53 protein-coding genes (2 of these 53 running past the window's edge) are annotated in these 57,174 nt (G+C 71.5%); 31 read left to right on the forward strand and 22 right to left on the reverse strand.

Going from position 1 to position 57,174, the window contains the following annotated elements; translation table 11 throughout:
• Positions 1-459, reverse strand: partial view of an aldo/keto reductase gene (locus Vse01_RS13560; protein ID WP_093404558.1) — the beginning only. The gene continues 525 nt to the left of window position 1, outside the view; the window shows 459 of its 984 coding nt (coding positions 1-459); the start codon lies at positions 457-459; the stop codon falls past the left edge of the window.
• Between the two features lie 94 nt (positions 460-553).
• Here Vse01_RS13560 and Vse01_RS13565 point away from each other — a divergent pair, with 94 nt between their 5' ends.
• Both Vse01_RS13565 and Vse01_RS13570 read left to right on the forward strand, forming a co-directional pair.
• Positions 554-1,345 (forward strand): trans-aconitate 2-methyltransferase, encoded by a 792-nt coding sequence (locus Vse01_RS13565; RefSeq protein ID WP_093404555.1) that lies wholly within the window; start codon positions 554-556, stop codon positions 1,343-1,345.
• Entirely contained in the window at positions 1,342-2,367 is a 1,026-nt protein-coding gene (locus Vse01_RS13570) for an adenosine deaminase (protein WP_093404553.1), read from the forward strand. The genes Vse01_RS13565 and Vse01_RS13570 overlap by 4 nt, the downstream gene beginning before the upstream one ends.
• 292 nt (positions 2,368-2,659) lie before the next feature.
• Here the strand turns inward: Vse01_RS13570 and Vse01_RS13575 are convergent, their stop codons facing one another.
• Together Vse01_RS13575 and Vse01_RS13580 are read right to left on the reverse strand one after the other, a co-directional pair.
• A complete protein-coding gene (locus Vse01_RS13575) occupies positions 2,660-4,063 on the reverse strand; it encodes a HAMP domain-containing sensor histidine kinase (protein WP_170863431.1) in 1,404 nt (467 codons plus the stop codon).
• A gap of 29 nt (positions 4,064-4,092) precedes the next feature.
• Positions 4,093-4,782 carry a response regulator transcription factor gene (locus Vse01_RS13580; RefSeq protein WP_093404550.1) on the reverse strand — a complete coding sequence of 230 codons (690 nt, stop codon included), beginning with the start codon at positions 4,780-4,782 and terminating at the stop codon, positions 4,093-4,095.
• Positions 4,783-4,857: 75 nt separating this feature from the next.
• On the opposite strand from Vse01_RS13580, the gene Vse01_RS13585 reads away from it, so the two are divergent.
• Entirely contained in the window at positions 4,858-5,778 is a 921-nt protein-coding gene (locus tag Vse01_RS13585; protein ID WP_093404546.1) for an ADP-ribosylglycohydrolase family protein, read from the forward strand.
• Positions 5,779-5,801: 23 nt separating this feature from the next.
• Here Vse01_RS13585 and Vse01_RS13590 read toward each other — a convergent pair whose 3' ends face one another.
• Positions 5,802-6,677, reverse strand: a complete 876-nt coding sequence (locus Vse01_RS13590) for a DUF1775 domain-containing protein (RefSeq protein ID WP_170863430.1) — start codon at positions 6,675-6,677, stop codon at positions 5,802-5,804.
• Positions 6,678-6,873: 196 nt separating this feature from the next.
• Between Vse01_RS13590 and thrS the strand changes: the two genes are divergently transcribed.
• From thrS to Vse01_RS13605, 3 genes are all read left to right on the forward strand, one after another.
• Positions 6,874-8,880 carry a threonine--tRNA ligase gene (gene thrS / locus Vse01_RS13595; protein WP_093404541.1) on the forward strand — a complete coding sequence of 669 codons (2,007 nt, stop codon included), beginning with the start codon at positions 6,874-6,876 and terminating at the stop codon, positions 8,878-8,880.
• Positions 8,881-8,942: 62 nt separating this feature from the next.
• Entirely contained in the window at positions 8,943-9,455 is a 513-nt protein-coding gene (locus tag Vse01_RS13600) for an HIT family protein (protein ID WP_170863440.1), read from the forward strand.
• Between the two features lie 421 nt (positions 9,456-9,876).
• Positions 9,877-10,878, forward strand: coding sequence for an aldo/keto reductase (locus Vse01_RS13605; RefSeq protein WP_373870674.1), 1,002 nt, complete (start codon positions 9,877-9,879; stop codon positions 10,876-10,878).
• A 37-nt stretch (positions 10,879-10,915) separates the two neighbouring features.
• Here Vse01_RS13605 and Vse01_RS13610 read toward each other — a convergent pair whose 3' ends face one another.
• Positions 10,916-13,066: an elongation factor G-like protein EF-G2 gene (locus Vse01_RS13610; protein WP_093404536.1), complete on the reverse strand. Its 2,151-nt coding sequence runs from the start codon at positions 13,064-13,066 to the stop codon at positions 10,916-10,918.
• A 275-nt stretch (positions 13,067-13,341) separates the two neighbouring features.
• Here Vse01_RS13610 and pgsA point away from each other — a divergent pair, with 275 nt between their 5' ends.
• From pgsA to pdxT, 6 genes are all read left to right on the forward strand, one after another.
• Positions 13,342-13,974, forward strand: coding sequence for a phosphatidylinositol phosphate synthase (gene pgsA, locus Vse01_RS13615; protein WP_093404533.1), 633 nt, complete (start codon positions 13,342-13,344; stop codon positions 13,972-13,974).
• Positions 13,975-13,999: 25 nt separating this feature from the next.
• Positions 14,000-14,878, forward strand: coding sequence for a phosphatidylinositol mannoside acyltransferase (locus Vse01_RS13620; protein ID WP_093404531.1), 879 nt, complete (start codon positions 14,000-14,002; stop codon positions 14,876-14,878).
• Positions 14,879-14,891: 13 nt separating this feature from the next.
• The gene (locus Vse01_RS13625; RefSeq protein WP_093404528.1) at positions 14,892-16,052 is read left to right on the forward strand and encodes a glycosyltransferase family 4 protein; all 1,161 of its coding nucleotides are present in this window, start codon (positions 14,892-14,894) and stop codon (positions 16,050-16,052) included.
• A 26-nt stretch (positions 16,053-16,078) separates the two neighbouring features.
• Entirely contained in the window at positions 16,079-16,585 is a 507-nt protein-coding gene (locus Vse01_RS13630) for a hypothetical protein (RefSeq protein WP_093404525.1), read from the forward strand.
• A 146-nt stretch (positions 16,586-16,731) separates the two neighbouring features.
• Positions 16,732-17,646, forward strand: coding sequence for a pyridoxal 5'-phosphate synthase lyase subunit PdxS (gene pdxS / locus Vse01_RS13635; protein WP_093404522.1), 915 nt, complete (start codon positions 16,732-16,734; stop codon positions 17,644-17,646).
• 1 nt (position 17,647) lies between these two features.
• Positions 17,648-18,253, forward strand: coding sequence for a pyridoxal 5'-phosphate synthase glutaminase subunit PdxT (gene pdxT, locus Vse01_RS13640; RefSeq protein WP_093404519.1), 606 nt, complete (start codon positions 17,648-17,650; stop codon positions 18,251-18,253).
• Positions 18,254-18,434: 181 nt separating this feature from the next.
• Here pdxT and Vse01_RS13645 read toward each other — a convergent pair whose 3' ends face one another.
• Positions 18,435-19,283, reverse strand: coding sequence for a helix-turn-helix transcriptional regulator (locus Vse01_RS13645; RefSeq protein ID WP_232511254.1), 849 nt, complete (start codon positions 19,281-19,283; stop codon positions 18,435-18,437).
• A gap of 103 nt (positions 19,284-19,386) precedes the next feature.
• Between Vse01_RS13645 and Vse01_RS13650 the strand changes: the two genes are divergently transcribed.
• The 3 genes from Vse01_RS13650 to Vse01_RS13660 all read left to right on the forward strand — a co-directional run bounded on the left by Vse01_RS13650 (position 19,387) and on the right by Vse01_RS13660 (position 21,301).
• A complete protein-coding gene (locus Vse01_RS13650) occupies positions 19,387-20,028 on the forward strand; it encodes an NADPH-dependent FMN reductase (protein WP_093404514.1) in 642 nt (213 codons plus the stop codon).
• Between the two features lie 7 nt (positions 20,029-20,035).
• Positions 20,036-20,332 (forward strand): hypothetical protein, encoded by a 297-nt coding sequence (locus Vse01_RS13655; protein ID WP_139233142.1) that lies wholly within the window; start codon positions 20,036-20,038, stop codon positions 20,330-20,332.
• Between the two features lie 219 nt (positions 20,333-20,551).
• The gene (locus Vse01_RS13660; protein ID WP_093404509.1) at positions 20,552-21,301 is read left to right on the forward strand and encodes a YebC/PmpR family DNA-binding transcriptional regulator; all 750 of its coding nucleotides are present in this window, start codon (positions 20,552-20,554) and stop codon (positions 21,299-21,301) included.
• Positions 21,302-21,443: 142 nt separating this feature from the next.
• On the opposite strand, the gene Vse01_RS29790 is transcribed toward Vse01_RS13660, so the two are convergent.
• On the reverse strand, positions 21,444-22,082 hold the full coding sequence (locus tag Vse01_RS29790; RefSeq protein WP_373870671.1) for a nuclear transport factor 2 family protein: 639 nt from the start codon (positions 22,080-22,082) through the stop codon (positions 21,444-21,446).
• A 200-nt stretch (positions 22,083-22,282) separates the two neighbouring features.
• Here Vse01_RS29790 and Vse01_RS13670 point away from each other — a divergent pair, with 200 nt between their 5' ends.
• Positions 22,283-22,471: a protein-tyrosine phosphatase family protein gene (locus Vse01_RS13670; RefSeq protein WP_093404826.1), complete on the forward strand. Its 189-nt coding sequence runs from the start codon at positions 22,283-22,285 to the stop codon at positions 22,469-22,471.
• Between the two features lie 17 nt (positions 22,472-22,488).
• Positions 22,489-23,106 (forward strand): ribonuclease FAU-1 family protein, encoded by a 618-nt coding sequence (locus Vse01_RS13675; RefSeq protein ID WP_232511243.1) that lies wholly within the window; start codon positions 22,489-22,491, stop codon positions 23,104-23,106.
• Between the two features lie 149 nt (positions 23,107-23,255).
• On the opposite strand, the gene Vse01_RS13680 is transcribed toward Vse01_RS13675, so the two are convergent.
• From Vse01_RS13680 to Vse01_RS13720, 9 genes are all read right to left on the reverse strand, one after another.
• Positions 23,256-24,317, reverse strand: a complete 1,062-nt coding sequence (locus Vse01_RS13680) for an ABC transporter permease (RefSeq protein ID WP_093404506.1) — start codon at positions 24,315-24,317, stop codon at positions 23,256-23,258.
• Positions 24,314-25,207 carry an ABC transporter ATP-binding protein gene (locus Vse01_RS13685; protein ID WP_093404504.1) on the reverse strand — a complete coding sequence of 298 codons (894 nt, stop codon included), beginning with the start codon at positions 25,205-25,207 and terminating at the stop codon, positions 24,314-24,316. Before Vse01_RS13685 ends, Vse01_RS13680 begins: the two co-directional genes overlap by 4 nt.
• Positions 25,208-25,288: 81 nt before the next feature.
• Positions 25,289-25,969 (reverse strand): response regulator, encoded by a 681-nt coding sequence (locus tag Vse01_RS13690; protein ID WP_093404501.1) that lies wholly within the window; start codon positions 25,967-25,969, stop codon positions 25,289-25,291.
• Positions 25,966-27,180 carry a sensor histidine kinase gene (locus Vse01_RS13695; RefSeq protein ID WP_232511253.1) on the reverse strand — a complete coding sequence of 405 codons (1,215 nt, stop codon included), beginning with the start codon at positions 27,178-27,180 and terminating at the stop codon, positions 25,966-25,968. The genes Vse01_RS13690 and Vse01_RS13695 overlap by 4 nt, the downstream gene beginning before the upstream one ends.
• Before the next feature lie 483 nt (positions 27,181-27,663).
• A complete protein-coding gene (locus tag Vse01_RS13700; RefSeq protein WP_093404496.1) occupies positions 27,664-29,604 on the reverse strand; it encodes a M48 family metallopeptidase in 1,941 nt (646 codons plus the stop codon).
• Between the two features lie 10 nt (positions 29,605-29,614).
• Positions 29,615-30,250 carry a LemA family protein gene (locus Vse01_RS13705; RefSeq protein WP_170863429.1) on the reverse strand — a complete coding sequence of 212 codons (636 nt, stop codon included), beginning with the start codon at positions 30,248-30,250 and terminating at the stop codon, positions 29,615-29,617.
• A 31-nt stretch (positions 30,251-30,281) separates the two neighbouring features.
• On the reverse strand, positions 30,282-31,226 hold the full coding sequence (locus Vse01_RS13710; RefSeq protein WP_093404493.1) for a permease prefix domain 1-containing protein: 945 nt from the start codon (positions 31,224-31,226) through the stop codon (positions 30,282-30,284).
• A complete protein-coding gene (locus tag Vse01_RS13715) occupies positions 31,223-31,564 on the reverse strand; it encodes a PadR family transcriptional regulator (RefSeq protein WP_093404491.1) in 342 nt (113 codons plus the stop codon). Before Vse01_RS13715 ends, Vse01_RS13710 begins: the two co-directional genes overlap by 4 nt.
• A gap of 122 nt (positions 31,565-31,686) precedes the next feature.
• On the reverse strand, positions 31,687-32,256 hold the full coding sequence (locus tag Vse01_RS13720; protein ID WP_232511242.1) for a hypothetical protein: 570 nt from the start codon (positions 32,254-32,256) through the stop codon (positions 31,687-31,689).
• A 198-nt stretch (positions 32,257-32,454) separates the two neighbouring features.
• Between Vse01_RS13720 and Vse01_RS13725 the strand changes: the two genes are divergently transcribed.
• Positions 32,455-33,912, forward strand: a complete 1,458-nt coding sequence (locus Vse01_RS13725; RefSeq protein WP_232511241.1) for a serine/threonine-protein kinase — start codon at positions 32,455-32,457, stop codon at positions 33,910-33,912.
• Here Vse01_RS13725 and Vse01_RS13730 read toward each other — a convergent pair.
• Positions 33,893-34,453, reverse strand: coding sequence for a hypothetical protein (locus Vse01_RS13730; RefSeq protein ID WP_093404483.1), 561 nt, complete (start codon positions 34,451-34,453; stop codon positions 33,893-33,895). The two genes, Vse01_RS13725 and Vse01_RS13730, sit on opposite strands and share 20 nt — an antisense overlap.
• Entirely contained in the window at positions 34,443-34,985 is a 543-nt protein-coding gene (locus Vse01_RS13735) for an RNA polymerase sigma factor (RefSeq protein WP_093404480.1), read from the reverse strand. Before Vse01_RS13735 ends, Vse01_RS13730 begins: the two co-directional genes overlap by 11 nt.
• A gap of 243 nt (positions 34,986-35,228) precedes the next feature.
• Here Vse01_RS13735 and dnaE point away from each other — a divergent pair, with 243 nt between their 5' ends.
• Both dnaE and Vse01_RS13745 read left to right on the forward strand, forming a co-directional pair.
• Positions 35,229-38,762, forward strand: a complete 3,534-nt coding sequence (dnaE, locus tag Vse01_RS13740; RefSeq protein ID WP_093404477.1) for a DNA polymerase III subunit alpha — start codon at positions 35,229-35,231, stop codon at positions 38,760-38,762.
• Between the two features lie 105 nt (positions 38,763-38,867).
• The gene (locus Vse01_RS13745) at positions 38,868-39,905 is read left to right on the forward strand and encodes an aminotransferase class V-fold PLP-dependent enzyme (protein ID WP_093404475.1); all 1,038 of its coding nucleotides are present in this window, start codon (positions 38,868-38,870) and stop codon (positions 39,903-39,905) included.
• Positions 39,906-40,102: 197 nt separating this feature from the next.
• Here Vse01_RS13745 and Vse01_RS13750 read toward each other — a convergent pair whose 3' ends face one another.
• Entirely contained in the window at positions 40,103-40,960 is an 858-nt protein-coding gene (locus Vse01_RS13750) for an SPFH domain-containing protein (RefSeq protein WP_093404472.1), read from the reverse strand.
• Positions 40,961-41,098: 138 nt separating this feature from the next.
• Between Vse01_RS13750 and Vse01_RS13755 the strand changes: the two genes are divergently transcribed.
• The 3 genes from Vse01_RS13755 (at position 41,099) to Vse01_RS13765 (ending at position 44,024) form a co-directional block, all read left to right on the forward strand.
• Positions 41,099-41,710, forward strand: a complete 612-nt coding sequence (locus Vse01_RS13755) for a fibroblast growth factor (protein ID WP_232511240.1) — start codon at positions 41,099-41,101, stop codon at positions 41,708-41,710.
• A 132-nt stretch (positions 41,711-41,842) separates the two neighbouring features.
• Positions 41,843-43,420 (forward strand): MFS transporter, encoded by a 1,578-nt coding sequence (locus Vse01_RS13760; protein ID WP_093404469.1) that lies wholly within the window; start codon positions 41,843-41,845, stop codon positions 43,418-43,420.
• Positions 43,421-43,424: 4 nt separating this feature from the next.
• Positions 43,425-44,024, forward strand: coding sequence for a TetR/AcrR family transcriptional regulator (locus Vse01_RS13765; protein WP_093404467.1), 600 nt, complete (start codon positions 43,425-43,427; stop codon positions 44,022-44,024).
• Positions 44,025-44,070: 46 nt separating this feature from the next.
• On the opposite strand, the gene Vse01_RS13770 is transcribed toward Vse01_RS13765, so the two are convergent.
• Together Vse01_RS13770 and Vse01_RS13775 are read right to left on the reverse strand one after the other, a co-directional pair.
• Entirely contained in the window at positions 44,071-45,990 is a 1,920-nt protein-coding gene (locus tag Vse01_RS13770) for a helix-turn-helix domain-containing protein (protein WP_093404463.1), read from the reverse strand.
• Positions 45,991-46,007: 17 nt separating this feature from the next.
• On the reverse strand, positions 46,008-46,790 hold the full coding sequence (locus tag Vse01_RS13775; protein WP_093404460.1) for a 3-hydroxybutyrate dehydrogenase: 783 nt from the start codon (positions 46,788-46,790) through the stop codon (positions 46,008-46,010).
• A gap of 258 nt (positions 46,791-47,048) precedes the next feature.
• On the opposite strand from Vse01_RS13775, the gene ruvC reads away from it, so the two are divergent.
• The 8 genes from ruvC (at position 47,049) to Vse01_RS13815 (ending at position 56,385) form a co-directional block, all read left to right on the forward strand.
• Entirely contained in the window at positions 47,049-47,576 is a 528-nt protein-coding gene (gene ruvC, locus Vse01_RS13780) for a crossover junction endodeoxyribonuclease RuvC (RefSeq protein ID WP_093404458.1), read from the forward strand.
• Entirely contained in the window at positions 47,573-48,175 is a 603-nt protein-coding gene (gene ruvA / locus Vse01_RS13785) for a Holliday junction branch migration protein RuvA (protein ID WP_093404455.1), read from the forward strand. Before ruvC ends, ruvA begins: the two co-directional genes overlap by 4 nt.
• A complete protein-coding gene (ruvB, locus tag Vse01_RS13790) occupies positions 48,172-49,236 on the forward strand; it encodes a Holliday junction branch migration DNA helicase RuvB (protein ID WP_093404452.1) in 1,065 nt (354 codons plus the stop codon). The genes ruvA and ruvB overlap by 4 nt, the downstream gene beginning before the upstream one ends.
• A gap of 138 nt (positions 49,237-49,374) precedes the next feature.
• Positions 49,375-49,713: a preprotein translocase subunit YajC gene (gene yajC / locus Vse01_RS13795; protein WP_170863428.1), complete on the forward strand. Its 339-nt coding sequence runs from the start codon at positions 49,375-49,377 to the stop codon at positions 49,711-49,713.
• Positions 49,714-49,999: 286 nt separating this feature from the next.
• Entirely contained in the window at positions 50,000-51,889 is a 1,890-nt protein-coding gene (gene secD, locus Vse01_RS13800; protein ID WP_170863427.1) for a protein translocase subunit SecD, read from the forward strand.
• A gap of 1 nt (position 51,890) precedes the next feature.
• Complete coding sequence (gene secF, locus Vse01_RS13805; protein ID WP_093404444.1) at positions 51,891-53,084, forward strand: protein translocase subunit SecF; 1,194 nt, start codon at positions 51,891-51,893, stop codon at positions 53,082-53,084.
• Positions 53,085-53,189: 105 nt separating this feature from the next.
• Entirely contained in the window at positions 53,190-53,756 is a 567-nt protein-coding gene (locus tag Vse01_RS13810) for an adenine phosphoribosyltransferase (RefSeq protein ID WP_093404441.1), read from the forward strand.
• Positions 53,757-53,928: 172 nt separating this feature from the next.
• Positions 53,929-56,385, forward strand: a complete 2,457-nt coding sequence (locus Vse01_RS13815) for a RelA/SpoT family protein (RefSeq protein ID WP_093404438.1) — start codon at positions 53,929-53,931, stop codon at positions 56,383-56,385.
• Between the two features lie 172 nt (positions 56,386-56,557).
• On the opposite strand, the gene Vse01_RS13820 is transcribed toward Vse01_RS13815, so the two are convergent.
• Positions 56,558-57,174, reverse strand: partial view of a peptidylprolyl isomerase gene (locus Vse01_RS13820; protein ID WP_093404436.1) — the 3' portion only. The gene runs 217 nt beyond the window's last position; the window shows 617 of its 834 coding nt (coding positions 218-834); its start codon lies beyond the right edge, outside the window; the stop codon is at positions 56,558-56,560.

Here is a 57,174-nt window from a genome sequence, read left to right on the forward strand (position 1 = left end):
CACGCTGACGCCGTACGCGGCGATCCGCTTCTCGGCCACCAGGGTGTCGAGGGCGTCGAAGACCTCGTCGGTGGCGAAGACGGCCGTCGGCGGGCAGTGCAGCTGCACCAGGTCCAGCGTGTCCATGCCGAGGTTGGTCCGGGACCTGTCGGTCCACCGGCGGAAGTTGTCCAGGGTGTACGCCTCGGGCGTCTGCGCCACCCGTCGGCCCATCTTGGTCGCCACCGTCAGCCCGGCGTCGGGGTGCGCCGCCAGGAAGCGTCCGATCAGCTGTTCGCTGCGCCCGTCGCCGTAGACGTCGGCGGTGTCCAGGAAGGTGACCCCGGCCTCGACCGCGGCGGTCAGCACCGCGATCGCGTCGTCCTCGGTCACCGTGCCCCAGTCGGCGCCGAGCTGCCAGGCGCCGAGCCCGACCACACCGACCTGGCGATCCATTCGGGGGAACGTGCGTTGCTCCATGAGGTGAGCCTAGTGACCCGGCTTGCCTCCGGCACGGGCCGGGCCGTACGGTCAACAAGACGGACGTACGGTTTGCGATGGGGGTGGGGCGGTCATGTGGGATCCGACGGCATACCTGCGCTACGGCGACGAACGGTCCCGGCCCTTCCACGACCTGCTGGCCCGGGTGGACGCCGACCACCCCCGGCGGGTGGTCGACCTCGGCTGCGGTCCCGGCACCCTCACCGCCGTGCTCGCCGCCCGCTGGCCGGACAGCCGGGTCGTCGGCCTGGACTCCTCGCCGGAGATGATCGCGCGGGCCACCGCGCTTGACGTCCCGGTCAGCTTCCAGGTGGCTGACGTCCGCGACTGGCGTCCCGACCCGGACAACGACGTGGTGCTCAGCAACGCGGTGCTCCAGTGGGTCCCCGGCCACCGTGACCTGCTCGTCCGCTGGGCCACCGAGCTGCCGGCCGGCGCCTGGCTGGCGGTGCAGGTGCCGGGAAACTTCGACGCGCCCTCGCACCGGGCGCTGCGCGAGGTCGCCGGCCACCCGCCGTGGCGGGCGGCGTTGACCCCGCTGCTGCGCGAAGCGCCGGTCGCCGACCCGGCCGACTACGCCGAGTCGCTGGTCGCCGTCGGCTGCACCGTCGACGCCTGGGAGACTACCTACGTGCACCTGCTGGCGGCCGGTCCCGACTCGGCCCACCCCGTGCTGACCTGGCTGGAGGGCACCGCCCTGCGCCCGGTCCGAGCCGCGCTGGACGCCGCCGGCTGGTCCGCCTTCCGGGCCGCGCTGGCGGTACGCCTGAGCGAGGCGTACCCGGTGCGGCACGGCCAGGTGTACTTCCCGTTCCGACGGATCTTTCTCGTCGCCCGTACCGGTTCCGCCCAGGAGAACTCGTGACCGACCTGCGTTCCTTCATCGCCGGACTGCCCAAGGTGGAGCTGCACGTGCACCACGTCGGCTCCGCCTCGCCCCGCATCGTGGCCGAGCTGGCCGCCCGGCACGAGGGACGCAGCCCCGTCCCGGCGGACCCGCAACTGCTTGCCGACTACTTCGTCTTCCGCGACTTCGCCCACTTCATCGATCTGTACCTCAGCGTGGTCGACCTGATTCGCGACCCGGAGGACGTCTGGATCCTCACCCACGAGGTGGCCCGGGAACTGGCCCGCCAGCAGGTCCGCTACGCCGAGCTGACCGTGACGCCCTACTCCCACGTACGGCGCGGCATTGCGGCGCTGGCGTTCTGCGAGGCGATCGAGGACGCCCGCAAACGGGCCGCCGCCGACTTCGGCATCGAGCTGCGCTGGTGCTTCGACATTCCCGGCGAAGCGGGCCTGCCGGCCGCCGAGGAGACCCTGCGGATCGCGCTCGACGAGCGCCCCGACGGGTTGATCAGCTTCGGCCTCGGCGGCCCGGAGATCGGTGTGCCGAGGCCGCAGTTCAAGCCCTACTTCGACCAGGCCCGCGCGGCCGGGCTGCGGTCGGTGCCGCACGCCGGGGAGACCACCGGCCCGCAGACGATCTGGGACGCGCTGCACGAGCTGGGCGCCGAACGCATCGGCCACGGCATCTCCGCCGCGCAGGATCCGCGACTGCTCGCGTACCTGGCCGAGCAACAGATCGCGCTGGAGGTCTGCCCGACGTCGAACGTGCGTACCCGGGCCGTGGCCGACCTCGACGAGCACCCGCTGCGCCGGCTGGTCGACGCGGGAGTGCTGGTGACCATCAACTCCGACGACCCGCCGATGTTCGGCACCACCCTGGACGACGAGTACGCGGTCGCGGCCCGGCTGCTCGACATCGGCCCGGACGGGGTGGCCGCGCTGGCCCGTAACGCGGTGACCGCGTCCTTCCTCGACGGGACCGGCAAGCAGCGGATCCTCGCCGAGATCGACACCTACCTCGCCAACCGGCGCGGCTGACGCCGCCGCACCCTGCGGCGGGTGCGGGGTCGCTGCCCCCCGACGGTCAGCTCGACCGCGTCCGGCCAGGTGGCGCGCGGCGGGAGGAGGTGTGGGGGGACCGTGTCTCCCGCCGCGCGCACGGCTCCACCGGCCGAATGCGCTGGGAGCGATAGGCCGGTGGAACTGCTCGGTTCGCAGCGATCCTGTCAGCCGGACCGGTCGGGCGGAACCTGGTTAATTCGGATCTAAGAAAGACTTGTGCCGTCGCACAGCCCGAGGCGATCGGCTCCCTACCCGGAGCGCCTGACGGTCAGCCGTCCGTCGGGCGCTGCCGGGGCCAGCGGCGTCCACGGGCCTTCTGGTCCCGACTCTCCCGCGCCATCCGGCCCACCAGGCCGAACCGGCTGACCTGGCGCGGCGTAGCCTCCGGGTCGGCCAGCAGCATCACCACACTCGCCCCGCCCAGGTGGGCCCGGTCGATGCTGACCGAGCCGTTGGCCTGCAACGCCACCCGCTTGGCGATGTCCAGCCCCAACCCGGTGGAGCCCTGGTCGCTGGCGCCGCGTCGCAGCGCCCGGTCCGGGTTGGCGATACCGGGACCGGCATCGTCGATCCGGATGGCCACGTATCCGTCGCGGCGCGACACCGCCACCTCGAACGCGGTGCCCTGTGGGGTGTAGCGGAACACGTTGCCGATCACGGCGTCCAGGGCGGCAGCCAGCTCGGCGCGGGGGACCGGCGCGGGAATACGCAACTGGGCGCCGGAGACCCGGTGCGGACGGTTCTGGTCACCGGCGAGGGCGGCCCAGAACACCATCCGGTCCCGGACGACCTCGCTCACGTCGCACATCGCCGGTGGCGCGGCCTCGGTCGCCACCGCCTTACGGGTGGTCTTGATCAGTACGTCGATCTCACCCTCCAGGGTGACGATCGCCTGCCGGATGCGTCGGATGCCGCGCCGGTAGTCCAACTCTGCCTGACTGAACGAGCCGACACTCGTGTCGTCGGACTCCAGCGCCTCGGCGTCCAGCCGCAGCACGGTCAACGGGGTACGCAGCCGGTGGGACAGGTCCGCCACCAGTTCCCGCTCCTCGGTGCGCGCCGCCACCAACCGTTCCGCCATCCGGTTGAACGCGTGGCCGGCCTGGACCAGCTCGCGCGGGCCATGCGGCTCCACGCGTACCCCCAGGTCGCCGTCGCCGATGGCGAGCGACGCCTTGACCAGGGCCCGGCTCGCGTCGGCCGCCCGGGCGGCGAGCCGGTCCACCACCAGCATCGCGGCACCCACCAACGCGACGGCCACCCCGGCCAGCAGCAACCACCGGCCGCCACCGGCGTCGAGCGCGGCATCCGGGACGAAGACCTCCACCACGGCGGTCTGCTCGCCAAGCACCACCGGATCCAGCCGCAACACCCCGCCGTCGACGTCGACGACCAACGATCGGCCCTGCTCCCGGGCCTGCGCCAGGTGCGCCGCGTCGGCCCGTCCGGCGGAGGAGTCCACGTCGAGCCCGTGCACGACGGGCCGGGTGGCCGGGTCGCCGCCGCTGGCCTCGATCGCCCGGGTGACCACCTTCGCGTCGGTGCTGATCGCCAGGGCCCCGGTCACCAGCGCGCTGCGCCGGGCCGCGTCGGCGATCGCTTCCTCGCGTGCCTGCCCGCCGAGGGTCAGCCCGAGCGGCACGAGGAAAGCCAGCGCCAGCAGAGTGCCCACACCGGCCGTCCAGAGGGCCAGCGCCCTTCTCAGTCCGGCGCCACCAGCCGGAAGCCCACCCCCCGCACGGTGCGCAGGTAGCGCGGCTTCGCCGCGGACTCGCCCATTTTGCGCCGTAGCCAGTACAGGTGAACGTCGATGGTCTGATCCTCGCCGACCGATGGCTGCCGCCATACCTCCTCCAAGAGTTCCCGCCGGGACACTACCCGGCCAGGGCGGGCGGCGAGATACGCCAGCAGGTCGAATTCCTTGCGGGTCAGCGCCAGCGCCGCACCGTCGAGGTGGGCGCTGCGCTCGCCGACGTCCACCTTCAGCCCGCCGACGCTGTGCACGGCCGGCTGGGCGGAGCGGCTGGCCCGGCCCGCGCGGCGCAGCACGGTGGTGATTCGGGCGTCCAGGTGCGCGCCGGTGAACGGCTTGATCATGTAGTCGTCCGCGCCGGCCCGGAGCAGCTTGACCACGGACTGCTCGTCGTCGCGGGCGGTGGCGATGATGATCGGCACGTCGGTGATGCCCCGGAGCATCCGCAACGCGTCCGAGCCGTCCAGATCCGGCAGGCCGAGGTCGAGCACCACCAGGTCCGGTGTCTCGGCGGCAACCCGGCGCAGCGCGTCCAGGGCGGTGCCCACCGCGTGTACGGCGTGACCCCGGTCGGTGAGGGAGCGAAGCATCGCGCCGCGTACGACGTGATCGTCTTCGACCAGGAGGACGGTGGCCACCCAAGCACGGTACTCGGGGCGGCAAGTGTGGCGTCATTGCGGCCCACCCCGGGTACCCGCCAAGCTGGTGCGACAATGACGTTCACCCTCTATCCGGACACCCGCCTGGCCCTGGCCCGGGACAGCCTCGCCGGCCTGTCCGTCGGCGACGCCCTCGGCTCCCAGTTCTTCGTACCCGGCCGGCACCCCGCCGACCTGGCCGCCGACCGGCTCCCGCCACCGCCCTGGCAGTGGACCGACGACACCGAGATGGCCTGCTCGGTGCTGGCCCAGTTGGCCGCGGCCGGCCGGATCGACCGGGACAGCCTGGCCCTCGACTTCGCCGGACGCTGCGAGCCCTACCGCGGCTACGGCCCCGGAGCGGTGCGCATCCTGCGCCTGATCCGGACCGGCACCCCGTGGCCGGTCGCTGCCGCGTCCGCGTTCGACGGGCAGGGCTCCTGCGGCAACGGGGCGGCGATGCGGGTCGCCCCGTTGGGTGCGTACTTCGCCGACTCGACCAGCCGGGTGGTCGCGCAGGCACAGGCATCGGCCGAGGTGACCCACGCCCACCCGGAGGGGATCGCCGGTGCCGTGGCGGTGGCGGTGGCCGCCGCCCGAGCCGCCCGGGCCCGGCTGGAGGGCGACCGGCCGGACCCGGAGCGCCTGCTCGCCAGCGTCGCCGCCGCGGTCGACCCGGCGACCGAGGTGCACCGGGGGGTACGCCGGGCGGCGGGGCTGCTCGGCCGTCCGCTGCCGGAGGCGGTGGACACGCTCGGCAACGGGTCCCGCGTCACCGCGCCGGACACCGTCGCCTTCACCTGCTGGGTCGCCGCCACCCACCTGGACGACTACCCGGCCGCGGTACGCGCCTGCGTCGAGGCGGGTGGTGACGTGGACACCACCGCCGCCATCGCCGGGGGGATCGTCGCCGCGTACACCGGGGTCGCCACCGACGGCGGGGTGCCCGCCGACTGGCTGGCCGCCCGGGAGCCGCTACCCGACTGGGTCGGCTGACCCGGACGTGCCGCGCCCGCCGTTCACCGCCGGGCGCCCGCCTCGACCGTCTCGGAACCGGCACCCGTGGGCGTTCCCGCCGCACCGGAGTCGTCCGCCTCGGCGTTGGCTGCCGGCTGCTCGCCGGGCCGCTCCTCGTCGAGCACCGAACGGTCGATCTCCTCGGTCGTCGCGCGCCGTCGGCGGCTGATCAGCCAACCCACCACCGCGCCGCCGCCGAGGCCGGCGACCAGCCCGGCGGCGAGCAGGCTGTTGGCGTTCGGACCACCGTCGGAGGTGGCGGTGGTGGTGGGCGGAGCCTCGGCGGGCGCTGCGCCGCCGGGGGCCGCACCGTGCCCACCGTGCGCACCCGGGTAGGCCGGATCGCCCGGCAGCAGCGTCAGCGCCGGCAACGGCCGTTGGCCGGGGCCGCCGCCCCAGCGCACCTGGAGGCCGTCGGCGTACGTCTGCACCAGCTCGAAGGTCAGCCGTTCGGTCTGCGGCAGCGGGGCCATCGAGAACACCAGCCGGGCCGGCCCCTCGCCCGCCTGGTCCTTCGCCCGCGACCAGATCAGCGAGGCGGTCACCACGTCGGTGGCCGGGCCGTGCATGCCGGACACCGGCCGGTCCAGCTTCCGGGTGGTGATCGTCGGTGCCCAGCCCTCGACCGACAGCGGGTACACCTCGGCGATCGGCGGGTTCTCGGGGATCTTGATTTCGATCTGTTCGGTCCGGACACCGGGCCGTTCGTCGGGCACCACGAATTCGAGTTTCACCGCGTTGCCCTGCTGAGCCTCGGCCGGGGTGAACGTCACCCCGTCGGCCCACGCCGTGGCGGGCCAGAGCAGCACCACGGCCGTGGCCAGGGCGGCCACCAGCACGCCCCGGCGTCGACGGCTGCGGCCGTGCGTCATCGCCATCTGGGTTCCCATCCGTGTCCACGCGGCCGGAACCGGCTCCGGCCACACCTGGTAGTTCGGATCCCGGGCCGGAAAGGTTCAACGGTGCCGGCAATCGTCTGCTGTCGGTGTCGACGACGGCGACGCCCGGGGCGCCCGATAGCATCAGTGCGCCGGCATCGGCACCATCCGTCACGTCTGCTGCGAGGAGTCATCCGTGTCCGCACCCCGTACCCCCGCCGTGGCCGACCCCGTCGTCGTCGCCGCCGGGACCACGGCGGCCGACGCGGTGGCCGCGGCCGGGCTGCCCACCAACGGCCCCCGGGCGATCGTGGTGGTCCGCGACCCGCACGGCGTGCTGCGCGACCTGGACTGGCGACCGGCCGAGGAGACGACCGTCGAGCCGGTCGCGCTGGACTCCCCGGACGGGCTGAACGTGCTGCGCCACTCCACGGCCCACGTGCTGGCCCAGGCGGTGCAGGACATCTTCCCCGAGGCGAAGCTCGGCATCGGCCCGCCGATCGACAACGGCTTCTACTACGACTTCGCGGTGGACAAGCCGTTCCAGCCCGACGACCTGGCCAAGCTGGAAAAGCGGATGCAGGAGATCATCAAGTCGGGGCAGCGGTTCCGGCGTCGCCGCTTCGACAGCCTGGACGAGGCGAAGACCGAGCTGGCGGCCGAGCCGTTCAAGCTGGAGCTGATCGACGTCAAGGGCGAAGGACTGGATTCCTCCGAGGTGATGGAGGTCGGCGGCGGCGAGCTGACCATCTACGACAACCTCGCCGCCGACGAGGACAAGGTCTGCTGGTCGGATCTGTGCCGGGGGCCGCACCTGCCCAACACCCGGCTGATCGGCGCGTTCAAGCTGATGCGCTCGGCCGCCGCGTACTGGCGTGGGTCGGAGAAGAACCCGCAGTTGCAGCGGGTGTACGGCACCGCGTGGCCGACCCGCGACGGGTTGAAGGCGTACCTGAAGCTGCTGGAGGAGGCCGCCCGCCGCGACCACCGCAAGCTCGGCGCGGACCTCGACCTGTTCAGCTTCCCCGACGAGATCGGCTCGGGCCTCGCGGTCTTCCACCCCAAGGGCGGCATCATCCGCCGGGAACTGGAGGACTACTCGCGTCGCCGGCACGAGGAGGCGGGGTACGAGTTCGTCAACAGCCCGCACATCACCAAGGCGCAGCTCTTCCAGACCTCGGGCCACCTGCCGTACTACGCCGACACGATGTTCCCGCCCATGCAGTTGGAGGGGGCGGAGTACTACCTCAAGGCGATGAACTGCCCGATGCACAACCTGATCTTCCGGTCGCGCGGACGGTCCTACCGCGAACTGCCGCTGCGGCTGTTCGAGTTCGGCACCGTCTACCGCTACGAGAAGTCGGGTGTGGTGCACGGCCTCACCCGGGTACGCGGGCTGACCCAGGACGACTCGCACATCTACTGCACCCGGGAGCAGATGCCCGGCGAGCTGACCACCCTGCTGTCGTTCGTGCTGGACCTGCTGCGTGACTACGGCCTGGACGACTTCTACCTGGAGCTGTCCACCCGCGACGACTCGCCGAAGTTCATCGGCTCGGACGCGGACTGGGCCGAGGCCACCGAGGCGCTGCGCACCGCCGCCGAGACCTCCGGCCTGGAACTGGTGCCGGATCCGGGTGGCGCCGCGTTCTACGGTCCCAAGATCTCTGTGCAGGCCAAGGACGCCATCGGCCGGACCTGGCAGATGTCCACCATCCAGGTCGACTTCAACCAGCCGGAGCGGTTCGGCCTGGAGTACCAGGCCGCCGACGGCACCCGGCAGCGGCCCGTCATGATCCACCGGGCGCTCTTCGGTTCGATCGAGCGGTTCTTCGGCGTGCTCACCGAGCACTACGCGGGGGCGTTCCCGGCCTGGCTGGCCCCGGTGCAGGTGGTCGGCATCCCGATCCGCGACGACCACGCCGACTATCTGCACGGCTTCGTCGCCGCGCTGCGCGCCGAGGGCATCCGGGCCCAGGTCGACGCCGGTGACGAGCGGATGCAGAAGAAGATCCGTACGGCGCAGCAGCAGAAGATCCCCTTCATGGTGATCGCCGGCGACGACGACGTGGCCGCCGGCACCGTCTCCTTCCGCTACCGGGACGGCTCCCAGCGCAACGGGGTGCCACTGGCCGAGGCGGTCAGCCACGTCCTGGACGTGGTCACCTCCCGGAGCAACACGGGCCCCTCCGCCGAGATGTGACGGCCGGGCGGGGCCGTAGGATCGCCGGTGTGACTGGGGCGGAGGAGCACACCGACAGGGACATGGCCGACGGGCTGGACCGGCTCTGGACGCCCCACCGGATGACGTACATCTCCGGCGAGGACCGGCCCGAGGGTGGCTACGAGCGACCCTCCGGGTGCCCGTTCTGCCTGGCCCCGGCCCGGCCCCCGGAGGAGAGCCTCGTGGTGGCGCGTGGCGGGCACGTCTTCGTGGTGCTCAACCTGTACCCGTACAACCCGGGGCATCTGCTGGTCTGCCCGTACCGGCACGTGGCCGACTACACCGACCTGGACGGGCCGGAGACCGCCGAGCTGGCGTCGTTCACCCAGGCCGCCATGCGGGTCATCCGCAAGGTGAGCAGCGCCCACGGTTTCAACCTGGGCATGAACCAGGGCGGGGTGGCCGGTGCCGGCATCGCCGCCCACCTGCACCAGCACGTGGTGCCCCGGTGGGGTGGTGACGCCAACTTCATGCCGGTGATCGGGCGTACCAAGGTCCTGCCGCAGCTGCTGGGCGACACCCGCGACCTGCTCGCCCGCGCCTGGCCCTCCTGACCACAGCCCACCTCCCGTCCGCGCCGCGCCACCCTCGCCGTTCCGGCGCCGCGCCGTCTCCCGCTCGTGTTTCGCGCCGTGTCGCCCCGGCGGTGGCAGCCCTTGGTTCGCGCCCTTTGCTCTGCTTCAACCCACGCGGAGGTTACGCAGTGAAGTCGATGCGTATCAGTAAGCAGAGCGAAGGGGATACGTCGGACAGCGGCTTCCCGGGGCCATCCGCAGGTCGCTCGCGGCGTGGCGCGGGAGTGGACGAAACGGCCCGGATCCCGCCTCCAGCCGGGTGATCCGTACGCACACCGGACCCGTACGGATGATCGTGCTGGATCTTCGTCAACGTCTGTCCGAAAGATGGCACGATGCGCCGGTGGTGGAGTCGACGCGGACGTTGGGCCGCAGCGGCATCGAGGTCAGCGCCCTGGGCATGGGCTGCTGGGCGATCGCCGGCCCGTGGGCCGAGGGGCGCATGCCGCTGGGCTGGGGCGCCGTCGACGACGAGGAGTCGGTGCGGGCGATCCGGCGCGCGGTCGACCTCGGGGTGACCCTCTTCGACACCGCCGACAGCTACGGCGCGGGACACGGCGAACGGGTCCTCGGACGGGCCCTGGCCGGCCGCCGTGACGAGGCGGTGATCGCCACCAAGTGGGGATACACGTTCGACGAGCGGACCCGGCAGGCCATCGGTCCCGACGCCTCACCGGCGTACCTGCGGCGGGCCGTGTGCGACTCGCTGCGCCGCCTCGGTACCGACCGGATCGACCTCTACCAGCTGCACCTGGCCGACCTGCCCATGCCACAGGCTCACGAGCTGATCGGCGCGTTGGAGGACCTGGTGGCCGACGGTCTGGTCCGCGCGTACGGCTGGAGCACCGACCGGGTCGACCGGGCGGCGGCCTTCGGGCACGATGCCCCGCACGCCGCCGCCGTGCAGCACAGCCTGTCGGTGCTGCGGGACGCACCCGACCTGCTCGCCGTCTGCGAGAAGTACGACCTGGCCAGCATCAACCGTGGCCCGCTCGGCATGGGGCTGCTCACCGGCAAGTACCGCCCCGAGTCGGTGCTGCCCCGCGACGACGTGCGGGGGATGACCTCGGGTTGGCTGGAGTGGTTCCGGGGCGGGCGGCCGGCGCCGGAGTGGCTGCGCCGGGTGCACGCGGTCCGGGCCACGTTGACCGCCGACGGACGCACCCTGGCCCAGGGGGCGCTGGGCTGGATCTGGGCGCGCAGCGACCGGGCCATCCCGATCCCCGGCTGCCGTACCGTCGCCCAGGTCGAGGAGAACGCCGCCGCGCTCGCTCTCGGCCCGCTCGCCCCCGACCACTTCGCCGAGGTGGAACGGCAGCTCGCCGCCGTGCGGGCCGCCGCGCTACGGGAGGCCGACCGCCCCTACTGGCCCAGCCCCATGCTTCCCACCGCCCGTCCCTGACCGGAGTCGCCTCGGGCCCGACCGGACACCGTCCGGGTCAGGTGTGCTCCTTGCGGATCTGGTCGGCCAGGTGGACGGGCATCGGGTCGTAGCGGACGAAGTGGCGCCGGAAGGTGCCGGCGCCGGAGGTCATCGCCCGCAACTCCACGGCGTAGCGCAGCAACTCCGTGGCGGGCACCTCGGCGCGTACCAGGGTGCGGCCCTCCGTGGCCGGGTCCGGTTCGGTGCCGAGCACCCGGCCGCGTCGCCCGGACAGGTCGCCCATCACCGCGCCCACGTTGACGTCTGGCACCCGTACCGTCACCTCGTCGACCGGCTCCAGCAGCGCCGGCTGCCCCCGGTCGGCGGCGTCACGCAGGGCCAGCGCCCCGGCGGTCTGGAACGCCGCGTCGGAGGAGTCCACGCTGTGCGCCTTGCCGTCGACCAGGGTGACCCGCAGGTCCATCACCGGGTGGCCGGCGACCAGGCCGCGTTCCATCTGGGCGCGGACGCCCTTCTCCACCGAGGGGATGTAGTTGTGCGGCACCGCGCCGCCGACCACCCGGTCGACGAACTCGAAGCCGCCACCGCGCGGCAGCGGCTCAACCTCGATGTCGCAGACGGCGTACTGACCATGGCCGCCGGACTGCTTGACGTGCCGGCCGTGGCCCCGGGCCGGCACGGTCAGCGTCTCCCGCAGCGCCACCCGCACCGGCTCGGTGTCCAACTCCACCCCGCCGGCGCGCAGCCGGTCGAGGACCACGTCGGCGTGCGCCTCGCCCATGCACCACAGCACCAGTTGGTGGGTCTCCGGGTTGCGCTCCAGCCGCATCGTCGGGTCGCCGGCCACCAGCCGGCCGAGGTTGCGGGCCAGGGCGTCCTCGTCGGATCGGGACTTCGCCACGATCGCCACCGGCAGCAACGGCTCCGGCATCTCCCACGGCGCGATCAGCAGCGGATTGTCCTTGGCGGAGATGGTGTCGCCGGTCTCGGCGCTGCCGGACTTGGTGATCGCGCAGATGTCACCGGCCACCGCCACGCCGACCTCCCGGAGGGTGGCGCCGAGCGGGCTGTAGAGATGGGCGATCCGCTCGTCGGCGTCGTGGTCGGGGTGCCCGCGCTCGGCCAGACCGTGCCCGGACACGTGCACGGTCTGCTCGGGGCGCAGCGTGCCGGAGAAGACCCGGACCACGCAGACCCGCCCGACATGCCGGTCGATGGTGGTCCGGACCACCTCGGCCACCAGCGGACCGTCCGGGTCGCAGGTCAGCGGCGGCCGTGGGCCGCCGTCCACCCCGGTGACCGCGGGCAGCGCGTGCTCCGGCGGGGCGGGAAAACCGGCGGTGAGCACCTCCAGCAACGCGTCCAGGCCGACCCCGGTCGCCGCGCAGACCGGCACCACCGGATAGAAGTGGCCGCGGGCGACCGCCTTCTCCAGGTCCTCCACCAGGATGCCGGCGTCGATCTCCTCACCTTCGAGGTACCGGTCCATCAGGGTCTCGTCCTCGCTCTCGGCGATGATCCCCTCGATCAGCTCGTTGCGGGACTCGACGATGGCCGGCAGGTGCTCCGGGTCGGGTTCGCGTACCTGTGACGGCAGCCCGCCCGTGTAGTCGAAGACCCGCCGCGTGATCAGCCCCAGCAGGCCGACCGTGGATTCGCCGTCGTCACCGAGCATCGGCAGGTAGAGCGGGAGCACGTTGTCGCCGAAGACCCGCTGGCACAGCGCCACCGCCTCGTCGAAGTCGGCGCGCGGATGGTCCAGTCGGGCCACCGCGACCGCCCGGGGCATGTCCACCGCCGCACACTCCTCCCACAGCGCCGCGGTGGCCGCGTCCATCCCGTCGACGGCGGAGACCACGAAGAGCGCGGCGTCGGCGGCCCGCAGCCCGGCGCGCAGCTCACCGACGAAGTCGGCATAGCCCGGCGTGTCCAGCAGGTTCACCTTGATCCCGTCGTGCACCAGCGGCGCGCAGGCCAGGGCGACCGAACGCTGTTGGCGTACGGCCGCCGGATCGTGATCGCAGACGGTGGTGCCGTCGGTGACCGAGCCGGCTCGCGGGATCGTCCCGGACGCCGCGAGCAGCGCCTCGACAAGCGTCGTCTTGCCCGCCCCGGAATGCCCGACGAGCACCACGTTGCGGATCCTGGCGGGGTCGGTCACCGCCGGTACGCCGGCGGCTCCCTTGTCCTGACTCCTCTGCGCCATCGGGCGCACCTCCCTCAGCCGGTGGTGGTGGGTGGCGACCGCCGCACGCGACGGGGATGGCCCGGGCGGGGTGCTGCGGCGATATCCTCCGGTGATTCGCTGGGAACCGGGCAGTCAACAGGCGGCGGGGTGAGCCGGGTCACCTTCTGGCTCGATCTCACACCCGATGAGGGGCCGACACAACCCTCTCCGGGCGGGCCGCCGCGCCGGCTGGGCGTGGCTGGTCAGACGGGCGGTGTCGCCGGTCGAGGGCCGACCGTTATCGTGGGACCGCCATGGCGAAGATCTTCCAAGTGTCGGCCCGCGCGGGGATGACCCGCGTCGTCGAGCCGATCGCCCGCAGCCTGCTGCGCGCGGGCGTAACTCCCAACGCGGTCACCGTCGCGGGCACCCTGGGCGTGCTCGTCGGCGCGCTCGGCCTCGGTGCCCGCGGCCATCTGGTCGCCGGTGCGCTGATCGTGACGGTCTTCGCGCTCACCGACCTGCTCGACGGGACGATGGCCCGGATGAGCGGCGGGTCGACCCGGTTCGGAGCCTTCCTCGACTCCAGCATGGACCGGGTCGCCGACAGCGCGGTGTTCGGCGCGGTCGCCTTCTACCTGGCCACCGAGGGCAACCACGCGGGCGTGGCCGCCGCGCTGATCTGCCTGGCCGCGGGCGGGCTCGTGTCGTACGTCAAGGCCCGCGCCGAAGGGCTCGGGATGACCTGCAACGTGGGCATCGCCGAGCGTACGGAGCGACTGCTGATCGTCGGTGTCGGCGGCCTGCTCGCCGGGCTCGGCCTGGCGGTGGCGCTGCCGATCGCGCTCTGGCTGCTCGCGGCGGTGTCCCTGTTCACCGTCGGCCAGCGGATGCGGCACGTCTACCGGCAGGCCCAGCAGGTCGACGTGCCGGGCGGCCAGGGGTGAGCGGCACAGCCGGACGGAGCACCGGGTGAACCTCACCGAACTCGGCTTCCTCGCCGGCTGGCGGCTGGTCCGCGCGCTACCTCGACCGGTCGCCGCCGCCGCGTTCAACGCCGGGGCCGACCGGGCCCACCGCCGCCGGGGGGCCGGTGCCACCCGGTTGCGCGCCAACCTGCGCCGGGTGGTCGGAGCGGAGCTGCCCGAGGCCGAACTCGACGACCTGGTCCGCCGGGGCCTGCGCTCGTACGCCCGGTACTGGATGGAGGCGTTCCGGCTGCCGTCGCTGAGCCGCGACCAGATTCTCGCCGGATTCCGACTGGACGGCACCGAGCTGCTCGCCGCCGACGTGGCCGCCGGACGCGGCGCGGTGGTGGCGCTGCCACACGCCGGCAACTGGGACATGGCCGGCGCGTGGGTGGTGGCGAACGGGTGGCCGTTGTCCACCGTCATGGAACGACTCAAGCCGGAGGGCGTCTACCAGCGGTTCACCGCGTTCCGGGAACGGCTGGGGATGGAGATCCTGCCCACCACCGGCGGCGTCCGGCCGCCGCTTGACGTGCTGACCGACCGGTTGGCCGCCGGGGCGGTGGTGCCGCTGCTGGCCGACCGGGATCTCTCCGCCCGGGGCGTGGAGGTGGACTTCTTCGGCGGCCGGACCCGGATGCCGGCCGGTCCGGCGTTGCTCGCGCTGCGCACCGGCGCGCCGCTGTATGTGGCGTCGATGTGGTACGAACCGGATGCGGCGTGCGCCTCGCTGGTGGGCCCGCTGCCGGTGCCGGGGCCCGAGGCGGGCACCCTCGACGTGCGGGTCCGGTCGCTGACCCAGCTGATCGCCGACGGTCTCGCGGCGGGCATCGCCCGGCATCCGGAAGACTGGCACATGCTGCAACGGATGTGGCTGGACTGAGGGGACGGGCGCAATGCGGATCGGCATCGTCTGCCCGTACTCCTTCGACGTACCCGGCGGGGTGCAGAACCATGTCATGGACCTGGCGGAGGCGCTGATCGGGCTCGGGCACGAGGTGAGCGTCCTCGCCCCGGCGGACGAGGACTCGCCGCTGCCGCCGTACGTGGTGTCGGCCGGCAGGTCGGTGCCGCTGCCGTACAACGGCTCGGTGGCCCGGATCGCGTTCGGCCCGGTCTCGACCGCCCGGGTACGCCGCTGGATCACCCGGGGCGACTTCGACGTGCTGCACGTGCACGAGCCGCTCGCGCTGAGCCTGTCCATGCTCGCCGTGCTCTCCGCCCGGGGGCCGGTGGTGGCCACCTTCCACACCGCGATGACCCGCTCCCGGATGCTCGCCGCCGCCCAGGGGGTGCTTCAGATCGTGCTGGAGCGGATCACCGCGCGGATCGCGGTGAGCGCCCTGGCCCGCAAAGTGCAGGTCGAGCACCTGGACGGCGGGGCGGTGGAGATCCCCAACGGGGTGGCGGTTGCCAAGTTCGCCGGGATCGAGCCGCTGCCCGGCTGGCCGGGGGAGTGCGGGCCGGGCACCGGCGGCACGCTCGGCTTCCTCGGCCGCTTCACCGAGTCACGCAAGGGGTTCCCGATCCTGCGCGACGCCTTCGTCGAGCTGGCCCGGCAGCGTCCCGGCCTGCGCCTGCTGGTCGCCGGTCCCGGCGACCCGGACGACCTGTTCGCCCGGTTTCCGGCTGACCTGCGGGACCGGGTCACCTTCCTCGGCCTGGTCTCCGAGGAGGAGAAGGCGCGGATGCTGCGCAGTGCGCACCTCTACGTCGCGCCGAACACCGGCGGCGAGTCGTTCGGCATGATCCTCACCGAGGCGCTCGCGGCCGGCACCACGGTCGTGGCCAGCGACCTGGACGCCTTCCGCCGGGTGCTCGACGGCGGCCGGGCCGGCCGGCTGTTCCCGACCGGCGACGCGGTGACCCTGCGTGCGACGCTGTCGCAGCTGCTCGACGACCCGGCTCAGCGGGCGGAGCTGACCGCCTGCGGTGACCAGGTGGTGGCGAATTTCGACTGGCCCGTGGTTGCCCGCCGGGTTCTGGAGGTATACGCAGCGGCGATCGAGGCCACCGACGGGCGGGTGATCGACCAGGAGTGGGTGGAGTTGACCTGATCGGCAGGGACGGGAGCAGCACTACGATGCCGGGCATGTGGTGGGTGGTGGGCGCGACGGTGGTCGTCGCCCTGGTCGCGGTGTACCTGATCTGGACCGCCGGCCGGGTCGAGCGGCTCCAGGACCGCGCCCAGCTCGCCGCCCGCGCCCTCGACGCCCACCTGCTGCGTCGGGCCGCCGCCGCGGCGGTGCTGGCTGAGCGCCGCTACGGCGTCGAGTTGTACGCGGCGGCGCGCATCGCCCTCGACGCCCAGCCGGAGGAGCGGGAGGCGGCCGAGAACGACCTGACCCGGCAGCTGCGGTCGGTGCAACTCGATCCCACCGACGCCGACTGTGAGGCGGTGATCGCCGCCAGCCGGCGGCTCGCCCTGGCCCGCCAGGTGCACACCGACCTGGTCCGTGACGCCCGGTCGGCGCGCAGCCGGCCGCTGGTGCGGCTGTTACGGATGGGACGCCGGCACACCTGGCCGCGCTACTTCGACATCGACGATCCGACCCTCACCCTCCCCGCCGCCGACGTGCCCAGCCGCTGAACCGCTCCGCCCAGCCGGCCGGGGTGCCCCAGGGTGACGGCGGACACACAGCAGGCCACCACGGGGCTGATTGGCTGTCGGAGTGGCGTTGGCCCGGGCGTAGCATCTGCGCTGCCACCTCCCGAGGACGCCTGAGGAGCGACGACGTGTCCGAGACGACTTCCCCGAACACCGCCACCCCGGTCGTCGGCACCGCGCGCGTGAAGCGCGGCATGGCCGAGATGCTCAAGGGTGGTGTGATCATGGATGTGGTCACCCCCGAGCAGGCCAAGATCGCCGAGGACGCCGGCGCGGTCGCGGTGATGGCGCTGGAGCGGGTACCCGCGGACATCCGTGCCCAGGGTGGGGTGTCCCGGATGAGCGACCCCGACATGATCGACGGCATCATCAACGCGGTCTCCATCCCGGTGATGGCCAAGGCCCGCATCGGCCACTTCGTCGAGGCGCAGATCCTCCAGTCCCTCGGGGTCGACTACGTCGACGAGTCCGAGGTGCTCACCCCGGCTGACTACGCCAACCACATCGACAAGTGGGCGTTCACCGTGCCGTTCGTCTGCGGCGCGACAAACCTTGGCGAGGCGCTGCGTCGGATCACCGAGGGGGCCGCGATGATCCGCTCCAAGGGCGAGGCCGGCACCGGCGACGTCTCCAACGCCACCACCCACATGCGGAAGATCCGCCAGGAGATCCGCCGCCTGACGTCCCTGCCGGCCGACGAGCTGTTCGTCGCGGCGAAGGAGTTGCAGGCGCCGTACGAGCTGGTCAAGGAGATCGCCGAGACCGGCAAGCTGCCGGTGGTGCTCTTCACCGCCGGTGGCATCGCCACCCCGGCCGACGCGGCGATGATGATGCAGCTCGGCGCCGAGGGGGTCTTCGTCGGCTCCGGCATCTTCAAGTCCGGCAACCCGGCCCAGCGGGCCGCCGCGATCGTCAAGGCGACCACCTTCCACGACGACCCGGACGTGCTGGCCAAGGTGTCCCGTGGCCTCGGCGAGGCGATGGTCGGCATCAACGTCGACGACATCCCGCAGCCGCACCGCCTCGCCGAACGCGGCTGGTGACGTGGCGGCACCCGTGATCGGTGTGCTCGCCCTCCAGGGCGACGTCCGCGAACACGTCACGGCGCTGACCGCGGCGGGCGCGCAGGCCCGTCCGGTACGCCGACCGGCGGAACTGGACGCGGTCGACGGCCTGGTCATCCCGGGCGGGGAGTCCACCACGATCAGCAAGCTGGTCGACATCTTCGAGCTGCGCGACCCGATCGACAAGCGGATCGCCGCCGGCATGCCGGTCTACGGCTCCTGCGCCGGGATGATCATGTTGGCCACCGAGGTGCTCGACGGCCGGCCGGATCAGCGCGGCTTCGACGGCATCGCGATGACCGTCCGCCGCAACGCGTTCGGTCGGCAGGTCGACTCCTTCGAGGCGCCGGTGGAGATCACCGGCGTACCGGGTGGGCCGCTGCACGCGGTCTTCATCCGCGCGCCCTGGGTCGAGCGGGTCGGCGAGGGCGTGGAGGTGCTCGGCACGGTGGCCGACGGACCGGCCGCCGGCCGGATCGTCGCCGTACGCCAGCACAACCTGCTGGCCACCTCCTTCCACCCGGAACTCACCGGCGATCCCCGCCTGCACGCCTACTTCGTAGACCTGGTCCGCACCGCCCCCTGACCCGCGCCGCCCGCCTGACCACGCGTGCCGCCCGCCGGGCACGTGAGGCAGCAACATCGGGGATGCTGCTGGCTCGACTCGCTTCGAGGCAGCAACATCCCTGAAACTGCTCGGATCTTCGCGGTGAGGGTCGGCGACGGCGGTGAGGGGCGGTGGTGGGGCGGTGGTTGTGTCTCAGCCCTCAGCCGGCGACGGAGCGGAGGCTGCCGGGGCGGCGGCCCAGGAGGCGGTCCAGCGCCGCGGTGCTCTCCGCGTCGGTGGGCTGCTGCACCACCAGTCGCTGCTGGTCGTCGGCGAGCTCTAGGGTCTCGTACGACAGCCGCAGTGGCCCCACCTCCGGATGCCGCAGCCAGCGCACCCCGCTCGGCTGCACGGCGACCGGTCGGCGCTGCCACCGGGACTGGAACGGTTCCCCGACGGTACGGTCGAGCCGTTGGGCGAACGCGTCGGCGGCGGGGTCGCCTCCGCGCAGCCGGTGCAGGTCGGCGACCTGCTGGTCGGCGAGGTCGGCCCAGTCGGGAAAGTGCTCCGGGGCGCGTTCGTCGGCGAAAACGAACCATACGAGGTTGGGCCGCTCGTCATCGAGCAGGCCCAGCGGCCGGGCCAACCTGTCGAACGGCCCGTTCCAGGCCAGCACGTCGCCGATTCGGTTGATCAGGTACGCCGGCCGGTCCCGTAGCGCCTCCAGCAGCGTCCGGACCTGTGGGCGGACGGTACGCGACACGGTCGGCCGCCCACCCGCGCACAGTTGCCGGCGGTGGTCGACCGACGCGAGTTGCTGAAGGTGCCGCCGGTCGGCGTCGTCGAGGCGTAGCGCCTCGGCCAGGGCGGCGAGGATGCCCGGTGACGGGCGGGTGTCCCGGCCCTGTTCGAGCCGGGTCAGGTATTCCACGCTGACCTGGGCCAACGTGGCCAACTCCGCACGCCGCAGGCCGGGCGTACGCCGCCGGCCGTTGGTGGGTAGCCCCACCTGCTCGGGCCGTAGCGCCTCCCGTCGGCTGCGGAGGAACGCGCCCAACTCGCCGTCCATCACGCGTCCAGTCTGCCGCGCCCGTGGCCCGGGAGCATGTCCCCGCCAGGGCTACCCTCCCGCCGGTCTCCCCGAGTGCTTCTGACGGCGGTGGGATCGGCTCATGAACAGAACACGACAGCACGGACCGATCAAGGTGGGCCTGGTCGTCGGCAGCAGTCGCCCGGGGCGACGTGGCCCGGCGGTGGCGGGATGGGTGGCCGAGACGACGGCCCGGCATCCGGCGGCGCGAGCGGGTGAGGTGACCGTCGAACTTGTCGATCTCGCCGAGCAGCGGCTGCCGATGCTCGACGAACCGGTGCCGGCGAGGTTCGGCGACTACCGTCACGATCACACCCGCCGCTGGTCGACGGTGGTGGCGGCGTACGACGCGTACGTCTTCGTCACCCCGGAGTACAACAGCTCGGTCCCGGCGGTCCTCAAGAACGCCATCGACTATCTCGACGCCGAGTGGCGCGGCAAGCCGGCCGGTGTGCTCACCTACGGCGTACGCGGGGGCGGGCGGGCGGCCGAGCACCTGCGACCGATTCTCGCCGAGGTGGGCATGGAGGTCCTACCGGCCCATGTCGAGTTGGGGCTGTTCACGGACTTCGACTGGACCGGTGCGGATCGGTCGGACCCGACCGCCGACGGTCGGATCTCGCCCGGCGAAGACAGGGCGGCGATGATCACGGCAATGCTCACCGAACTCCTCGCTGCGGTCCGGGCTGCGGGTCGGGACGCGGTCCCGGCTGGTGGCCGGTGAGCTGGCCATGGAGACGCTTCTGATCACGTATCGCGTCCGCCCGGACCGCCTCGACGAGCATCTGACCCTGCTCGACGCGGTGCACCGCGACCTGGCCCGGCTGGATGCGCCCGGATTCCGCTATCTGACCCTGCGGCTCGACGACGGGCTCAGCTTCGTCGACGTCGTCATGGGCCCGGAACTACCCCAACCGCTTCCGTCGCTGGAATCCTTCGGCCGTTTCCGGGCCGGACTGGAGGAGCGGTGCGAGCAGCGGAGCACCGCCGGTTTCACAGTCCTGGGGTCGTACGGCATGGGTGGGTGACTTCGTCCGCTTTGTGTCGACCGGGGGAGAGCGGGCCGACGGCTGACGTGCGGCGGGTGACGACCACCCGCCGCACGTCGGTAGGATTGTCGAGATTCGGCAGGGCCATCTGGCCGCCACTGCTTCCACCAGAGCTGACCGGCACCACCGTGTGCGCCGGTGCGGAGCGGGGCGCTCGGTGCGGTCGATGCAGACGGCGGGTAGCAACGGAGGTAACAGATGTCCGGCCACTCAAAGTGGGCGACGACCAAGCACAAGAAGGCGGTCATCGACGCCAAGCGCGGCAAGATGTTCGCCAAGCTGATCAAGAACGTGGAGGTCGCGGCGCGTACCGGTGGCGGTGATCCGGCCGGTAACCCGACGCTCTACGACGCGATCCAGAAGGCCAAGAAGAACTCGGTCCCCAACGACAACATCGACCGGGCCGTCAAGCGCGGCTCCGGCCTGGAGGCCGGCGGCGCCGACTACCAGACGATCATGTACGAGGGGTACGGCCCGAACGGTGTCGCGCTGCTGATCGAGTGCCTGACCGACAACCGCAACCGCGCCGCCACCGAGGTACGCACCGCGCTGACCCGCAACGGCGGCTCGTTCGCCGACGCCGGCTCCGTGTCGTACATGTTCTCCCGCAAGGGCGTGGTGATCGTGCCCAAGGCCGGCACCACCGAGGACGACGTGATGATGGCCGTCCTCGACGCCGGCGCCGAGGAGGTCAACGACCTCGACGAGGCGTTCGAGGTGGTCTCCGAGCCGGGTGACCTGCTCGCCGTGCGGACCGCGTTGCAGGACGCCGGCATCGAGTACGAGTCGGCCGAATCCTCCCTGATCCCCAGCGTCAACGTGCCGCTGGACGAGGAGGGCGCGCGCAAGGTCTTCAAGCTGATCGACGTCCTGGAGGACTGCGACGACGTGCAGAACGTCTACGCCAACTTCGACGTCTCCGACGAGGTCATGGCCGCTGTCGGCTGACCCCGACTACGAGTCGAAGGCGCTGACCCCACCGGGCAGGCCGGCTGGCGCGGTCGCGGTAACCGCAATCTTGGACAGTTTCTGCTAGCGCGTAACGGAATTTGTCCAAGATTGCGAGCCCTGCCCTGCCCGTCCCGCACTGTCAGGGGAAGAGCGAGGTCGGTGGGAGAAATCTGCCCTCGGTGCTGTGGGAGTAGTCGCGGGACTCGGTGACCAGGCCGTCGGCGTCGAAGCGGACCACAGTGCAGCCGGAGATGGTGACCGGCTCGTCGTACGGGTAGGTGACCGCCCAGTACTCGATGGCGGCCGTGTCGCCGTCGACCCGTGGTTCGCCGAACCAGACCTCCGCCGGCCGGGTCTCCTCGCCGAAACACTCCTCGACGTAGGCGCGTAGCCCGGCCCGGCCCCGGTACGGGCGGAACATCGACGCCCAGTGGTCGCCGTCCTCCGCCTGCCGGTCTACGATCCTCGCCACGTCCCGGGCGGGCCAGCCCTGCGTCCAGGCGTCCGCCCACAGTCGGGCGGCATCCCGTACGTCCATGATCGTGCTCCTCGTGTCCAGGGGTGCTGGATTTCTACCGTCGGCGTGTGACACTCGCGGGCGCGTCGTCCCGCTGAGCCGTGGGGCGGCCCAGCCCAGGAAGCGGTCGAACAACTCAGCAGGCGTCGGCGGCCGACCTCCGGCCAGCCACAGCAGATCCCCGGTGGCGTCGAACAACTGACCGGCCAGGTAGATCGAGAGGCCGACCCGGTCCGGGCCGTACTCGTGACGTAGCAGCATCCGTGCGGTCGGGCACGGCCAGGCGGCGGTACACGCCGCGCAGCACCAATCGGGCCGCCGAGGCAGGTGCCGGTGCACCCGATGCAACCGACTCAGCGGCTGGCTGCCGCGCGAGAGATGGGGTTGGGACATACCCCATACGGTGACCCATGGGGTTGACCCGAGTCAAGGAGCCGGGGCAACTGTCTACCGTCCGCCTTATGGAGCTGGTGGGCGCGCATGAGATCCGGATCATGCTCGGTGGCATCAGCAAGCAGCGCGTCTATGTGATCACCAGTCATCGGAACTTCCCCGAGCCGGTAGCGGATCTTATGCAGGGTAAGGTGTGGCGGAAGGCAGATGTGCAGGCGTGGATCCGGGAGCATCGGCCGGAACTGGCGGGGGAGTGACCCCGACACCCGAGCCGGTGACCGAACGCTTCGCACCGGGTGACGTGGTGGTGCGGCGGGAGATCCTGCTCGGTGAGGTGTGGTTCGGCTGCCCGACGATCTGCGTCGAGGATTCACCCGGCCTGCTCGCGCTCTACCTGCCGACCGGTGCCGAGTTCGGTTTCCCCGAGTCTGGTGAGTTCCCGTGTGGCCGGCACCCGTGGCAGCTCGCCGGGCACACCGCCTGGACCGGCCACGGCAAGCTGATGCTGCAACGGCCCGGCGAGGCGCACTCGGTCGACGTGTTCTGGTCCGGCCCGGAGCGCACCCTCGCCGGCTGGTACTTCAACCTCCAGGATCCGTTTCGGCGTACGCCGATCGGGGTGGACACCCTCGACCACGAACTTGACCTGTGGTGGGCGGCGGACGCCGACCGGTACGTCTTCAAGGATGTGGAGATGTTCGCCCAGCGGTTGGTGGAGGGGCGCTACCCGGGCCAGGGCGAGGCGATCCGCGCCGAGGGTGACCGGATCGCCGCCCTGCTCGACGCCGGTGAGCGCTGGTGGGACGAGTCCTGGTCGACCTGGCGACCCGACCCCGCCTGGCCCGTCCCCCACCTCCCCGCCAACTGGGCAGCCATCCCACCCCACCGCTGACCGTCTGCACCCGCCGGTGGCAACTTCAGGGAAACTGCCGCATCGCGCGGCTCTGCGGCAGCAAGTTCGGGGATACTGCTGCATCGCGCGGTGCTCAGGCGGCAACTTCGGGGAAACTGCTGCCTGAGCGTCGCGCTGAGGCGGCGACCTCAGCCCAGGGTTTCGCGCTCGCGCCAGGCGGTGCGGATCGAGGTGCGGCCGTTGGTGCGCAGCAGCGAACCCTCGTACACCCGGGCTCCGGCGAGCAGGAAACCGGCCGCCGCGACCAGGAGCAGGGCCAGCGAAACGACAAGTTCCCAGCCGGCGGCGTCCCCGGTGAACAGCCGCAGCGGCATCGCCGTCGGCGAGGAGAATGGCAGGTAGGACAGCACCCGCATGGCGGTGACGTTGTCGTTGAGGAAGATCACCGCGAAGAACGGCAGCATCACCGCGAGCTGTACCGGCATCGACACGCCACCGATGTCCTCCAGCCGGTTGACAAGCGCACCGGCCGCCGCCCACATCGACGCGATCAGCACGAAGCCGAGCAGGAAGAACGGCACGAACCAGCCGATCGCCGGCCCGAGCAGCGAGAGCAGCCCGCCGCTGTCGCCGAACGCCATGCCGGCCACCGCGACCACGGCCACCAGGCCGATCTGCCCGAGCGCCAGGATCGTACCGGCGAGCATCTTCCCAGCCAGCAGGGCGCGGACCGGCACCGCGGCGACGAGGATCTCCACGATCCGGGTCTGCTTCTCCTCGATGATGCTCTGCGCGATCTGCACCCCGAACGTCTGGGAGGTGATGAAGAAGATGAAGGCGAAGGCGAACGGCACCAGGAAGGCCACCACCGGGTCCACCGCGTCCGGGTTCAGCAGCCGGACCGGCGGCTCGGTGCTCAACGCGGAGACCACGTCGTTGGGGGCGTCGTCCATGGCGAGCACGGCCGGGCCGGCGACCACCGCGGCGTCCGCGTCGCCGTCGCGGACCGCCTGCTCGGCGGCGGCGTCGTCGGGTACGGCGAGCACCTCCAGCCCCGCCGCCCGCAACGGGCCGGCCGCCGCTTCGGTCACGGCCACCGTCGACGGCCCGCCGGACAGCAGCGGCGGCAGGATCGTCGCCGCCGCCGCGATCAGCAGGAAGACGGCAGTGCTGATCAGGAAGGTACGGTCGCGCAGTTTGACCCGGATCTCCCGGGCGGCGACGAGGCGGGTGGCCTGCATGGCGTTCACTTGGCGACCTCTCGGAAGATCTCGGCGAGGGAGGGGGTGACCGGGCGGAACGCGCGGACCGGGCCGCGCTCCAGCGCGGCGCGCAGCACGGGCTGTTCGTCGGTGCCGACGGCCAGGTCGAACACGGCGCGCGCACCGTCGAGGTCCACCAGGCTCACCCCGGGCTGGTCGCGCAGCCAGCCGGCGTCGGTCTCCACCACCAGCTCAAAACGGGGCGTGGTGTACGCCGAGCGCAGCTGCTCCCGGCTGCCGGCGGCGCGGATCGAGCCGTCCGAGATGATCACCAGGTCGTCGCAGAGCCGTTCGACCACGTCGAGCTGGTGGCTGGAGAAGAGCACCGGAGCCCCGGCCGCCGCCCGCTCCCGCAGCACGCCGACAACCGTGTCGACGGCCAGCGGATCGAGGCCGGAGAAGGGCTCGTCGAGGACCAGCACCTCGGGGTCGTGCACCAGCGCGGCGGCGATCTGCGCGCGCTGCTGGTTGCCCAGGGACAGCGTCTCCAGCAGGTCGTTCCCCCGCTCGGCGAGTCCGACCCGCTCCAGCAGCCCGTCGGTGGCGCGCCGAGCGGCGTCGGCGGTCAACCCGTGCAGCTGACCCAGGTAGGTGACCTGCTCACGGACGCTCATCTTCGGGTACAGGCCGCGCTCCTCGGGCATGTACCCGAAGCGTCGCCGAGCGTCCCGGCTCAGCGGTTCACCCTGCCACGTCACCTGGCCGGCGTCCGCGGCGAGCACCCCGAGGATGATCCGCATGGTGGTGGTCTTGCCGGCGCCGTTGCCGCCGACGAAGCCGGTCATCCGGCCGGCGACGACGTCGAAGGAGACGTCCTTGAGTACCTGGCGACCGCCGAAGCTGCGGTCGACGCCGTCGAGGCGGAGCACGCTGGTCATGGCGTAACGGTAGGTCGTCGGAGGCTGGCCGCCGTCCGCCCGCGGACGGAGATCATGACTCCCCCTCGCGGCGGAGGTCGCTCACCCGCCGGGCCGGACCACCCCGTGCTCGTACGCGAAGACCACCGCCTGCACCCGGTCGCGCAGACCCAGCTTGGCCAGCACCCGGCTGACGTGTGACTTCACCGTCGCCTCGCCCAGGTGCAGGCTGGCGGCGATCTCGGCGTTGCTGGCGCCCCCGGCGACGAGCACCAGGACCTCGCGTTCCCGGGGTGTCAGGCTGTCCAGCGCCGCCTCCGATGCCACGTCGTCACCGGGCTGGCTGCCCGGGCGGGCGAAGGTGGCGATCACCCGCCGGGTGAGTTCCGGCGCGAGCAGGCCGTCCCCGCGGGCCACCACCCGGATCGCGTCGACAAGGGCCTCCGGTGTGCCGTTCTTGAGCAGGAAGCCACTGGCCCCGGCGCGTAGCGCGGCGAACAGGTAGTCGTCGCGGTCGAACGTGGTCAGCATCAGCACGGCCGGCCCGCCCGGCTCGTCGTCGCCGGCGCTGATCCGCCGGGTGGCTTCCAACCCGTCCACGCCGGGCATCTCCACGTCCATCAGCACCACGTCCGGACGCAGCGCCCGGGTCATGCCGACTGCCCGCTCCCCGTCGGCGGCCTCGCCGACCACCTCGATGTCGTCCTCGATCTCCAGAATGACCCGGAAGCCGGTACGCACCAGATGGTGGTCGTCGGCGAGAAGCACTCGGATCGGATTCACGCCGGACTCCCCGCCGGTAGCGGGAAGCGGACCCGCACCCGCCAACCACCGCCGGTACGCGGACCCACCTCCAGTTCGCCGCCGTGGGTCGCGACCCGTTCCCGCATCCCGATCAGTCCCAGCCCGTCGGCGTTCGCCGAGCGGCTGGCCCGGCCGTCGTCGCTCACCTCAACCTCCATCTCCTGCGCCAGATAACGGATCCGGACGTCGAGCAGACTCGCCCCGGTGGCGTGCTTCAACACGTTCGTCACGGCCTCCTGCACCACCCGGTACGCGGCCTGGGAGACCGATTCCGGCAACGGCTGTGGATCGCCGTACACCCCAAGGGTGGCGCGTAGCCCGGCCTCGCCGGCCCGGTCCACCAGGGCGGCTATCCGGTCGATTCCGGCCGGCTGCCGGGTGTTCTCCGCGTCGCCGTCGCGGGCCCGCAGCACGCCGAGCATCCGGCGCAACTCGTCGACCGCTTGCCGGGCGGTCTCCTCGATGGAGACGAGAGCGGTGCGGGCCTTCGCCGGATCCTTGTCGAAGACCCGGCGACAGGCCGCTGCCTGCACCCCCATCACCGACACGTGGTGGGCGACCACGTCGTGCAGCTCACGGGCGATCCTGACCCGCTCGCCGACCACCGCGTGCTCGCGTACCTCGGCCTGTGACCGGCGTAGCCGTTCTGCCTGCTCGGCCAGCTGGTGCTCACGGCGGGCGGCCACCCAGGCGGTCTCGCCGAAGAAGTACGCGAACCCGAAGTACAGCGCGTTGACCAGGACACCTGTGACGATCGCGGCGAGCACCGGGGGGACCGGGCCGACCGCGTCGGCAAAGTCCTCCGTGGTGAGCGTGCGGTAGTTGATCGACAGGGCGATCCCCATCCAGGTGAACATCGCAACGATCACGCCGATCCGTAGTCGGCGGGACAACCGGCGGTCCCGGCCCCAGGCACCCAGCGTGTAGATGGCGATGAACAGCGCCCAGGTGGAGAGCTGCCACTCGGGGACGGCGCGCACCTGCGAACCGATGAACGCGGCCGACACGGCCAGCGTGGCGGCGACGGGGAAGCGGCGGCGCCAGATCAACGGCAGCGGCACCGCGACGGTCCAGAAGAGCTGCTCGACACCGGACGGCGGTGGGCCCAGCAAGAATGCCCCGGTGCTGCGGGCCAACGTCAGGCTGAGCAGGGCGAGGGCCGTCGCCGCCAGACCGGCGAACAGGTCCAGCCGTCGCTGCTCCGGCGTCGGCCCCGGCCGTCGCCACTCGTCACTGCTCTCGGCCCGCCGCCACGCGTCGGTGGACTCGGCAGGCTGCCGCCACTCGTCAGCGGTCTCGGTGCTCACCCTGGGCAGCATGCCATCCCCTCGCCGCCCGCCCGTCGTGTCGGGTGAGCCCGGGTGGCCGGTCCGCTCACCGCAGGCCGTCCCCGCCGCCGTACCGCGACCTCACGGACAGTGCTGCCCGGCCTCCCTCAATCATCTACCCCGCGCTCCCTTTGCTCTGCTTCAACCGGCGCAACACTCACGGAAAGTATCAGCGGGTGTGGCATGTGGGGCCGAGGGCGGACGCAGCCTGCCTGCTCAAGCGCTAGTGCGTGGGTTGAAGCAGAGCAAAGCGTGTGCAGTGGAGTAGGGGTAGGTTCCGTTTTTTGTCACGCACAGTGAAAACCACGCTCTGTGTTGGTTGCCGAGAAGATCGAGCGGGGCGGGTCAACCAGTGACGGGGCCGACCATCGGTGGCAGCGGGCAGTGCAGCAGACCGCAGATCGTTCGCAGCAACTCGATCTCGGGTACGGTCATCGTCCCGTCGTGGCTGATCACCGCGACAATGGCCGCCACCAGCCGTTCCTTGTCGGCCGGTCGCAACCCGTCGAGCACCGGCCACGCGGTCTCCAGGGCGAGCACGCCGTTCTCCGGCGGCGCGTACGGCAGGTTCGCGCCGGGCAGCAGCGTGCCGACTCCGGCCTGGAAGGCCCGTTCCGCTTCGGGGCGGTCCGGGTGCCCGACCTGCGCGAGAATGGCCAGCAGGGTGGCCGCCGCCGACCGCGCGTCGATGAGTTTGCGCCGGTCGGTACGCCAGCGGGAGTCCGGCCGCAGCGACTCCTCCAACTCGGCCAGCAGCAGCCGGGAGAGACAGTACTCGGTCACGTTGATCGCGCCGTCCGCCTGGATCAACGTGAACACGGCCGCCAGCAGTGACTCCAGCTCGGCGTCCGGACGCTCGCGCAGCGCCGGGAAGGCCAGCTCGGCCAGCGGCAACCGCAGCTCGGCGGGGAACTCGACCAGGTCGTCCGCCGCCCGCCGGGCGGCGTCGGCCAGTTCCTGGCCGTGCCGCTGGGCCACTGCGGCGTACTGGTGCTGCTGGACCGCCGGCTCGGCGCTGAGCAGCAGACCGAGCAGCAGCGGTACGGCCGCCTGTCGATCGCGGGCCCGGTCGAGCAGCGGATCCGGGATCCGGTCGAGGATCGCCGCGGCGTGGGCGTAGGCGCTGTCGGTCGGCGCGGCCACCCGGCCCAACACCTCCTCCGGTGCGACGGGTACCCGCTCGCCGGGTTCCGCCGGCCCGGGCCGAGCCGGCGGCGTCCGCCCCGGCGCCAGTCCCATGGCGATGTCCTCCTGGCGGCCCGACGGGGGCGCCGCCGCCCACTGCCGCGACAACTGTCGCAGCTGGGCCGGGTCGAACGACGGCTCCAGTGCCTTGATCCGGTCGGCCAGCGGGGGATGGGTGGCGAACCAGGACGTCCGGGCGGCCTCGCCGAAGAGCATGTGCCCCACCTCGTCGCGCTTCGGCGACTTCAGCTCGGACCCGGCGCTGAGACCCCCGATCTTCTTCAGCGCCCCGGCGATGCCCTGGGTCTGGCGGGTGTACTGCACGGCCGAGGCGTCGGCGAGGTACTCCCGCTGCCGGGAGACCGACGCCTGGATGAGCCGCCCGGCGAGCACGCCGACGTAGCCGGCCACCAGCAGGGCCAGGCCCACCAGCGCCAGTGGGGCGGCGCTGCCGCCGCTGTTGTTGCCGCGTGACCGGCCGCCGCCGATGACCCCGGCGCGGGCCAGCCCACGGCCAATTACGGTCAGGAAGAGGATGCCGAACAGCAGGCCCATCAGCCGGATGTTGAGCCGCATGTCGCCGTTGACGACGTGACTGAACTCGTGGGCGATCACCCCCTGGAGTTCGTCGCGGTTGAGTCGCTGCAAGGCGCCCCGGGTGACGGCGACGGCCGCGTCGGACGGGGTCCACCCGGCGGCGAAGGCGTTGATCGCCGTCTCCTCCGGCAGTACGTAGACCTCGGGGACGGGTACCCCGGAGGCCAGCGCCATCTCCTCCACGACGTTGCGCAACCGGCGCAGCTCCGGATCGGTGGTGTTCGCCGGTACCGGCACCCCACCCAGCTCGCGGGCCACCTTCCCGCCGCCGCCGCGCAACGCGAGCGTACGGACCAGGGCGGCCAGCCCGATCGCGGCGAGGGTGGCGACGGTGACCATGGCGATGAACCCGGCGAGCTGGGCGGGATCGGCGGCGGTGGCGTTGAAGGCGAACAACGCCGCGATGTTCACCACCACCACGATCCCGAACACAGCCAGCACGAACAGCAGCACCAGCCGGGTCGACAGCCGACGCACCTGGCGCTGTCGTTCGAAGAAATTCATCGGAACCCGATCAGAACGAGACCTGCGGCGCCTGGCGCTGCTGCGGGTCGTCCGGCTGGAACAGCTCCGCCGGGCCGAACGAGAACATCCCCGCCACCACGCTGGACGGGAACACCTCGCGCTTGTTGTTGTAGGCCATCACGGCGTCGTTGTACGCCTGCCGGGCGAAGGCCACCCGGTTCTCCGTCGAGGTCAGTTCCTCCGACAGTTGCATCATGTTCTGGTTGGCCTTGAGGTCCGGGTACGCCTCGGAGAGCGCGAACAGCCGACCCAGGGTGGCGGTGAGTGCGTTCTCCGCCCCGCTGAGCTGCTGCATCGCGGCCGGGTCGCCGGGGGCTGCGGCGGCGGTGGCCTGTGCGTTGACGGCGGCGTTGCGGGCGTTGATCACCGCTTCGAGGGTCTCCCGCTCGTGCTTGAGGTAGCCCTTGGCGGTCTCGACCAGGTTGGGGATCAGGTCGTGCCGCCGGACGAGCTGCACGTCGATCTGGGCGAAGGCGTTGCGGTACGCGTTGCGGGCCCGGACCAGCCCGTTGTAGATCGACACGCCGAAGCCGAGCACCGCCACGACGATCAACACCAGGCACACCAGTCCGATGATCAGTTCCACGGCTGCTCCCTCGGTGGGATCGGTTCTTCCGCTGATCATCGTACGTTCGTTGGTCCAGGCCCGCTCCTGCTCACCGTGCGGATCGACGCGCCTTGACCACGCTCTCGGCGATGTCCCAGAGGATGATCACCACGATCGCCACGACGCTGATGCGGGCAACCGTGTCGAGGCCGCCGTCGCGCAGCCAGGCGAAGCGGTCGACGAACTCCGGGTTGAGCAGCCGGTCGTCGAGCAGTAGCCAGATCGCCGGCACCGCGAACGCCAGGTTCAGCACGGCGTTGCCGCCAACAAGCGACCAGGTCCAGCGGCGGGCGCGGTACTTGGCGATCTCCAGTGCGACGCTGGCGAGCAGGACGACGAGCAGCAGCGGCAGCCAGAACGTCCACAGCGCCGGATCGAGGATCGGCAGGCGCTCGCCGTCGGGACCCACCACGGACTGGAAGTGCTGCCACGGCAGGAAGGCGATGAACAGGCACAGGAACACGATCGAGGCACACACGTCGGTGAGCGTTACGCCCCGTTCGGTGGGGTGCTCGGGCAGTTGGTCGACGCTCCACTCGGGCAGGTTCAGCGGGGTGCCGAGGCGTTCCAGCACCGCGAAGACAAGGGTCACCCAGAAGGCGATCTGCACGGCGACGGTGAACGCCGCGACGATGCCCTCGCCGATCGCGCCCGCCGCGTTGTCGGCGACGGTGGCCTCGAGTAAGCCCATCAGCACCCCGACGATGGCGGGAATGGTGCTGAGCAGCACGATCAGCAGCCGTTGCCAGGCCAGGTAGTACTCGGGGCCGATGAGTTGAAGCCGCCGGTCGGTGTATCGGGCGGCCAGTTGCGCGGGGTTGCCCAGCTCGGTTAGGACGTCACGTTCCGCGGTGGCGGCGTCGATCCCGTCGGCGATCCGGCCGTCGACCATGTCGCCGATGGAGGCGCGCAGTTCGGTGGCGATCTCCTCGCGCCGCCCGGTCGGCACCGAGCGCAGGGTGGCGTCCAGGTATCGGTCGGTCAGGGAGGTCATCGGGGGGCTCCTTCGATCAGGGTGGTGAGGGAGGTCTGTACGGCGGCGAGGTCGGCGAGCAGGCGCCGCAGCACCTGCTCGCCGGAGTCGCTGGTGCGGTAGAACTTGCGGGGCCGGCTCTCCTCGGTGTTCCACTCGCTGGTCAGGAGCCCCTGCTCCTCCAGCCGCCGCAGTAGGGGATAGAGAGTGTTCGCGTCGACCGGGAAGCCGTGCCCGGTGAGTCGTTGCAGCAACGCGTAGCCGTAGTCGGGTCGACGGAGCGCGACCAGACTGGCCACCACCACGGTGCCTCGACGTAGCTCCTGTAGATGGGTCCGTAGGACGTCATCGCTGACCATGCGTCACACCATACTGTGTGACACACACTGTTGTCCATCACCCAACGATGTCGCCCAGCCAACATCGTGTCGCCGAACGTTCATGAGGGCCGTAGGCCCGCCAGGAGGCGAGCCTGTCGGCCTCAGCAGGTGCCGCCCTGCCGGAAGTCACGTTCCACGAAGGACGCCGTACCGACCTGGAAGGCGCCCACGCCGGGCCGGATCGGATGCCCGGTGAACAGTTCCACCCGCGCGCCCACCCGCACCAGGTAGGCCGTTGCGGTGCCCGCGTCATTGCTGATCAGACTGCCGCGCGGGCCGTAGATCGTCTCCAGGTCGGCGAAGGACATGCCGACACCCGCGCCGGCGGGGGAGTAGGGCGGGGCGGTGGCGGTGTTGACCTCGACCAGCCGGCCGTGCCGGAAGGCCAGCAGGATGACGCCCGCCCAGGTGCCGGTGGCGCCGGCTCGGACCACACCATCGCAGGTGGCGACCGGCGATTCGATCATCCCGGCGGCGGCGAGCCGGTCGAGGCTGGCTCCGATCCGGTACGGCCCGGCACCCCACACGCTCAACACGTCAGTGGTGGTGGTAAGCGGCTGCGCGGCCACCGCCACCGAGGGGGCCGTACGCAACAGTGGCGCGGCGTTGGCCGGAACTGCCCCGGCAAGGGTAAGGACGGTCGCGACTGCGACATACACGAGACGGTGCACAGAAATCGCCTCCTCGGCATCGAGTTCCTACTTCCTTCGTCTCCCCACCCACCCCCGCAGTTCGCCCAACCCCGCTCCACGCTTCGTCGATCACGTAATGGTGATAGCCGCATTGGGTTATGTCCTTTATGGTGCGATCCGCGCCTGCGCGCGGCTGGGCTGGGTGGGGGTTGCTGCGGGGGAAGAGGGAGGGGGAGGGTGAGCGGGAGGGAGGGGCGGGTGGTGGTGGCGGAGCGGATCGGGGCGTACCGGGTGGAGCGGCTGCTCGGCGTGGGCTCGTTCGCGACCGTCTGGCTCGCGTACGACCCGATGCTCGATCTCCGGGTAGCGATCAAGGTGCTGGCGGACAACTGGCAGCACGACGTACGCGTCCGGGAGCGTTTTCTGGAGGAGGCCCGGCTGCTGAGCCGGATGGAGGACGACCGGCTGCTCCGGGTACGCATGGTGGGAGAGCTGGCCGACGGCCGGCCCTACACGGTGCTGGACTGGGCCGACGGGGGCAGCCTTCGGGAGCGGCTCGCCGCGGGGCCCCTGCCCGTGGCGGCTGCCCTGAACCTGCTCGCCGAGATCGCCGCCGGGGTGGCGGTGCTGCACCGGCACCGGGTGGTGCACCGCGACCTGTCGCCCGGCAACATCCTGTTCCGCTCGACCGCCGACGGTGAACGGGTGCTCATCGCCGACCTGGGTCTGGCCAAGGCGCTCGCCGTCGCGTCCGGGCTCACCATGCGCGCCGGCACCCCCGGTTACATGGCCCCGGAACAGGACGATGCCCTGGCCATCGTGGACGAGCGTGCCGACGTGTACGCCCTTGGTCAGCTCGGTCTGCGACTGCTCGCGCCCCCGACCGCCGGGGTGGGGCCGGGGGAAACGGTCTCCGGTGGGGAACCGATCGCCGCTGCGGCCGCCGACGTCGGACCGGTCGTGATGGCGGTGCTGCGCCGGGCCACCGCCGCCCGGCCGGCGGACAGGTATCAGGACGCCGAGGCGTTCCGCGCGGCCCTGCTGAGAGCGGCGCGCCGGACCCGAGATCCGATCGACCCGGGCACCAGGCCGGCGTTCGACCTCCACCCCGCCGACGTCCTGCCGGTGCCGACGGGTGCGTCCCGCCCGCCGTGGTTGCGTGCGGTCGCGCTGACGGTGGTCCTGGTGGCGGCAGCCGGCGCGGTGGCGGCGGACTCGGCGACGCCGAGCGGCACGGCGACGAGTGGTCCGCTGACCGTGGCGCTGCCCGCCGGCTGGCAGGCGGCCGGCACCGGGTGGGCGGGGCGGTACGACGCGTCAGGTCGACTCGAACCGGCGTTGGTGATCTCGCCGGAGCCGCGTCGATGGGCCATCGATCCGAGTGTGCCGGGTGCCTTCCTGGGACTGTCGGTGGTCGCCCGGGACACCGAGCCGGGCACGTTCGTCGCCGAGCGGCCGCACGCCGACTGCGCGCCCACGCCCCCACGGCAGGTACGACGGGGTGGCCTGGACTGGGTAGTGGCCCGTTTCGACTGCCCGCACGGGCGGCCGGTGCTGATGGAGGCCGCGGCCCGGGGCAGCGTCGGGCTGCTCTACGCGCAGGTGGTGCCCCCGCCCGGTGCCGGCGACGAGTTCGTGGACGCGCTGCTCGACGGGGTACGGATCCGACGACAGGTCATCGCACGACCACCGTGATCACGTGGGTGCCCGCCTCGCGGGGTACGAACACGTCCACGGTGCCGCTCCGGACGAACCGGAGATCGACCACGCCGGCCTCGTACTGGCTGTCCACCAGGTCCTCACGGTCGACGGTGACCTCACCCGGGCCGATGCCCCGCAGCCGCAGCACCCCGCCGGTGGCGAAGCAGAGCGACGAGGGGAGTGGCCCGGGGTCGGACAGGGGCAGTTCGTACCGGACCGCCCCGAGGCATGCCTCGGACAGGGTGGCGGTGGGCGACGGGTTGCGGGTGCTCCGCTGCGGGGTGGGTGCCCGAGGCGCCGGAGTCGGTCGCGCGGACGGCACGGTCACGACCGCCGGTGGCGGAACGACAGGTGTCTCGCTCGGCCGGGTCGACGGCGGGGAGGTCGGTACCGGCGGCGGCGCGGTGGTGGGGACGGGTGGGCGTACCGGCAGCGGCGCGACCGGCTCGTCGGCGCAACCGGCGGCACCCGCGACGAGCACGACGGCCAGGGCCAGCGCCGTCGGACGGCGCCGGGTGGCCGGGTCAGCCGGCACCGGCGAGCCGCTGCCGGACCTGCCGGCGGGCCTCGTGGAGGCGGGACTTGACCGTGCCCTCGGGTAGGTCGAGCAACTCGGCGATCTCGCGATAGTCGAGGTCGAGCACGTCCCGCAGGGTCAGCGCCTCGGCCAGTTCGGGGCGGACCGCGTCGAGGGCCTCCAGCAGATCCAGTCGGGTGCCGGCCACCACGCTGGTGCGGCGCGGGTCGGGCCGGTCCGGCAGCGGCGCACCGGCGGCCTCCATCAGCCAACGTCGGCGCAGCGCCCGATAGGTGGAGCGGGCCCGGTTGGCGGTCAGCCGGTACAGCCAGGTGTGAAACGACGAGCGACCCTCGAACCGGCCGATGCCCCGGGCCACCGCGAGCAGCGCGTCCTGGCAGGCCTCCTCCGCGTCCTCCCGGTTGGGCAGCAACCGACCGCAGAGCCGCAGCACCTCCGGGCGAATCGCCGCCAGCAGGGTGTCCAGAGCTGCGGTGTCGCCGCGCGCCGCGGCGCCGGCCAGGTCGTCGACTCCGTCCGCGAGGGTCATCGCGCCGTCCCCGTACTCGCCCGGTGTTGCGGTGGGCGTTCAGGTTACGCCGGAGGGGCCGCAGGGCCCGGCCCCGAGTCCAGCAGCCGACACGCCTCGGGGTGTCTGCGACGGCCGAGGCGTCCCGCCGAGGCGCGCTGCACGGGTCGTCGAGCACCTGGCGCGGCGCGGTGGAGCCTCCGACGACGGCGGGGTTAGGGTTAGCGCCGACCGACTCGATCAGCCGACCCGGGGGGCCTCCGCATGGGCGATTCGTTCGCGCATCTGCACGTGCACACGGAGTACTCGATGCTCGACGGGGCGGCCCGGCTCAAGGACCTGTTCGCCGAGGTCAAGCGGCAGGGGATGCCGGCTGTGGCGATGACCGACCACGGCAACATGCACGGCGCGAACGACTTCTACAAGCAGGCGATGGCCGCCGGGGTGACCCCGATCCTGGGCATCGAGGCGTACGTGGCGCCGGAGTCACGGTTCCACAAGCAGCGGGTGCGGTGGGGCCGGCCGGAGCAGAAGAGCGACGACGTCTCCGGTAGCGGTGGGTACACCCACAAGACGATCTGGGCGCGCAACAAGACAGGTCTGCACAACCTGTTCGCGTTGACCTCGCGCTCTTACACCGAGGGCTACTTCGTCAAGTGGCCCCGGATGGACACCGAACTGCTGGCCGAGTACGCCGACGGACTGATGGCCACCACCGGCTGCCCGTCCGGCGAGGTGCAGACCCGGCTGCGGCTCGGCCACGACGCGCAGGCGCTCGAAGCCGCCGCGAAGTACCAGGAGATCTTCGGCAAGGAGAACTACTTCCTGGAGTTGATGGACCACGGCCTGGACATCGAGAAGCGGGTCCGCGACGGGCTGTTGGAGATCGGTCGGAAGCTCAACATCCCGCCGGTGGTCACCAACGACTCGCACTACACGCACGAGGCGCAGTCCGAGGCGCACGACGTGCTGCTCTGCGTACAGACCGGCAGCAACGTGGCCGACCCGAACCGGTTCAAGTTCGGCGGCAGCGGCTACTACATCAAGTCGGCCGACGAGATGCGCGGCGTGGACCACTCCGACCCCTGGCTGGAGGGTTGCCGCAACACGCTGCTGGTGGCGGAGCGGGTCGACCCGACCGGGATGTTCGAGTTCCACAACCTGATGCCGCGCTTCCCGGTGCCCGAGGGGGAGACCGAGGAGTCCTGGTTCCGCAAGGAGACCTTCGCCGGCCTGGCCCGCCGGTACCCGGAGGGCATCCCCGAGGGGCACGTCGTGCAGGCCGAGTACGAGTTGGGCGTCATCATCCAGATGGGCTTCCCGTCGTACTTCCTCGTGGTGGCCGACTTCATCCAGTGGGCCAAGGCGCAGGGCATCGCCGTCGGTCCGGGCCGTGGTTCCGCAGCCGGTTCCCTTGTCGCGTACGCCCTGGGCATCACCGACCTGGATCCGATCCCGCACGGGCTGATCTTCGAGCGGTTCCTCAACCCCGAGCGGGTCTCCATGCCGGATGTCGACATCGACTTCGACGAGCGTCGGCGCGGAGAGGTGATCAAGTACGTCACCGACAAGTGGGGTGAGGACAAGGTCGCCCAGATCGCCACCTTCGGCACCATCAAGGCGAAGGCCGCGATCAAGGACTCGGCCCGGGTGCTCGGCTACCCGTACGCGGTCGGCGACCGGATCACCAAGGCGATGCCACCGGCGGTGATGGGCAAGGACATTCCGCTCACCGGCATCTTCGACCCGAAGCATCCGCGGTACGCCGAGGCCGGCGAGATCCGTGGCCTGTACGAGTCCGACCCCGACGTCCGCAAGGTGATCGACACCGCCAAGGGCATCGAGGGACTGATCCGGCAGACCGGGGTGCACGCCGCCGGTGTGATCATGTCCGCCGAGCCGATCATCGAGCACATCCCGCTTATGCGTCGGGACGCCGACGGGGCGATCATCACCCAGTTCGACTACCCGACGTGTGAGTCGCTCGGGTTGTTGAAGATGGACTTCCTCGGCCTGCGCAACCTGACCATCATCGACGACGCGCTGAAGAACATCGAGCTGAACCACGGACTCAACGTGGACCTGCTCAAGCTGCCGTTGGACGACAAGCCGACGTACGAGCTGCTGGCCCGGGGGGACACCCTCGGTGTGTTCCAGCTCGACGGCGGGCCGATGCGGTCGCTGCTGCGGCTGATGAAGCCGGACAACTTCGAGGACATCTCCGCCGTCCTGGCGCTCTACCGACCCGGCCCGATGGGCGCCAACTCGCACACCAACTACGCGCTGCGCAAGAACGGGCTCCAGGAGATCACCCCGATCCACCCGGAGCTGGCCGAGCCGCTGGAGGAGATCCTCGGCCCGACCTACGGTCTGATCGTCTACCAGGAGCAGGTGCAGCGCGCCGCCCAGGTGCTCGCCGGGTACAGCCTCGGCAAGGCCGACCTGCTGCGCCGGGCGATGGGCAAGAAGAAGAAGGAGGTCCTCGACAAGGAGTTCATCCCGTTCCGCGACGGGATGAAGAGCAACGGCTACTCCAACGAGGCCATCAAGACCCTGTGGGACATCCTCGTCCCGTTCGCCGACTACGCTTTCAACAAGGCGCACACCGCCGGCTACGGGCTGGTGTCGTACTGGACCGGCTACCTGAAGGCCAACTACCCGGCCGAGTACATGGCGGCGTTGCTGACCTCCGTCGGTGACGACAAGGACAAGATGGCCATGTACCTGTCGGAGTGCCGGCGGATGGGCATCCAGGTACTGCCGCCGGACGTGAACACCTCGGCCGGCCCGTTCACCCCGGTCGGCCGGGAGATCCGCTTCGGCCTCGGCGCGATCCGTAACGTCGGCGCGAACGTGGTCGCCGCGATCATGCGCTGCCGCGAGGAGAAGGGCGAGTACGCCGACTTCTACGACTTCCTGTCCAAGGTGGACGCGGTGGTCTGCAACAAGAAGACCATCGAATCCCTGATCAAGGCGGGGGCGTTCGACTCGCTGAAGCACCCCCGCAAGGGCCTGCTCGCCGTGCACGCCGACGCCATCGACGCGTACGCCGACGTCAAGCGCAAGGAGGCCGTCGGGCAGTACGACCTGTTCGGTGCGGGCTTCGGTGACGCCGAGGTGGCGACGAACACCACTGTCATGCCGGTCATCGCCGAGGGGGAATGGGACAAGCGCGACAAGCTCGCCTTCGAGCGCGAGATGCTCGGCCTGTACGTCTCCGACCACCCCCTGTTCGGTCTGGAGCACATTCTCGGCGCGGCGGCCGACACCACCATCGCGGCGCTCTCCGAGGAGGGCACCGTGCCCGACGGCGCGGTGGTCACCCTCGCCGGCATCCTCTCCGGCGTGCAGCGACGGGTCACCAAGCAGGGGCGGGCGTGGGCCTCGGCCACCCTGGAGGACCTGGCCGGTGGCGTGGAGACGCTGTTCTTCCCGAACACCTACGAGGTGATCGGTCAGTACATCGCCGAGGACGCGATCGTGGTGGTCAAGGGTCGGGTCGACCGGCGCGACGACACCCCGCGCATCATGGCGATGGACATGTCGCTGCCGGACATCAGCACCAGTACGGCGAACAAGCCGGTCACCCTCACCATCCCGGTGACCCGCTGCACCCCGCCGCTTGTGGAACGCCTCAAGGAGACCCTGGTGCTGCACCCCGGTGATGCCGAGGTGCACGTCAAACTCCTCAACGGCACCCGCACCACCACCCTGCGCCTGAGCCCGGTCCGGGTGGCCGCCACCACCGCCCTGATGGCCGACCTGAAAAGCGTCCTAGGCCCCGCCAACGTCACCTGACCCGTACCCCCGGTCACCTCCGCAACGGGGGCGGGGGACGGGAGTGGGCCACTGGGGTGGGATTGGCGCTTCGGGGTGGGGCGGCGGGGCGGTTAGCGTCGGGGTGTGGATCTGGAGCAGGCGCAGAAGCTGTGGCAACCGCAGCCGGGCTGGTTGAACACCGCCAGCTACGGGTTGCCGCCCGACCCGGCCTGGGACGCCTTGCAGGACGCGCTGGCCGCCTGGCGGGTGGGGCAGGGATCGTGGGAGGACTGGGGCGCGTCCACCGACAGGTGTCGGACGGCCTTCGCCCAACTGGTCGCGGTACCGGTCGCTGACGTCGCGGTCGGTGCCACCGTCTCCCAGTTGCTGGCGCCGGTCGCCGCCGCGCTACCCGCCGGCGCCCGGGTGCTGGTGCCCGAGGTCGAGTTCACCTCCAACCTGTTTCCCTGGCTCGTCCAGGCCGAACGGGGCGTCGAGGTGCGCACCGTCCCGCTGGACGAGCTGGCCGTCGCCATCGACGCCGACACCGACCTGGTGGCGTTCAGCCTGGTGCAGTCCGCCGACGGCACGATCGCCGCGTACGACGAGATCGTCGCGGCGGCCCGGGCCCACGGCGCGCTCGTCGCGGTGGACGCCACCCAGGCGTGCGGTTGGCTGCCGTTCGACGCGGCCCGCGCGGACGTTGTGGTGACCGGCGGATACAAGTGGCTGATGGCGCCCCGGGGCACCGCGTTCGCCTACCTGGCGCCCGAGCTGCGGGACCGGCTGCGACCGGACGCCGCCGGTTGGTACGCCGGTCGCGATCCGCACGCCTCCTACTACGGGCCGCCGCTGCGGCTGGCCGACGACGCCCGCCGGTTCGACCTCTCGCCGGCCTGGTTCAGCTGGGTGGGTGCCGCTCCGGCGCTGGAACTGCTGCTGGAAATCGGCGTCGAGCAGGTGCGGGCGTACGACGTGGCGCTGGCCAACCGGTTCCTCACCGGTCTGGGGCAGCCGACCGGGCACAGCGCGATCGTCACCGTCGAGGTGCCCGGCGCGCAGGAGAAGTTGGCGCGCGCCGGCATACGCGCGGCGGTGCGGGCCGGTCGGGTCCGGGCCTCGTTCCACCTCTACTCCACCACCGAGGACGTCGACCTGGCCCTCGACGCGCTCACCTCCTGACCGCGCCGTCCAACGCCGCACCGGATGGCTCGCCGGTGTGCGGCCGGCGCTCGCCGCCCGCCCTCATCACCTGACCGGTGAGGGCGGGCGGCGCTGTCCCTCGGCCCGGGTGCGCCGGCCTCCCGCCACCCCGGGCACCGGGGTCTCGGGTCCGGCCCCGGAAGGGTGCGGGACCTGTCCGCGACGGCGCCGCCGGTTCACTTGCCGGTGACGATGCCCGGGTTGATGCACAGTCCCGGCGAGCTGCCGTGCTTGTCCGCGATCTCCAGGCAGCGGGTCACCTTGTCCACCGTCGCGTTGGTCTCGGTGACCTGCTTCTGGATCTCGGCGTTGAGACGGTCCTGTTCGAGGTTGCGGGTCTGCGCGAGCTTGTCCTGGAACGCCTTGATGTTGCCCTCGGTCTTGTCGTCGTGGTTGACCCGGGTGATGGTGACCGACAGGATCTCGACGTCGTCGGCCAGCCTTCCCTCGGCGTTGGACTTGATGCTCGCCGAAAAGGGCTTGAGGTCGACGTTCAGGTTGCCGGTCTTCGAGTCGATGCGCTCCAACGGGTTGTAGGTGGCGAAGGCGTCGTTCACCGCGCTGTCGAGTTGGACGCCGACCCGCTGCCCCCGGAAGCTCTCGAAGTCGCCCTTGTAGTCCATGAACTGCTGTGGGGCGTTCTCGGGCTGGACCTGCCACTCGACCAGCACCTCCACGCACGCGTCCGCGAGGGTGCCGGTACGCACCCGCACGCAGCTGTCGCTGCCGATGTGGTCGTACTTCTGCCGCCCGGCGTCCCACTCGCCGACCCGCTGCCACGGGGTGACCCACTTCAGGCCGGAACCGGTGACCTCACCTGTCGGCTTGCCGAAGCTGGTGACGATGCCGACCGAGCGGATCGGTACCGAGTGGGCGCTCGACGCGACGGTGAGGATCGCCGTACCGGCCAGGGCGCCTACCGCCGTCAGGACGCCGATCTGCCGCACCTGGCGTTGCGAGCTGAACAGGGCGACGGCGACCGCGATGATCGCGATGACGGCGGCGACGATCGCCAGGATGAAGCCGAAGGGCATGACGGGACCTTTCCGGAGATGGCCTTGCTGAGTTGATCATCAACGTAGCTGTCCGGGTCAAGGCCGTGGCGAGCGCATCCGTGGCGGGCCGTGCTGACGAATCCCCCGGTGGAGACCTGTCCACTGGGAGGAAGTCTGGTGTCTGGGGTACCGATACCCGCCGAGGTCGTGCAGGTCGCGGGCAAGCGCCTGACGGCCGCCGCCGAGGAACTCGACGGCAACCGGGTCGCCGCGCTTGTGGTCGAGCTGGCCGAGGAGTGGGGGGTGGTGCGGCTGTGGGACGACGTCTGCGTGCCGGTGCTCGCCGCGCTGAGCGGGCGGACCGCCGTCGGGATCGCCGTCGAGCACGCCCTGTCCGAAGGCGTCCGGGTCGGCCTGGACGTGTTCCGCCGCGATCCGGGCGTCGGCCCTGCTGCCGACGGTGTGCTGCTGGCCGGGGCGGAACAGGAGGAACACGGTCTCGGACTGCACGCGCTCGCCGCCGCGTTGCGTGAGCGCGGCCGGGGCTGCCTGCTGGTCGGGCCGGCGCTGCCGTGGACGGCGTTGGCCAGCGCCGTCGGCCGGGCCCGGCCACACGCCGTCGCGGTCTGGTCCCAGTCGCCGGTGACCGGACGGTCGTACCGCATCGGCCGCTTCGCCCGGGAGTTCCCGGCAGTCCGGGTGTACGGTGCCGGGCCGGGCTGGGTCGAGCCGCTCGCCCCACCCGTGACGCGTCTCGATTCCCTCTCCGCCGCCATCGAGGTGTTGTAGGCAAGGGGTACGCGTTCGTAGTCGCCGCCCCCATGGTGACGCGGGTCATACCGATACGGACCCGTATCGTATCGTAAATGCCCTACGCTCAGGAGTCGACGCGGACGGGACCTATCGAAACCGGGGGCGGGGATGCAGCCGAACGAGAACACCGGACATCCGAGGAGGTGGGCGATCCTCGGGGTGCTGGTGATCAGCCTGCTCGTGGTCGTCCTCGACAACACAATTCTCAACGTCGCGCTACGCACGCTCGCCGACCCGGTGCACGGGCTCGGGGCCAGCCAGGGCGAGCTGGAGTGGTCCATCAACTCCTACACCCTGGTCTTCGCCGGGCTGCTGTTCACCTTCGGCGTGCTGGGGGACCGGGCCGGACGCCGCCGGATGCTGCTGATCGGGCTCGCGCTCTTCGGCCTGGCGTCACTGCTGTCGGCGTACGCGCAGACGCCCGGCCAGTTGATCGCCGCCCGGGCGCTGATGGGAGTCGGCGGCGCGGCCATCATGCCGGCGACGTTGTCGATCATCTCCAACGTCTTCGACCCCCGGGAACGAGGACGCGCCATCGGCATCTGGGCCGGCGCGGTCGGTCTGGCGGTGGCCATCGGGCCGGTCCTCGGCGGACTGCTGCTGGAACACTACTGGTGGGGCTCGGTCTTCCTGATCAACGTGCCGGTGGTGGCGCTCGGCGTGACCCTGGTCGCGTTGCTGGTGCCCGAGTCGCGCGACCCGGAACCGGGCCGCATCGACGCGTTCGGGGTGCTGCTCTCGGTGGTCGGCCTGGTCGCCCTCACCTACGGCATCATCGACGGCGGCGAGCACGGGTTCGGTCGACCCCTGGTCTGGGCCTCGATCCTCGGCGGCGTCGCGGTGCTGGCCTGGTTCGTCCTGCACGAGCGACGCAGCAGCCACCCGGCGCTGGACGTCCGACTGTTCCGGGTGCCCCGGTTCGCCGCCCCGGTGGCGATGATCGGGCTGGTCTTCTTCGCCGCGATGGGCGTGATGTTCTTCAGCTCGTTCTACCTGCAACTGGTGCGCGGGTACAGCCCGCTCGAGACCGGCCTGCTCTTCCTGCCCTTCGCAGTCGCCCAACTCGTCTTCGCCCCGCGCAGCGCCACCATGGTCCGCAGGTACGGCAGCCGGGCGGTGTCGGTGGTGGGGCTGGTGCTGACCTCGGTGGCGTTGGGCGCGTTCGCCTTCGTCGACGCCGCCACGCCCATCTGGCTGGTGCTTGTCGCCTTCTTCCTACAGGGCGTCGGGATGGCCAACATCATGCCGCCGGCCACCGAGTCGATCATGTCGGCGCTGCCCCGGGAGAAGGCCGGCGTGGGTTCCGCGATAAGCAACACCATCCGGCAGGTGGCCGCCGCGCTCGGCGTCGCGGTGATCGGCTCGGTGCTGGCCGCCGGCTACCGCAACGGGATCGAACCGGCCCTGGTGGATCTGCCACCGGCAGCCGGCGCGGCAGTCGGTGAATCCCTCGCCGGCGCGTACGCGGCAGCCGGCCAGCTCGGTCCGGCGGGCCCGCAACTGATCGCGGCGGCCAACGACTCCTTCGTCTCGGCCATGCATCTTTCGGCCACGCTGGCCGCGCTGGTCGCCGCGGCCGGCATCCTGGTGGCCCTGCGATTCATGCCCGGCCGGGCCGCCCCCGGCGGGCCGGCGACGATCGGCGAACCCGGGTTGGCCGCTGCCGCACCCGGGCAGGGACAATGAGGGGATGACCAGCACCGCGGACGCTGCACGACCACCCGGGCGGCCACGCAGCGTCCGCGCGGACGAGGCGATCATCGAGGCCACCCTGGATCTGCTCGCGGAGGGCAGCACCATCGAGACGATCTCGGTCGAGGCGATCGCCGCGCGGGCCGGGGTGGGCAAGGCCACCATCTACCGCCGCTGGTCGGGCAAGGACGCGTTGCTGCGCGACGCGTTGCGCCGGCTCAAGGGCGATCCGCCGCAGCCGTCCGGCGGGTCCGTCCGCGAAGACCTGATCATGCTGGTGACCGCGATCGGTCACAACGTCGACCCGCGCGCGGCGCAGATCATGCCCTGTCTGGTGCCGGAGATGAAGCGCAGTCCCGAGCGGTACGCGTTCTACCAGAGCATCGTGGAGCCCCGCCGGGCCGCGATGCGGGAGGTGCTGCGCCGTGGCGTCCGCGAGGGCGAACTGCGCACCGACATCGACATCGAGGTGACGATGGCGATGCTCACCGGCCCGATGCTCATCCAGCGGGTGCTGAACTGGAACCCGGACCTCGACGAGGACACCCTGCCGGAGAAGGTGGTCGACGGCGTGCTGGCGGGTATTCGCGCTCGCTGACCCGCGCCGCCGACACATCGCACGGCGCAAGGTGACCGACGGTCGCTCAGCCGGCCGGCGTACGCAACCGGTGCAGGCGCAGGGCCAGTTGCACCTCCAGGGCCCGATCCGGCCGCTGCCAGTCGGCGCCGAGCAACTGCCCGACCCGCTCCAGACGCTGGGTCACCGTGTTGACGTGCACGTGCAACTGCTCGGCGGCCCGGGCCAGGCTGCCACCCACCCCGAAGTACGCCTCCAGGGTCCGCACCAACGCGGTGCCCCGCCGGGCGTCGTATTCGATCACCGGCCCGATGGTCGCGGTGAGGAACCGGCTCACGTCGGCGTCGCCGCCGTCGTCGACGGCGCCCAGCAGCAGTCCGACGAAACCCAGCTCGGCGCTGCTCGCCCCCTGCCCGGCCCGACCCAGCGCGCCCAGTGCGGTCAGGCAACGGTCCGCCTCCCGGAACGCGGCGGCCAGCGACGCCGGGCCCGTCGACGGGCCGCTCGCGCCCGCGGTCACCGGCCGGCCGGTGATCCGGGACAGGTCCCGGGCCACCGCCCGGGCGCTGCCACCGGCGTCCTGACCGGGCAGCATCAGCGCCACCCGGCCGTCCCGCGCCGCGGCCAGCCCACCCCGGGTCGAGGCGTACGTGGTGGCCCAGGAGAGCACCCGCTGCCGGGCGGAGCCGGTCGCCGCGATGGCGTCGTCGCCGACGGCCACCAGCACGTGCGGCGCGTCCAGATCCACGCCCAGCCGCCGCGCCCGGCTGCGCAGCGCGTCGGTGTCGCGCAGCGGCCGGGCGATCAGATCGTCGAGCAACTCGCCCCGGACCCGTCCCTCCGCCTCCGCGACGGTCCGCCGGAACAGCAGCAGCAGGGCGGTCACCAGCGCCGCCCGTTCCAGGATCCGCTGGTCGGCGTCGGCCGGTTCGCCCTCGGGACGCAGCACCAGCACGCCCAGGTTCTCCGCGCCCGCCACCACCGCGGCGTACCACAACCTGCCGCGGCGTACGCTGCGTCCCTCGGTCCGCGACGCCGCGACCGCCTCCACGATCTCCGCCCGGTCCGGCTCGTCGATCTCACCGACCTGGGCCAGCCGCCGCCCCTCGGCGTCCAGCGCCAGCAGCGCGCCACCGAGCACGTCGGTGACCGCCGCGGCCACGTCCTCCACCCCGCCGCCGCGCAACACAAGCGCGGTCATCCGGTCGTGCGCCGCCGCGGCCCGCTCCACCGAACTGCTGTGCGCGCGGATGGTGGTGTTCGCCGAGGACAGCTCCTCAAGCGCCGAGCGGGTCTCGGCCAACAGCCGCGCGGTGTCGATCGCCACCGCGGCGTGGGCCGCCAGCGAGAGCAGCAGCGCCACCTCCTCGCGGGCGAACGGCCGGGCCGAGCGGTTGGCCGCGTAGAGCACGCCGATGCTTGTCGAGCCGAGCCGCAGCGGCACCCCGAGGATGGCCACCAGCCCTTCCTCGCCCACCCCGGCGTCGATCTCCCGGGTGTGGTGGAACCGCTCGTCCTCCGGGTAGTTCGCGGTGACGTACGGGGCGCCGGACTGGGCCACCAGACCGCCGAGCCCGGCGCCCATGGGCAGCCGCAGCCGCTGGAACCGGGCGGAGACCGAGCCGTCGGTCACCCGCATGTAGGTGTCGCCGCGCTCGGCGTCGTCGAGCGTCATGTAGGCGACGTCCGCGCCGAGCAGGTGCCGGGCCCGGTGCACGATGGCCCGCAGCACCTCGTCCAGGTCGCGCAGCCCCGCCAGGTCACTGACGGTGTCGTACAGGCCGGACAGCTCGCTCTCCCGGCGGCGGCGGCGCTCCAGCAGCGCCCGCACCCGCAGCGCCACCGTCTTGGCCTGCTCCAACTCGGCGAGTCGCTCGGCGGGCAGCCCGGCCGAGCGGGCGGCGACCAGCGGGCCCTCGAACTCGACCGCGGCCGCCTCCCGGGCGAGCAGTTCCAGGAACTCCACCGGCGACGACATGACGGACATTCTGCGGGTGGCCGGCGTCAGTTCGCCGTCCAACCCCCGTCGAGCGCGATCGAGGCACCGGTGAGGAACCCGGCCGGCGGCGAGCAGAGGTACGCCAGCAGTTCCGCCACCTCCTCCGGCTCGATCAGTCGCTTGACCGCCGCACGAGCCAACATGATCTTCTCGATCACCTCGGACTCGGGGATGCCGTGGGCGGTCGACTGGTCGGCGATCTGGCTCTCCACCAGCGCGGTACGCACGTACGCCGGGTTGATGCAGTTGGCGGTCACCCCGTGCGCCGCGCCTTCCAGCGCCACCACCTTCGACAGCCCCTCCAACGCGTGCTTGGCCGAGACGTAGGCGGCCTTGTACGGCGAGGCGCGCAGCCCGTGCACCGAGGAGATGTTCACGATCCGACCCCAACCGCGGGCGTACATGTGCGGCAGCGCCCGCCGGATCAGCAGGAACGGCGCCTCCACCATCACCCGCTGGATGTACTCGAACCGCTCCACCGGAAAGTCCTGGAGCGGCGCGACGTGTTGCAGCCCGGCGTTGTTGACCACGATGTCGACGTCGGCGTCGAGCGCGTCCACCGCCGCCGGATCGGCGAGGTCCACCCCCTCGGCCCGGCCGCCGGCCTCGGCGGCCACCTGCTTGGCCGCCTCGACGTTGCGGTCCACCACCACGACCGTGGCGCCGGCCGCGGCCAGTCGCAGGGCGCAGGCCCGGCCGATGCCGCCGCCCCCGCCCGTCACGAGGGCGGTACGACCGGCCAGGTCGACGTTCACGACGTGGGGGACCGCCACGGGTTCTGCCGTCATGGCGCATGAAGTTACGAGCTGTGTGGTCGGGCGCACATGGGATGGCGGCACATACTCCCGCCGTACTGTGTGGCCGTCCGCTACATCCCGGCCGTGCCCGCCACGGCGGTCGCGTCCCGCCCGACCCGACGTGGCCGTCCCGGCCGCGTCGGGCGTGTCTCCAGGCGTGCGTGCCGGGCGTGTCCCGCGGCGCGCCGTCGCGGACGCATCGGTAGGGTGTCGAACACACGTACTGGCTGGCGGTCGGAGGGAGGCGGCGTGCGGGTGCTCGGCGTCGACCCGGGGCTGACCCGGTGCGGCGTCGGCGTGGTGGAGGGGGTGCCCGGTCGGCCCTGCACGCTCATCGCCTACTACGTCGTCTACACCGACCCGGCCGACGAGTTGCCCACCCGCCTGCTGCACCTGGACCGCTCGCTTGCCGAGCTGGTCGCCGAGCACCGGCCGGACAGCGTGGCCGTGGAGCGGGTGTTCAGCCAGCACAACGTGCGTACGGTGATGGGCACCGCCCAGGCCAGCGGGATCGCGGTGCTGGCCGGGGCGCGTGCCGGGCTGCCGGTGCAGACGTACACCCCGAGCGAGGTCAAGGCGGCGGTGACCGGTTCCGGCCAGGCGGACAAGGCCCAGATGACCGCGATGGTCACCCGGCTGCTGCGACTGCCCGAGCCGCCCCGGCCGGCGGACGCCGCGGACGCCCTCGCGCTTGCCATCTGCCACGTGTGGCGCGGCGGCACCCGCTCGAAACTGGCCGCCGCGGCGGACCGGGTCAGACGAGGAGGAGCGAGATGATCGCCAGTGTGCGTGGCGTGGTGACCGCCACCGGCCCGGACCACGCGGTCATCGAGGTCGGCGGGGTCGGCCTGGCGGTGCAGTGCGCCCCCGGCACGCTCGCCGACCTGCGGGTCGGCCAGCCGGCCCGGCTGGCCACCAGCCTTGTCGTCCGGGAGGACTCGCTCACCCTCTACGGCTTTGCCGACGACGACGCCAAGGTGCTGTTCGAGCTGTTGCAGACCGCCAGCGGGGTCGGCCCGCGGCTGGCCCAGGCGGTGCTCGCGGTGCACACCCCCGATGCCGTACGCAAGGCCGTCGCCAACGCCGACACCGCGGCGCTGACCCGGGTGCCGGGCATCGGCAAGAAGGGCGCCGAGCGACTGGTGCTGGAGCTGCGCGACCGGATCGGCCCGGTGCCGGTGGGTGCCGACGGCGCGGCCGGGGTGACCGGCGGCAGCTGGCCGGATCAGGTCCGCCAGGCGTTGATCGGGCTCGGTTGGACGGCCGGCCAGGCCGACCAGGCGGTCGCCGCCGTCGCCGAGAGCGTCGACGGTCCCACCCCGCCGGTGCCGGTGCTGTTGAAGCAGGCCATCCGACTGCTGGGTCGGACCCGATGAGCAACGAGAACCTGGTCTCGGCGTACGTCAGCGACGCGGAGCTGGACGCGGAGGTCAGCGTCCGGCCGAGGCGCCTTTCCGAGTTCATTGCCCAGGACCGGGTTCGCGACCAGCTCGACCTGCTGCTTCAGGGAGCCATGCGGCGCGGCTCGCCGCCCGACCACATCCTGCTCTCGGGCCCGCCGGGCCTGGGCAAGACCAGCCTCGCCAACATCGTGGCCGCCGAGCTGGGCGCCGGGATCCGGGTGACCAGCGGGCCGGCGATCGAACGCTCCGGTGACCTGGCGGCGATCCTGACCAGCCTGGCCGAGGGGGACGTGCTCTTCATCGACGAGATCCACCGGATCGCCAGGCCGGCGGAGGAGCTGCTCTACAGCGCGATGGAGGACTTCCGGGTCGACGTGGTGGTCGGCAAGGGGCCGGGCGCCACCGCCATCCCGCTCGACGTGGAGCCGTTCACGCTTGTCGGCGCGACCACCCGGTCGGGTCTGCTCACCGGCCCGATGCGGGACCGGTTCGGCTTCGTGGCGCATCTGGATTTCTACGCGCCGGCCGACCTGGAGACGCTGCTGCACCGCTCGGCGCGGATCCTCGGGGTGCCGATCACCGAGGACGGGGCGGCGGAGATCGCCGGCCGGTCCCGGGGCACGCCCCGGATCGCCAACCGGCTGCTGCGCCGGGTGCGCGACTTCGCCGAGGTACGCGCCGACGGGGTGGTCACCGTCGCGACCGCCCGGGCGGCCCTGACCGTGTACGACGTGGACGCCCTCGGGCTGGACCGGCTCGACCGGGCGGTGCTGACCGCGCTGGTGGACTCGTTCCGGGGTGGTCCGGTCGGCCTGTCGACCCTGGCCGTGGCGGTGGGGGAGCAGCCGGACACGGTCGAGGAGGTCTGCGAGCCGTTCCTGGTGCGGGCGGGGCTGCTGGCGCGTACGCCCCGAGGCCGGGTGGCCACCGAAGCCGCCTGGCACCATCTGGGCCGTACGCCACCGAATGGTACATTTGCGGTAGAAGCTCCTCCCGCGCCCGATCTGTTCTCGCTGGACGTCGGCGAGCCGTGATCTGTTCGTGATCTGTGCCGCATTCGGCGTTCCCAGACAGAGCGACTAGACTCGCCGCGGTCTGTACAGGACGTGAAAATCCGCCTCCGTTGCGGCGCCGACGCGCCGGTCCGGCGGCCAATGGGAAGGTCGACAACCGTGCACTACGCAGCAGAAGGCGGCGGAGCGGGAGGCTTCACGCCGATCCTCATGATCGCTCTGCTCTTCGGCGTCATGTACTTCATGATGATCCGTCCGCAGCAGAAGCGCCGCCGCGAGGCCGAATCGATGCAGTCCAACCTCTCCGTGGGCGACGAGGTGGTCACCATCGGCGGGCTCTACGGCACGGTCACCGGTGTCGAGGACGACAGCGTCCTGCTGGAGGTCGCTCCCGGAGTGCAGACCCGCTACGCCCGGCCCGCGATCGCCCGGGTGGTCACCCCGGCGGAGCGCCCGGTCGAGTCGCCCGTCGAGGAGTCCGACTCCGTCAAGGACTGACGCCGCGTCCCAACCGGGTCGCCGGTCTCCCGGCGGTTCGGGCGGGAGGGTGCCCACGCGCGTCCCCGGGTGGGTGCCATCCGCTAATTGCGCATTGAGACAATTGGATAGAAGGCCGACGCCGGGCGCCGGCGCGCCGACTCGTACCCGGTCCACGCGTCCGCGTCGACCCCGGAGGCGGCGGCGCCAGCCTGAGCGCCGTCGGAAGGCAGACCGTCGGCCGGGGGATTCCGGCCGACCCGCCGCCGCACCCGCGGCGGCGTGACCACAGGGAGACAGGACAGCCGTGGCACCACCTCAGGGACAGATGCGCCCGGGACGGCAGTTGGCCGTGCTCGGGGCCATCTTCGTCGTCCTCTATCTTTTGGTGTTCTTCTCGGGCGGCGCCAGCGGTGGCTGGAAGGACCGGCTCGAACCCCGCCTCGGTCTTGACCTGGTCGGCGGCACGCGGCTCACGCTGGAGGCCACAAACACCCTCGACGGCCGGGCCCCCACGGCGGAGAACCTGGAGCGGGCCCGCCAGATCATCGAGAGCCGGGTCAACGCGTACGGCGTGGCCGAGGCCGAGGTGGTCACCGAGGGCGACCGCAACATCGTCGTCTCCCTGCCCGGCGAGAACCGCGAGCTCAACGAGGTCGGCAGCGCCGCCGAGCTGCGGTTCCGGAAGGTCCTGAAGATCGCCGACGGCAGCGGGTCCATCCCATCGCCGGCACCGAGCGAAAGCCCTTCGGCGACCCCGTCCGGCTCCGCGAGCCCCGAGGCCACCCCGTCTGGCACCGCGAGCCCCACGCCGGACGCCGAAGCCTCCTCGTCGCCCGACGCCGGCGGTCAGGGTGGTGGTGCACCGACCCCGACGCCGTCGGCGACCCCGTCGCCCACCCCGTCGGCCACGCCGGACGAAGAGGTGACGCAGAGCATCGAGGAGCAGCGCCGCGCCGTCGAGCAGAAGGTCGGCGCCGAGGCGTGGGCCGCGGCGAGCGGCCTGCAGGCGCCGGCCGATCTCAGCGTCGACCCGTCGCTGGCCGACAAGCTCAAGCCGTTCGGTGAGCTGAGCGGCCGCGAGGTCGCGGTACTGCCGGCGCAGATGCAGTTCAACGTGCCGACGATCAGCTGCGCCCAGCTCGACGACCGGCCCCCGGCGTCTATCTCCGACCCGGAGCAGCAGGTCGTCGCCTGCGAGGGCGGGTACGCCAAGAACCTGCTGGACGTGGCGAAGGTGCTCGGCACCGACGTCTCCGACGCCAACGCGGTGCGCGACCAGACCAGCCAGTGGGTGGTCAGCCTGAACTTCACCGGCTCCGGCCAGGACAAGTGGACCGCGTTGACCCGCGAGGCGTTCAACAACGAGGGCCAGGCGTGCGACGCGTCCGCGCTCGGTGACGAGGGCAAGTGCCGGGTCGCCGTGGTGCTGGACAACCAGATCATCTCGTCGCCGCAGATCCAGGGCGTGCTCACCGGCAACTCCCAGATCACCGGCAACTTCAGCAACGCCGAGGCCAGCGAGTTGGCCGGCTACCTCAGCTACGGCGCCCTGCCGGTCACCTTCGAGGCGCAGGAGCAGCAGAACGTCACCGCCACCCTGGGCGCCAGCCACCTGCGGGCCGGTCTGCTCGCGGCCGGCATCGGCATGCTGCTGGTCATCATCTACTCGTTCTTCTACTACCGCCTGCTCGGCTCGGTGATCTTCCTGAGCCTGATCCTCTCGGCGCTGCTGCTCTTCGGCGCGCTGGTGTTCCTCGGCCGGCAGATCGGCTTCACGCTCACCCTCGCCGGCATCGCCGGCATCATCGTCTCGCTCGGTGTGGCGGCGGACTCGTTCGTCATCTACTTCGAACGCCTCAAGGACGAGATCCGGGAGGGGCGCAGCCCACGTAGCGCGGTACCTCGGGCCTGGGTCCGGGCCCGCCGGACGATCATCTCCGCCAACGCGATCACGATCATGTCGGCGGTGGTGCTCTACATCGTCTCGGTCGGCACGGTGAAGGGTTTCGCCTTCGCCCTCGGTCTGGCCACGGTGCTGGACCTGCTGGTGGTCTTCCTCTTCCGGCATCCGATCATGACGATGTTCGCCCGTACCAAGGCGTTCCTGTCCCCACGGGTCAGCGGCCTGGGCCGGGCACTGCCGGCCCGGTCGGAGCAGGCCCCGTCCCGCAACCAGCGTGTCAAGGAGGCCTGAGATGGCTGAGACTGGTCTGGCAGCCCGCCTCTACCGAGGTGAGGCCGGCCTCAACATCGTCGGCCGGCGCAAGATGTGGTTCACCGTCGCCGCCGTGCTGGTGCTGATCGCGCTCGGCAGCGTCATCTTCCGGGGCTTCAGCCTCGGCATCGAGTTCGCCGGTGGCAACTCGTTCCAGGTGCCGACCAGCGTCGGCACCCTGGAGCAGGTGGAGGACCGCGCGGGCGAGGTGCTGGCCACCGCGGGTGAGGGTGGCCGGGTGGTCACCACCCAGCAGGTCGGCGGTGGCGGCGACGAGTTCTACGAGCTGCGTACCACCGAACTCGACGCCGAGCAGGCCGAAGCGGTCCGGGCCCAGTTGGGTCAGGTGTTCAACATCGACCCGGCGGAGATCGCCAGTAACCGGGTCAGCGAGGCGTGGGGCAGCCAGGTCACCAACCGGGCCCTGCTCGGTCTGGTGATCTTCCTGGCGTTGGTGACCGTCTACCTGGTCCTGCGCTTCGAGTGGCAGATGGCGGTCGGGGCGATCTTCGCCCTGGTGATGAACCTGGTCCTCACTGCCGGCCTCTACTCGATCGTCGGGTTCGAGGTCACCCCGTCGACGATCATCGGATTCCTCACAATTCTGGGCTTCGCCCTGTACGACGTGGTGGTGGTCTTCGACAAGGTGCAGGAGAACACCAGAGGCATCACCGCGAACAACAACCAGACGTACGGCGAGGCGGCCAACCTGGCCGTGAACCAGAGCCTGATGCGGTCGATCAACACCTCCGTGGTCGCCCTGCTCCCGGTCGGCGGCATCCTGTTCATCGGTGCCGGCCTGCTCGGCGCGGGCACCCTGAAGGACCTCGGCCTGGTGCTCTTCGTCGGTATGGCGATGGCCTTCCTCACCTCGATCACACTGGCCACCCCGCTGCTGGTGGTGCTGAAGAACCGCGACCCGCGGATCCAGGCGCACAACAAGCGGGTGCTGGCCCGGCGGTCCACGGTCAGCCGGGGCGAGACCCCGGCCAAGGCGGGTGGCCAGCCGCGCCCGGTCGAGCGGGACGAGGAGCCGGTCACCGCGGAGACCGGCGCCCTCGCCGGTGCCGCCGCGCCGAAGGTGGGCGCCCGGCCGGCGAGCAAGCGTTCCGGCGGTGCCCGGGGCGGGCGTCCCGGTGGCGGCAACCGTCCGGGCGGCGGAAAGCGACGCTGAGGACGCCCGGGGCGACCCGGTAGAAACAGGTACCGGCGGCGTCCTGCATGCTGTGCGAGCAGTGTGCGGGACGCCGCCGTCGTGTGGAAGGGAAGCGGAACTGCCGTGACGGAGACCCACAGCACCGGAGTACGCGGGGACAGCGGGCCGGAGGTGGCCCGGCTGGTGGCCAGCCGGGTGCTCGACGTGCCTGACTTTCCCAAGCCCGGCGTCATGTTCAAGGACCTGATGCCGTTGTTCGCCGACGGTGACGCCTTCCGGGACGTGATCGACGGGATCGTCGCGTACCACGGGCGGGAGTCCTTCGACGCCGTGGTCGGCATCGAGGCGCGCGGGTTCGTGGTCGCCGCCGCGATCGCGTACGCGACCGGAGTCGGGGTGGTGCCGGTGCGCAAGGCCGGCAAGTTGCCCCGGCCGGCGTACGCCGCCTCCTATGAGCTGGAGTACGGCGAGGCCACGCTCGAAGTGCACCAGGACGCCTTCACCGCCGGTCACCGGGTGCTGGTGGTCGACGACGTGCTCGCCACCGGCGGCACGGCGGCGGCCACGTTGGATCTGGTGGAGCGAGCGGGTGGCACGGTGGCGGGTTTCACCGTGCTGCTGGAGCTGTCCTTCCTCGGCGGGCGCGACCGACTGGCCCCGCGTCCCGTGCATGCCCTGTTGACCGTTTGAGGCGTCGACGGCCCCGGACGGGCCCGGCACGGTCCGTCCGGCGGAGCGGCACGGCACCCGCGGTGGGGGTAGCATTGCCCATTGCTGACCGGGCGGTTACCCGCCTGTGCGGCGCTAGACCAGACCGGCCGGCGCACGGTCGGTGTCGTCCCGGCGAGCGGTGAGGAGGCCGGTGTCCCACGAGGTCGTTCCTCCGGTGGAGGGCACGGTGCACCCGACAGGTGACGCGGAGGGCTCGCTGACCGACCGCAACGGCGCCGCGGCGGCGCCGGGTGGCGGGTCGGGCGCGGCGCAGCGGGCCGGCGACCCGGCTCGTCCGGCCGCCGGCTCCGGGGACGGCGATTCCTCGGCGGCCGGTGGATTCGGCCTGTCCCACGCGCCCACCGGGCGGCGGGTCCGGGCGCGGTTGGCCCGGTTCAACGCGCCATGGCAGTCCTCGCAGGTCAGCGAGGTGCTGGAGCCGCTGATCGCGTCGCACCGGGAGAATCACCCCAAGGCCGACGCGCGGCTGTTGCAGCGGGCCTTCGACACGGCGGCGCGCTGGCACTCCGGCCAGTACCGCAAGTCCGGCGACCCCTACATCACCCACCCGCTCGCGGTGGCGACCATCCTGGCGAACCTGGGCATGGACACCACCACCCTGGTCGCGGCGCTCCTGCACGACACCATCGAGGACACGGAGTACACCCTCGACCAGATGCGGTCCGACTTCGGTGGTGAGGTCGCCCTGCTGGTCGACGGGGTCACCAAGCTCGACAAGGTCAAGCTCGGTGACGCGGCGAAGGCCGAGACGATCCGCAAGATGGTCGTCGCCATGGCCAAGGACCCGCGCGTCCTGGTGATCAAGCTGGCCGACCGGCTGCACAACATGCGGACGCTTACCTTCCTGCCGCGCCCGAAGCAGGAGCAGAAGGCGAAGGAGACGCTGGAGATCCTCGCCCCCCTGGCCCACCGGCTCGGTATGAACACGATCAAGTGGGAGCTGGAGGACCTGGCGTTCGGGACGTTGTTCCCGAAGCGGTTCGAGGAGATCAACCGGCTGATCGGGGAGCACCAGCCGCAGCGGGAGGCGTTGCTGCGGCAGGTGACGCAGAAGGTGCAGACGGACCTGAAGGCCGCCAAGATCAAGGCGGAGACCACCGGCCGGCCGAAGCACCTCTACTCGATCTACCAGAAGATGATCGTGCGGGGGCGGGACTTCAACGACATCTACGACCTGGTGGGCGTACGCATCCTGGTCGACACGGTGCGGGACTGCTACGCGGCGCTGGGGGTGATCCACGCGAACTGGCAGCCGGTGCCGGGCCGGTTCAAGGACTACATCGCCATGCCCAAGTTCAACATGTACCAGTCGCTGCACACCACGGTGATCGGTCCCACCGGCAAGCCGGTGGAGATGCAGATCCGCACGTACGCGATGCACCGTACGGCGGAGTTCGGCATCGCGGCGCACTGGAAGTACAAGGAGCACAAGGGCACCCAGATCGTCGGCCCGCCCGCCCACATCGACGAGATGACCTGGCTGCGGCAGCTGCTGGACTGGCAACGAGAGGCCGCCGACCCGAGCGAGTTCCTGGACGCGTTGCGGTTCGACCTGTCCAGCCAGGAGGTGTACGTCTTCACCCCGAAGGGCGACGTGATCCCGTTGCCGACGGGGTCGACGCCTGTGGACTTCGCGTACGCGGTGCACACCGAGGTGGGGCACAAGTGCATCGGGGCGCGGGTCAACGGCAAGCTGGTGCCGCTGGAGTCGACCCTGTCCAACGGCGACGTGATCGAGATCTTCACCTCGAAGTCCGACACGGCCGGCCCGACTCAGGACTGGCTCGGCTTCGTCAAGAGCCCCCGGGCGCGGACGAAGATCCGGCAGTACTTCAACAAGGAGCGCCGCGAGGAGGCGATCGAGGAGGGCAAGGACGCGATCGTCAAGGCGATGCGCAAGCAGGGCATGCCGTTGCAGCGGATGCTCACCTCCGACAACCTGATGGCCATCGCCCGGGACCTGCACCTGGCCGACGTGGCGTCGCTGTACGCGGCCGTCGGCGACAGTCAGGTCTCCGCCCAGTCGGTGGTGCAGAAGCTGATGGCCTCCTACGGCGGGGAGGAGGGCGCGGCCGAGGACATCGCCGAGACCGCCGTGGCCACCCGCCCGCCGCGCAGCCGCGCCTCCAGCCACGACCCCGGTGTGGTCGTACGCGGGGTCAGCGACGTGTGGATCAAGCTGGCCCGCTGCTGCACCCCGGTCCCGCCGGACTCGGTCTTCGGTTTCGTGACCCGTTCCGGCGGGGTGAGCGTGCACCGCGACGACTGCGCCAACGCGGAGGACCTGCGCGCCCAGGGCGAGCGGGTGGTCGAGGTGAACTGGAAACTCACCTCCGCCTCGACGTTCCTGGTGGCGATCCAGGTGGAGGCGCTCGATCGGCACAAGCTGCTGGCGGACGTCACCCGGGTGCTCTCCGAGGAGCGGGTCAACATCCTCTCCGCCACCGTCACCACCACCCGCGACCGGGTTGCGGTGAGCCGGTTCAGCTTCGAGATGGCCGACCCCAAACACCTAGGGCACCTGCTGGCGGCGGTACGCAAGGTCGACGGCGTCTTCGACGCCTACCGCGTAACCTCCGGCGCCTAACCCCCACCCACCCACCCACCCACCCCGCCCTGACCCGTTGATCAAGAAGTTTTGGTCTCGATCCGGCCGGATCGAGACCAAAACTTCTTGATCAACCAAGGCGGGAACGGGGGGTGGGGGAGAGATGGAAACGCCCGTCGGCGGAGCCGACGGGCGCTTCGGGTGGTTCGGGTCAGGCGTCGGTCATCGTGAGGTCGGTGATGACGACCTCCTTCTTCGGGTGACCGCCACCGGCCTGCTGGGCGAACGCGCCGTCGTCACCGGCCGCCGCGACATCCTTCACGATGTCCATTCCGCCGGTGATGGTGCCGAGGACGGTGTAGTTCGGGTCCAGCGGCGAATCGCCGTACACGATGAAGAACTGGCTGCCGCTGCTGGACGGCTGGCCCGAGTTGGCCATCGCGATGACGCCCTCCGGGTACGGCGGCCGCTTGTCGGCCGGCAGGTTCTCCTCCGCCATGCGGTAGCTCGGACCGCCGGTGCCGTCGGTGTCCCGCCAGCCCTCGCCGGTGGCGCTCGGGTCGCCGCACTGGAGCACCTTGATGCCTTCGGTCACCAGCCGGTGGCACTTGGTGTTGTCGAAGAAGTTCTGCTCGGCCAGGTGGGTGAAGCTGCCCGCCGTGCACGGCACCGCGGACCTGTCGATCCGGGCGGTGATCGGGCCGAGGTTCGTGGTGATCGTCATGGTCTGGACACCAACCTTGCTCTGCTGCGTGTCCGGCAGCCCGACGTCCTTGACCTGCGGGGTGCGCTCACCCTCGGGCATCTCGACCCAGTCGCACTGCACGG

Source organism: Micromonospora sediminimaris (assembly GCF_016863575.1).
Classification (GTDB): Bacteria; Actinomycetota; Actinomycetes; order Mycobacteriales; family Micromonosporaceae; genus Micromonospora; species Micromonospora sediminimaris.

Excerpts from the sequence above, each read along its gene's own strand:
- Vse01_RS13610 (WP_093404536.1), bottom strand. The coding sequence starts at position 13,066 with ATGGCGCAGAGGAGTCAGGACAAGGGAGCCGCCGGCGTACCGGCGGTG.
- Vse01_RS13670 (WP_093404826.1), top strand. The coding sequence starts at position 22,283 with ATGGAGCTGGTGGGCGCGCATGAGATCCGGATCATGCTCGGTGGCATC.
- ruvA (WP_093404455.1), top strand. The coding sequence starts at position 47,573 with ATGATCGCCAGTGTGCGTGGCGTGGTGACCGCCACCGGCCCGGACCAC.
- dnaE (WP_093404477.1), top strand. The coding sequence starts at position 35,229 with ATGGGCGATTCGTTCGCGCATCTGCACGTGCACACGGAGTACTCGATG.
- Vse01_RS13655 (WP_139233142.1), top strand. The coding sequence starts at position 20,036 with ATGGAGACGCTTCTGATCACGTATCGCGTCCGCCCGGACCGCCTCGAC.
- Vse01_RS13710 (WP_093404493.1), bottom strand. The coding sequence starts at position 31,226 with ATGACCTCCCTGACCGACCGATACCTGGACGCCACCCTGCGCTCGGTG.
- Vse01_RS29790 (WP_373870671.1), bottom strand. The coding sequence starts at position 22,082 with ATGCTGCTACGTCACGAGTACGGCCCGGACCGGGTCGGCCTCTCGATC.
- Vse01_RS13700 (WP_093404496.1), bottom strand. The coding sequence starts at position 29,604 with ATGAATTTCTTCGAACGACAGCGCCAGGTGCGTCGGCTGTCGACCCGG.
- Vse01_RS13600 (WP_170863440.1), top strand. The coding sequence starts at position 8,943 with ATGGCCGACGGGCTGGACCGGCTCTGGACGCCCCACCGGATGACGTAC.
- Vse01_RS13660 (WP_093404509.1), top strand. The coding sequence starts at position 20,552 with ATGTCCGGCCACTCAAAGTGGGCGACGACCAAGCACAAGAAGGCGGTC.
- Vse01_RS13735 (WP_093404480.1), bottom strand. The coding sequence starts at position 34,985 with ATGACCCTCGCGGACGGAGTCGACGACCTGGCCGGCGCCGCGGCGCGC.
- Vse01_RS13605 (WP_373870674.1), top strand. The coding sequence starts at position 9,877 with ATGGGCTGCTGGGCGATCGCCGGCCCGTGGGCCGAGGGGCGCATGCCG.
- Vse01_RS13565 (WP_093404555.1), top strand. The coding sequence starts at position 554 with ATGTGGGATCCGACGGCATACCTGCGCTACGGCGACGAACGGTCCCGG.
- pgsA (WP_093404533.1), top strand. The coding sequence starts at position 13,342 with ATGGCGAAGATCTTCCAAGTGTCGGCCCGCGCGGGGATGACCCGCGTC.
- ruvB (WP_093404452.1), top strand. The coding sequence starts at position 48,172 with ATGAGCAACGAGAACCTGGTCTCGGCGTACGTCAGCGACGCGGAGCTG.
- Vse01_RS13765 (WP_093404467.1), top strand. The coding sequence starts at position 43,425 with ATGACCAGCACCGCGGACGCTGCACGACCACCCGGGCGGCCACGCAGC.
- Vse01_RS13760 (WP_093404469.1), top strand. The coding sequence starts at position 41,843 with ATGCAGCCGAACGAGAACACCGGACATCCGAGGAGGTGGGCGATCCTC.
- Vse01_RS13625 (WP_093404528.1), top strand. The coding sequence starts at position 14,892 with ATGCGGATCGGCATCGTCTGCCCGTACTCCTTCGACGTACCCGGCGGG.
- Vse01_RS13715 (WP_093404491.1), bottom strand. The coding sequence starts at position 31,564 with ATGGTCAGCGATGACGTCCTACGGACCCATCTACAGGAGCTACGTCGA.
- Vse01_RS13590 (WP_170863430.1), bottom strand. The coding sequence starts at position 6,677 with ATGGCGATGACGCACGGCCGCAGCCGTCGACGCCGGGGCGTGCTGGTG.
- Vse01_RS13630 (WP_093404525.1), top strand. The coding sequence starts at position 16,079 with ATGCCGGGCATGTGGTGGGTGGTGGGCGCGACGGTGGTCGTCGCCCTG.
- Vse01_RS13750 (WP_093404472.1), bottom strand. The coding sequence starts at position 40,960 with ATGCCCTTCGGCTTCATCCTGGCGATCGTCGCCGCCGTCATCGCGATC.
- secF (WP_093404444.1), top strand. The coding sequence starts at position 51,891 with ATGGCTGAGACTGGTCTGGCAGCCCGCCTCTACCGAGGTGAGGCCGGC.
- Vse01_RS13775 (WP_093404460.1), bottom strand. The coding sequence starts at position 46,790 with ATGACGGCAGAACCCGTGGCGGTCCCCCACGTCGTGAACGTCGACCTG.
- Vse01_RS13685 (WP_093404504.1), bottom strand. The coding sequence starts at position 25,207 with ATGACCAGCGTGCTCCGCCTCGACGGCGTCGACCGCAGCTTCGGCGGT.
- Vse01_RS13585 (WP_093404546.1), top strand. The coding sequence starts at position 4,858 with ATGACGTTCACCCTCTATCCGGACACCCGCCTGGCCCTGGCCCGGGAC.
- Vse01_RS13770 (WP_093404463.1), bottom strand. The coding sequence starts at position 45,990 with ATGTCCGTCATGTCGTCGCCGGTGGAGTTCCTGGAACTGCTCGCCCGG.
- Vse01_RS13645 (WP_232511254.1), bottom strand. The coding sequence starts at position 19,283 with ATGGACGGCGAGTTGGGCGCGTTCCTCCGCAGCCGACGGGAGGCGCTA.
- Vse01_RS13650 (WP_093404514.1), top strand. The coding sequence starts at position 19,387 with ATGAACAGAACACGACAGCACGGACCGATCAAGGTGGGCCTGGTCGTC.
- Vse01_RS13705 (WP_170863429.1), bottom strand. The coding sequence starts at position 30,250 with ATGATCAGCGGAAGAACCGATCCCACCGAGGGAGCAGCCGTGGAACTG.